General features: G+C 67.5%; 50 protein-coding genes, 3 tRNA genes and 1 pseudogene (1 of these 54 cut by a window edge). 38 read left to right on the plus strand and 16 right to left on the minus strand.

The genetic code is table 11. The features are described 5' to 3' along the window. From bchY to G3T14_RS02925, 11 genes are all read left to right on the plus strand, one after another. Window positions 1–251, plus strand: partial view of a chlorophyllide a reductase subunit Y gene (bchY, locus tag G3T14_RS02875; protein WP_163639833.1) — the end only. It extends 1,327 nt beyond the left edge of the window; only the last 251 of its 1,578 coding nucleotides appear in the window; its start codon lies off the left edge, out of view; its stop codon occupies window positions 249–251. After that, window positions 251–1,717, plus strand: a complete 1,467-nt coding sequence (bchZ, locus tag G3T14_RS02880) for a chlorophyllide a reductase subunit Z (protein ID WP_163639835.1) — start codon at window positions 251–253, stop codon at window positions 1,715–1,717. The genes bchY and bchZ overlap by 1 nt, the downstream gene beginning before the upstream one ends. 116 nt (window positions 1,718–1,833) lie before the next feature. Next, window positions 1,834–2,049, plus strand: a complete 216-nt coding sequence (locus G3T14_RS02885; protein WP_163639838.1) for a hypothetical protein — start codon at window positions 1,834–1,836, stop codon at window positions 2,047–2,049. A 121-nt stretch (window positions 2,050–2,170) separates the two neighbouring features. Beyond that, window positions 2,171–2,392, plus strand: coding sequence for a light-harvesting antenna LH1, beta subunit (pufB, locus tag G3T14_RS02890; protein WP_163639840.1), 222 nt, complete (start codon window positions 2,171–2,173; stop codon window positions 2,390–2,392). A gap of 13 nt (window positions 2,393–2,405) precedes the next feature. Continuing rightward, entirely contained in the window at window positions 2,406–2,594 is a 189-nt protein-coding gene (pufA, locus tag G3T14_RS02895; RefSeq protein WP_163639842.1) for a light-harvesting antenna LH1, alpha subunit, read from the plus strand. A gap of 166 nt (window positions 2,595–2,760) precedes the next feature. Then, window positions 2,761–3,585 (plus strand): photosynthetic reaction center subunit L, encoded by an 825-nt coding sequence (gene pufL, locus G3T14_RS02900; protein ID WP_163639844.1) that lies wholly within the window; start codon window positions 2,761–2,763, stop codon window positions 3,583–3,585. Window positions 3,586–3,602: 17 nt separating this feature from the next. After that, window positions 3,603–4,580 (plus strand): photosynthetic reaction center subunit M, encoded by a 978-nt coding sequence (pufM, locus tag G3T14_RS02905; RefSeq protein WP_163639846.1) that lies wholly within the window; start codon window positions 3,603–3,605, stop codon window positions 4,578–4,580. Further along, window positions 4,577–5,668 carry a photosynthetic reaction center cytochrome PufC gene (pufC, locus tag G3T14_RS02910; protein WP_163639848.1) on the plus strand — a complete coding sequence of 364 codons (1,092 nt, stop codon included), beginning with the start codon at window positions 4,577–4,579 and terminating at the stop codon, window positions 5,666–5,668. Before pufM ends, pufC begins: the two co-directional genes overlap by 4 nt. A 306-nt stretch (window positions 5,669–5,974) precedes the next feature. Continuing rightward, window positions 5,975–6,100, plus strand: coding sequence for a type B 50S ribosomal protein L36 (gene ykgO, locus G3T14_RS02915; RefSeq protein ID WP_055886195.1), 126 nt, complete (start codon window positions 5,975–5,977; stop codon window positions 6,098–6,100). Between the two features lie 86 nt (window positions 6,101–6,186). Next, window positions 6,187–6,801 (plus strand): tetratricopeptide repeat protein, encoded by a 615-nt coding sequence (locus G3T14_RS02920; protein ID WP_246732882.1) that lies wholly within the window; start codon window positions 6,187–6,189, stop codon window positions 6,799–6,801. 6 nt (window positions 6,802–6,807) lie between these two features. Next, window positions 6,808–7,821, plus strand: coding sequence for an alpha/beta hydrolase (locus G3T14_RS02925; RefSeq protein WP_163639850.1), 1,014 nt, complete (start codon window positions 6,808–6,810; stop codon window positions 7,819–7,821). A gap of 79 nt (window positions 7,822–7,900) precedes the next feature. On the opposite strand, the gene pyk is transcribed toward G3T14_RS02925, so the two are convergent. Beyond that, window positions 7,901–9,337 (minus strand): pyruvate kinase, encoded by a 1,437-nt coding sequence (gene pyk, locus G3T14_RS02930; RefSeq protein ID WP_163639852.1) that lies wholly within the window; start codon window positions 9,335–9,337, stop codon window positions 7,901–7,903. Window positions 9,338–10,346: 1,009 nt separating this feature from the next. On the opposite strand from pyk, the gene G3T14_RS02935 reads away from it, so the two are divergent. After that, complete coding sequence (locus tag G3T14_RS02935; protein ID WP_163639859.1) at window positions 10,347–11,402, plus strand: hypothetical protein; 1,056 nt, start codon at window positions 10,347–10,349, stop codon at window positions 11,400–11,402. Window positions 11,403–12,369: 967 nt separating this feature from the next. Then, window positions 12,370–13,359, plus strand: a pseudogene (locus G3T14_RS02940) (Ldh family oxidoreductase). A 46-nt stretch (window positions 13,360–13,405) separates the two neighbouring features. Here G3T14_RS02940 and G3T14_RS02945 read toward each other — a convergent pair. Further along, on the minus strand, window positions 13,406–13,822 hold the full coding sequence (locus G3T14_RS02945; RefSeq protein WP_163640147.1) for a DUF1036 domain-containing protein: 417 nt from the start codon (window positions 13,820–13,822) through the stop codon (window positions 13,406–13,408). Window positions 13,823–13,904: 82 nt separating this feature from the next. Beyond that, entirely contained in the window at window positions 13,905–15,212 is a 1,308-nt protein-coding gene (locus G3T14_RS02950) for a glycerate kinase (protein ID WP_163639861.1), read from the minus strand. A gap of 258 nt (window positions 15,213–15,470) precedes the next feature. Between G3T14_RS02950 and G3T14_RS02955 the strand changes: the two genes are divergently transcribed. The 3 genes from G3T14_RS02955 (at window position 15,471) to G3T14_RS02965 (ending at window position 17,034) form a co-directional block, all read left to right on the plus strand. Then, on the plus strand, window positions 15,471–16,214 hold the full coding sequence (locus tag G3T14_RS02955; protein WP_163639863.1) for an N-formylglutamate amidohydrolase: 744 nt from the start codon (window positions 15,471–15,473) through the stop codon (window positions 16,212–16,214). Window positions 16,215–16,261: 47 nt separating this feature from the next. Next, on the plus strand, window positions 16,262–16,570 hold the full coding sequence (locus tag G3T14_RS02960) for a DUF1244 domain-containing protein (protein ID WP_163639865.1): 309 nt from the start codon (window positions 16,262–16,264) through the stop codon (window positions 16,568–16,570). 197 nt (window positions 16,571–16,767) lie between these two features. Beyond that, window positions 16,768–17,034: a DUF2312 domain-containing protein gene (locus tag G3T14_RS02965; RefSeq protein WP_163639867.1), complete on the plus strand. Its 267-nt coding sequence runs from the start codon at window positions 16,768–16,770 to the stop codon at window positions 17,032–17,034. Between the two features lie 167 nt (window positions 17,035–17,201). On the opposite strand, the gene G3T14_RS02970 is transcribed toward G3T14_RS02965, so the two are convergent. Beyond that, window positions 17,202–17,360 carry a hypothetical protein gene (locus G3T14_RS02970; protein ID WP_163639869.1) on the minus strand — a complete coding sequence of 53 codons (159 nt, stop codon included), beginning with the start codon at window positions 17,358–17,360 and terminating at the stop codon, window positions 17,202–17,204. A gap of 381 nt (window positions 17,361–17,741) precedes the next feature. On the opposite strand from G3T14_RS02970, the gene G3T14_RS02975 reads away from it, so the two are divergent. Then, window positions 17,742–18,860 (plus strand): helix-turn-helix transcriptional regulator, encoded by a 1,119-nt coding sequence (locus G3T14_RS02975; protein WP_163639871.1) that lies wholly within the window; start codon window positions 17,742–17,744, stop codon window positions 18,858–18,860. Window positions 18,861–18,875: 15 nt separating this feature from the next. On the opposite strand, the gene G3T14_RS02980 is transcribed toward G3T14_RS02975, so the two are convergent. The 3 genes from G3T14_RS02980 to G3T14_RS02990 form a co-directional block, all read right to left on the minus strand. Then, window positions 18,876–20,369 (minus strand): DUF882 domain-containing protein, encoded by a 1,494-nt coding sequence (locus G3T14_RS02980; protein WP_348645200.1) that lies wholly within the window; start codon window positions 20,367–20,369, stop codon window positions 18,876–18,878. 234 nt (window positions 20,370–20,603) lie between these two features. Beyond that, window positions 20,604–22,730 (minus strand): L,D-transpeptidase family protein, encoded by a 2,127-nt coding sequence (locus tag G3T14_RS02985; protein ID WP_163639873.1) that lies wholly within the window; start codon window positions 22,728–22,730, stop codon window positions 20,604–20,606. Window positions 22,731–22,978: 248 nt separating this feature from the next. Then, window positions 22,979–24,472: a sigma-54 dependent transcriptional regulator gene (locus G3T14_RS02990; protein WP_163639875.1), complete on the minus strand. Its 1,494-nt coding sequence runs from the start codon at window positions 24,470–24,472 to the stop codon at window positions 22,979–22,981. Window positions 24,473–24,766: 294 nt separating this feature from the next. Between G3T14_RS02990 and G3T14_RS02995 the strand changes: the two genes are divergently transcribed. The 11 genes from G3T14_RS02995 (at window position 24,767) to G3T14_RS03045 (ending at window position 34,650) form a co-directional block, all read left to right on the plus strand. Further along, window positions 24,767–26,641: a M3 family oligoendopeptidase gene (locus G3T14_RS02995; RefSeq protein ID WP_163639877.1), complete on the plus strand. Its 1,875-nt coding sequence runs from the start codon at window positions 24,767–24,769 to the stop codon at window positions 26,639–26,641. 60 nt (window positions 26,642–26,701) lie between these two features. Then, entirely contained in the window at window positions 26,702–26,926 is a 225-nt protein-coding gene (locus tag G3T14_RS03000) for an AbrB family transcriptional regulator (RefSeq protein WP_163639879.1), read from the plus strand. After that, window positions 26,923–27,309, plus strand: coding sequence for a type II toxin-antitoxin system death-on-curing family toxin (locus tag G3T14_RS03005; protein ID WP_163639881.1), 387 nt, complete (start codon window positions 26,923–26,925; stop codon window positions 27,307–27,309). Before G3T14_RS03000 ends, G3T14_RS03005 begins: the two co-directional genes overlap by 4 nt. Before the next feature lie 112 nt (window positions 27,310–27,421). Further along, the gene (locus G3T14_RS03010; protein WP_163639883.1) at window positions 27,422–28,786 is read left to right on the plus strand and encodes an AarF/ABC1/UbiB kinase family protein; all 1,365 of its coding nucleotides are present in this window, start codon (window positions 27,422–27,424) and stop codon (window positions 28,784–28,786) included. Window positions 28,787–28,910: 124 nt separating this feature from the next. After that, a complete protein-coding gene (locus G3T14_RS03015; RefSeq protein ID WP_163639885.1) occupies window positions 28,911–29,204 on the plus strand; it encodes an aa3-type cytochrome c oxidase subunit IV in 294 nt (97 codons plus the stop codon). Between the two features lie 95 nt (window positions 29,205–29,299). Next, a complete protein-coding gene (locus G3T14_RS03020; RefSeq protein ID WP_163639887.1) occupies window positions 29,300–30,439 on the plus strand; it encodes a Re/Si-specific NAD(P)(+) transhydrogenase subunit alpha in 1,140 nt (379 codons plus the stop codon). A gap of 17 nt (window positions 30,440–30,456) precedes the next feature. Continuing rightward, window positions 30,457–30,906, plus strand: a complete 450-nt coding sequence (locus G3T14_RS03025; protein ID WP_163639889.1) for an NAD(P) transhydrogenase subunit alpha — start codon at window positions 30,457–30,459, stop codon at window positions 30,904–30,906. A 4-nt stretch (window positions 30,907–30,910) separates the two neighbouring features. Next, the gene (locus G3T14_RS03030) at window positions 30,911–32,317 is read left to right on the plus strand and encodes an NAD(P)(+) transhydrogenase (Re/Si-specific) subunit beta (protein WP_163639891.1); all 1,407 of its coding nucleotides are present in this window, start codon (window positions 30,911–30,913) and stop codon (window positions 32,315–32,317) included. Between the two features lie 207 nt (window positions 32,318–32,524). Further along, window positions 32,525–34,267 (plus strand): single-stranded-DNA-specific exonuclease RecJ, encoded by a 1,743-nt coding sequence (gene recJ / locus G3T14_RS03035; protein ID WP_163640151.1) that lies wholly within the window; start codon window positions 32,525–32,527, stop codon window positions 34,265–34,267. Between the two features lie 135 nt (window positions 34,268–34,402). Further along, a tRNA-Tyr gene (locus G3T14_RS03040) sits at window positions 34,403–34,486 on the plus strand. 90 nt (window positions 34,487–34,576) lie between these two features. Further along, window positions 34,577–34,650: transfer RNA gene (locus G3T14_RS03045), tRNA-Gly, on the plus strand. Between the two features lie 114 nt (window positions 34,651–34,764). Here G3T14_RS03045 and G3T14_RS03050 read toward each other — a convergent pair. Both G3T14_RS03050 and G3T14_RS03055 read right to left on the minus strand, forming a co-directional pair. Next, the gene (locus G3T14_RS03050) at window positions 34,765–35,499 is read right to left on the minus strand and encodes a hypothetical protein (RefSeq protein WP_163639893.1); all 735 of its coding nucleotides are present in this window, start codon (window positions 35,497–35,499) and stop codon (window positions 34,765–34,767) included. After that, entirely contained in the window at window positions 35,496–35,798 is a 303-nt protein-coding gene (locus G3T14_RS03055; protein WP_163639895.1) for a hypothetical protein, read from the minus strand. Before G3T14_RS03055 ends, G3T14_RS03050 begins: the two co-directional genes overlap by 4 nt. Window positions 35,799–36,195: 397 nt before the next feature. On the opposite strand from G3T14_RS03055, the gene G3T14_RS03060 reads away from it, so the two are divergent. After that, the gene (locus G3T14_RS03060; RefSeq protein WP_163639897.1) at window positions 36,196–36,660 is read left to right on the plus strand and encodes a hypothetical protein; all 465 of its coding nucleotides are present in this window, start codon (window positions 36,196–36,198) and stop codon (window positions 36,658–36,660) included. Here G3T14_RS03060 and G3T14_RS03065 read toward each other — a convergent pair. The 4 genes from G3T14_RS03065 to nikR all read right to left on the minus strand — a co-directional run bounded on the left by G3T14_RS03065 (window position 36,632) and on the right by nikR (window position 41,641). Beyond that, complete coding sequence (locus G3T14_RS03065) at window positions 36,632–36,940, minus strand: hypothetical protein (RefSeq protein ID WP_163639899.1); 309 nt, start codon at window positions 36,938–36,940, stop codon at window positions 36,632–36,634. The genes G3T14_RS03060 and G3T14_RS03065 overlap by 29 nt on opposite strands. A gap of 228 nt (window positions 36,941–37,168) precedes the next feature. Beyond that, window positions 37,169–38,536: a hypothetical protein gene (locus tag G3T14_RS03070; RefSeq protein ID WP_163639901.1), complete on the minus strand. Its 1,368-nt coding sequence runs from the start codon at window positions 38,534–38,536 to the stop codon at window positions 37,169–37,171. 358 nt (window positions 38,537–38,894) lie between these two features. Continuing rightward, entirely contained in the window at window positions 38,895–40,928 is a 2,034-nt protein-coding gene (locus G3T14_RS03075; protein WP_163639903.1) for a TonB-dependent receptor, read from the minus strand. A gap of 263 nt (window positions 40,929–41,191) precedes the next feature. Then, on the minus strand, window positions 41,192–41,641 hold the full coding sequence (gene nikR, locus G3T14_RS03080; RefSeq protein WP_163639904.1) for a nickel-responsive transcriptional regulator NikR: 450 nt from the start codon (window positions 41,639–41,641) through the stop codon (window positions 41,192–41,194). A 259-nt stretch (window positions 41,642–41,900) separates the two neighbouring features. Here nikR and G3T14_RS03085 point away from each other — a divergent pair, with 259 nt between their 5' ends. Next, window positions 41,901–42,533 (plus strand): recombinase family protein, encoded by a 633-nt coding sequence (locus tag G3T14_RS03085; protein ID WP_163639906.1) that lies wholly within the window; start codon window positions 41,901–41,903, stop codon window positions 42,531–42,533. Window positions 42,534–42,555: 22 nt separating this feature from the next. Here G3T14_RS03085 and G3T14_RS03090 read toward each other — a convergent pair whose 3' ends face one another. Beyond that, entirely contained in the window at window positions 42,556–44,124 is a 1,569-nt protein-coding gene (locus G3T14_RS03090; protein WP_163639908.1) for an integrase family protein, read from the minus strand. A gap of 63 nt (window positions 44,125–44,187) precedes the next feature. Here G3T14_RS03090 and G3T14_RS03095 point away from each other — a divergent pair. Continuing rightward, a tRNA-Gly gene (locus G3T14_RS03095) sits at window positions 44,188–44,327 on the plus strand. A 172-nt stretch (window positions 44,328–44,499) separates the two neighbouring features. On the opposite strand, the gene G3T14_RS03100 is transcribed toward G3T14_RS03095, so the two are convergent. Next, window positions 44,500–44,958, minus strand: coding sequence for an Lrp/AsnC family transcriptional regulator (locus G3T14_RS03100; RefSeq protein WP_163639910.1), 459 nt, complete (start codon window positions 44,956–44,958; stop codon window positions 44,500–44,502). A 137-nt stretch (window positions 44,959–45,095) separates the two neighbouring features. On the opposite strand from G3T14_RS03100, the gene G3T14_RS03105 reads away from it, so the two are divergent. The 7 genes from G3T14_RS03105 (at window position 45,096) to G3T14_RS03135 (ending at window position 56,535) form a co-directional block, all read left to right on the plus strand. After that, a complete protein-coding gene (locus G3T14_RS03105; RefSeq protein WP_163639912.1) occupies window positions 45,096–48,614 on the plus strand; it encodes an indolepyruvate ferredoxin oxidoreductase family protein in 3,519 nt (1,172 codons plus the stop codon). 9 nt (window positions 48,615–48,623) lie between these two features. Continuing rightward, window positions 48,624–49,751: an acyl-CoA dehydrogenase family protein gene (locus G3T14_RS03110; RefSeq protein WP_163639914.1), complete on the plus strand. Its 1,128-nt coding sequence runs from the start codon at window positions 48,624–48,626 to the stop codon at window positions 49,749–49,751. A 10-nt stretch (window positions 49,752–49,761) separates the two neighbouring features. Further along, on the plus strand, window positions 49,762–50,946 hold the full coding sequence (locus tag G3T14_RS03115) for an acetyl-CoA C-acyltransferase (RefSeq protein ID WP_163639916.1): 1,185 nt from the start codon (window positions 49,762–49,764) through the stop codon (window positions 50,944–50,946). 9 nt (window positions 50,947–50,955) lie between these two features. Next, on the plus strand, window positions 50,956–51,705 hold the full coding sequence (locus G3T14_RS03120) for an SDR family NAD(P)-dependent oxidoreductase (RefSeq protein ID WP_163639918.1): 750 nt from the start codon (window positions 50,956–50,958) through the stop codon (window positions 51,703–51,705). A 35-nt stretch (window positions 51,706–51,740) separates the two neighbouring features. After that, entirely contained in the window at window positions 51,741–52,763 is a 1,023-nt protein-coding gene (locus G3T14_RS03125) for a Glu/Leu/Phe/Val dehydrogenase dimerization domain-containing protein (RefSeq protein WP_163639920.1), read from the plus strand. 187 nt (window positions 52,764–52,950) lie between these two features. Next, the gene (locus tag G3T14_RS03130) at window positions 52,951–53,349 is read left to right on the plus strand and encodes a hypothetical protein (RefSeq protein ID WP_163639922.1); all 399 of its coding nucleotides are present in this window, start codon (window positions 52,951–52,953) and stop codon (window positions 53,347–53,349) included. A gap of 648 nt (window positions 53,350–53,997) precedes the next feature. Further along, window positions 53,998–56,535: an HWE histidine kinase domain-containing protein gene (locus G3T14_RS03135; protein WP_163639932.1), complete on the plus strand. Its 2,538-nt coding sequence runs from the start codon at window positions 53,998–54,000 to the stop codon at window positions 56,533–56,535. A 4-nt stretch (window positions 56,536–56,539) separates the two neighbouring features. On the opposite strand, the gene G3T14_RS03140 is transcribed toward G3T14_RS03135, so the two are convergent. Beyond that, on the minus strand, window positions 56,540–57,112 hold the full coding sequence (locus G3T14_RS03140) for a biliverdin-producing heme oxygenase (RefSeq protein ID WP_163639934.1): 573 nt from the start codon (window positions 57,110–57,112) through the stop codon (window positions 56,540–56,542). Window positions 57,113–57,129 lie beyond the last annotated feature (17 nt).

Below are 57,129 nucleotides of genomic sequence, written 5' to 3' on the forward strand. Positions count from 1 at the left end.
CGGCCCTCTACTTCACCAACCTGATCTCGGCCCGTCCGCTGATGGGCGTCGCCGGGGCCGGCTCCCTCGCCAAGGTGATCAACGCCGCGCTCGGCAACCGCCACCGCTTCGACACCATGCGCGATTTCTTCGCCGGGGTCGGCGAGGGCCATACCGCCGGCATCTGGGAAGACGTGCCCAAGCTGCGCAAGGCAGTGGCCAGCGTTCCCCGGGGCAAGCCCGCTCACGATCCGATCGGGGAGATGGCCTGATGCTCGTCCTCGATCACGATCGGGCCGGCGGCTACTGGGGCGCCGTCTACGTCTTCACCGCCATCAAGGGGTTGCAGGTGGTCATCGACGGTCCGGTGGGCTGCGAGAATCTGCCCGTCACCTCGGTGCTTCACTACACCGACGCGCTGCCGCCGCACGAACTGCCCATCGTCGTCACCGGCCTGGGCGAAGAGGAACTCGGCCGCCACGGCACCGAGGCCGCGATGAAGCGGGCGCATGCCACCCTCGATCCGGCCCAGCCGAGCGTGGTGGTCACCGGCTCCATCGCCGAGATGATCGGTGGCGGCGTCACTCCAGAGGGGACCAACCTCCAACGCTTCCTGCCGCGCACCATCGACGAGGACCAGTGGCAGGCGGCCGACCGCGCCATGGCCTGGCTCTGGAACGAGTACGGTGCCCGCCGCTTCGCCAAGAAGGGTATCCCGGCCCGCCCCGCGCGCAAGGAGGGGGTCCGCCCCCGGGTCAACCTCATCGGACCGGCCTACGGCACCTTCAACATGCCGTCCGATCTTGCCGAGATCCGCCGCCTCGTCGAGGGCATCGGCGCCGAGATCAACCTCGTCTTCCCGCTCGGCTCGCATCTGGCCGACGTACCCGCCCTGGTGAACGCCGACGCCAACATCTGCCTCTACCGCGAGTTCGGGCGCCTCCTCTGCGAAGCGCTGGAGCGGCCCTACCTGCAGGCACCGATCGGCATCCACTCGACGACGAAGTTCCTGCGGAGCCTCGGCGACATTCTCGGCCTCGACCCGGAGCCCTTCATCGAGCGCGAGAAGCACACCACGATCAAGCCGATCTGGGACCTTTGGCGCTCGGTGACGCAGGATTTCTTCGGCACCGCGAGCTTCGGCATCGTCGCCTCCGAGACCTATGCCCGCGGCGTGCGCCACTTCCTCGAAGACGAGATGGGCCTACCCTGCCATTTCGCGGTGGCCCGGAAGGCTGGCGCGAAGACCGACAATGCCGAGGTCCGCGAGCTTATCGCGACCAATCCGCCGCTGGTGCTGTTCGGCTCGTTCAACGAGCGGATGTACGCCGCCGAGGCCGGATCGCGGGCGATCTTCGTCCCGGCCTCGTTCCCGGGCGCGATCATCCGGCGCCACACCGGCACGCCGTTCATGGGGTTCTCGGGGGCGACCTACCTCGTCCAGGAGGTCTGCAACGCCCTGTTCGACATGCTCTTCCACATCCTGCCGCTGGCCCGCGACATGGATCAGGTCGAGGCGACCCCGGCCCGGATGCACCGCGAACTGCCCTGGGACGAGGCGGCGCGCGCCCGGCTCGACGCTCTGGTCGAGGCCCAGCCGGTCCTAGTGCGAATCTCGGCGGCCAAGCGCCTGCGCGACGCGGCCGAGCGCGCCGCCCGCCATGCCGGCGAGGCGCGCGTCACCCCCCATCACGTCGAGCGGGCCAAGGCCGACTCGGCCCTCGGAGTGGCAGCATGAGCGCCGCTCCGTCGCATCCCCTTTCCGGTCTGGACGGCGCGGCGCCGTTCGACCGGGCCTTGTCCCGCTTCACCGGGCAAGCGTCCCGCCGCGGAAGCCCCAGAGGAGACCGTCCCATGCAGCGTTCGCCGAACATGGTCTCGCGCCAGCACCAAGAAGCGGTCGAGTTCCGCCTCATCCTGGCGGCGACCTACCCGTTTTTCCTCGTCGCGGCGCTGATCCAGCGCCTTGCGCCGCCGGCACGCGGAGCGATCCCGCAGCACCGGCGCTCCGTCTTCGGTGAAGCCAAGGCCATGGCGGTCTCGGCGATCCCGTTCGTCTTCATGGGCTGAAAAGCCCGAACAGGCTCCCATCCGAACAGGGCGGGAAGGACCGTCGCACTCGCGGCAGCGAGAGCGACGATACCCGCCGCGCCGATTCCGGGCGCGGTCAGTCAACGCGGAGGTTTAACCGATGGCTAATGGCATAGTCGAAAAACCGAGCAGCCTGTCCGGGCTGACGGAACCGGAAGCCAAGGAGTTCCACGCGATCTTCCTGACGAGCTTCATCATCTTCACGGCCATCGCCGTGGTCGCCCACATCCTGGTGTGGATGTGGCGCCCGTGGCTGCCGGGACCTAAGGGCTACGCCGCCCTCGAGACGGCGGCGCACAGTCTCGTCTCGATGATCTCCTGAGGAGGATCGCACCATGCATAAGGTTTGGCTTCTCTTCGATCCGCGCCGCACCCTGGTGGCACTCTTCACCTTCCTGTTCATCCTGGCGCTGCTGATCCACTTCATCTTGCTCAGCACCGACCGGTTCAACTGGCTCGAAGGCCCCAAGATGCAGAAGGCGGCGCAAGCGCAGTCGCTCGTGCTTCCGACGATGCCCGCCTGACGCGCGCGTTTCGGCTCAACTCCGCGAGGCCCCCTCCCCCAAGGGGGAGGGGACCCGCGCTCGAATCGACAAGTCGCGTTCAGTCGACGTGATCCGAGACATCGCGGCCAGACAAGACAACACGCCCAAAAAACAAGACTGACGCTGGAGCCGGGAGAGTTTCGCGATGGCGATGCTGAGTTTCGAACGAAAATACCGCGTCCGCGGCGGCACCCTCATCGGCGGAGACCTGTTCGATTTTTGGGTGGGTCCGTTCTTCGTCGGCTTCTTCGGGGTCACGACACTGTTCTTCTCGGTGCTCGGCACCGCCCTCATTATCTACGGGGCGGCTCTCGGGCCGACCTGGAACATCTGGCAGATCAACATCGCGCCGCCCGACCTGAAATACGGCCTGGCGCTGGCCCCGCTCAAGGAAGGCGGCCTCTGGCAGATCATCACCTTCTGCGCGGTGGGCTCATTCGTGTCCTGGGCGCTGCGCGAGGTCGAGATCTGCCGCAAGCTCGGCATCGGCTACCACGTGCCGTTCGCCTATGCGGTGGCGATCTTCGCCTACGTCTCGCTGGTGGTGATCCGCCCGTTCCTGATGGGCGCCTGGGGCCACGGATTCCCGTACGGCATCCTGTCCCACCTCGATTGGGTTTCGAACACCGGCTACCAGTACCTGCACTTCCACTACAATCCGGCTCACATGCTGGCGGTGTCGTTCTTCTTCACGACGACCTTCGCCCTGTCGCTGCACGGCTCGCTGATCCTGTCGGCCACCAACCCGGCCAAGGGCGAAACCGTGAAGACGCCCGAGCATGAGGACACCTTCTTCCGCGACACGATCGGCTATTCGATCGGCACCCTCGGCATCCACCGGCTCGGCCTGTTCCTGGCCCTGTCCGCGGGCTTCTGGAGCGCCGTCTGCATCATCATCAGCGGACCGTTCTGGACCCGTGGTTGGCCGGAATGGTGGGGCTGGTGGCTCAATCTCCCGGTCTGGCGCTAGAGGGGAACCAGAACGCCATGGCTTACTATCAGAACATCTTCACCGAAGTTCAGGTCCGACCGAAGGTTCCCGAGCTCGGCGTGCCCGTCGCCGTCGACCATCGCTGGGGCAAGCCGTTCAACAGCTACCTGCTGGGCCTGTTCGGCAACGGCCAGGTCGGCCCGATCTACATCGGCTATCTCGGCGCGCTTTCGGCCGTCTGCTTCCTGATCGCCTTCGAGATCGTCGGCCTCAACATGCTGGCCTCGGTGAACTGGAGCCCGATCCAGTTCGTGCGGCAGCTGCCCTGGCTCGCCCTTGAGCCGCCGCTGCCGAAGCACGGCCTCAAGATCCTGCCGCCGCTCAACGAAGGCGGCTGGTGGCTGATCACCGGGTTCTTCCTCACCAGCTCGATCATGTTGTGGTGGGTGCGGCTCTACCGGCGGGCGCGGGCCCTCGGCCTCGGAACCCACGTGCCGTGGGCCTTCGCCAGCGCCATCTGGCTCTACCTCGTGCTCGGCTTCATCCGGCCGATCCTGATGGGGTCGTGGAGCGAGGCGGTGCCCTTCGGCATCTTCCCGCACCTCGATTGGACCGCCGCCTTCTCGCTGCGCTACGGCAACCTCTTCTACAACCCGTTCCACATGCTCTCGATCGTCTTCCTCTACGGATCGACGCTTCTGTTCGCCATGCACGGGGCGACCATCCTGGCGGTGAGCCGCTTCGGCGGCGAGCGTGAGATCGACCAGATCGTCGATCGCGGCACGGCCACCGAGCGCGCCGCTCTGTTCTGGCGCTGGACCATGGGCTTCAACGCCACCATGGAATCGATCCATCGCTGGGCCTGGTGGTTCGCAGTGCTCACCACCCTCACCGGCGGCATCGGCATCCTGCTCACCGGTACCGTGGTCGACAATTGGTACCTCTGGGCGGTCAAGCACGGCGTCGCCCCGTCCTATCCGCAAGTCTACGCGCCGATCGTCGATCCCTTGAGCGTTCCCGGGGGGGCCCAATGAAAATCTTCTTCGTCGTCCTGGGAGCTTCGATCGCCTTCTTCCTGACGGTGGCGATGTTCGGCACCTCGGGCTGGACCCGCCCCCCGCTCGCCACCGCCCAAACCGGCTATCGCGGTACCGCGATGGACCAAGTCCACACCAAGGCCGGATTGGCCGAGGTGAAGGAGGCCAACGTCGCGCCCGCCGCCGCCGATCCGGCGGAGGAGGACGGGGAACTCGCCGGCAAGACCTACGAGAACGTCCAGGTTCTCGGCAACGTCACCACCAACGAGTTCAACCGCCTGATGGCCTCGATGACGGAGTGGGTCGCCCCCGAGCAGGGCTGCACCTACTGCCACAACACCGAGAACATGGCCGACGACAGCCTCTACCAGAAGCGCGTCGCCCGCCGGATGCTGCAGATGACCCAGCACATCAACAGCGACTGGAAGGCCAACCACGTCGGCAGCACCGGCGTCACCTGCTACACCTGTCACCGCGGCCAGCCGGTGCCGGCCAACATCTGGTTCACCAATCCGGGCCCGAACCACTCGTCCGGCTTCGTCGCCCGCAACAACGGGCAGAACATGGCCTCACCCTCGGTCGGCCTCGCCTCGCTGCCCTACGACACCCTCACCGAGTACCTCGCCGACAAGAACATCGACAACAACGCCATCCGGGTGAACGGGACGACGGCCCCGCCCACCACCAAGGGCAAGCCGATCCAGGATGCCGAGAAGACCTACGGCCTGATGATCCATATGTCGGAAGGTTTGGGGGTCAACTGCACCTTCTGTCACAACACCCGGGCGATCTCGAACTGGTCGCAGAGCACTCCTCAGCGGACCACCGCCTGGCACGGCATCCGGATGGTGCGGGACATCAACGGCAACTATCTCGAGCCACTGGCCTCGACCTTTCCCCCGAACCGCCTCGGTGTTCTGGGCGACGTGCCGAAGGTCAACTGCACCACCTGCCACAATGGCCAGAACAAGCCCCTCAACGGCGTGAACATGGTCGACAGCTACCCCGAGCTCACCAAGAGCACGGTGTTGGCCGGGACTCCGCCGGCCGATCCGACGGCGCCCGCCCCCGCGCCCAATCCCTGAGGACGACATTCGCCCTCGGGCGAGTCGAAAGGCTCATCCCGATCAGACGGTCGCCGGCGCTCCGCCCGGCGGCCGTTTGCGTTCGCGCCGGATTGCGGGGACGCACCTCATCGCAGGTGCATCATCGCAGGCACATCATCGCAGGAAGGAGACGCGCGAGCCTTGCCTTGGCCGCGCGAATCCTGATAAGGCAACCGCCTTTCCGCGATGCGTCGACGCACATCGCCGAGGCCGCCCTCTCAGGTGCCTCGTTCCCGAGACCCTATGGACAGGCGGCGGGCTCACAGCCCGGCCGACGTGAGACCGATGAAGATTCGCAACTCCCTCAAGTCCCTGCGTGGCCGTCACCGGGACAACCAGATCGTGCGCCGCAAGGGCCGGGTCTACATTATCAACAAGACCCAGAAGCGCTTCAAGGCGCGCCAGGGCTGATCCGACAGCCATCCTGCGGGGTGGCGCTCCGGGGCGCGTCAAGCGTCCCCGTTGACGGATGGGGCCGGTGCGAGGAAGCTCGCGCCATGCTTCGCTCGCTCCCTCATCGCCTGTCGATCCACGCCGCGCTCGTCGCGGCGTTCTGCGTTGTGTTGGGCTCGGCCACCTGGGCCGTGCCGACGGCGAAGCCCGAACCACCGGCACCGAAGGCCGCTCATCCGGCGATCAGCCTCGACGATCTCTACGCCCGTCTGAAAGCGGCCGATGACGATGCCGAGGCGAAAGGGATCGCCCGCCTCATCGAGCAGCGCCTCGGTCGTTCGGGCAGCGCCACCGCCGACCTGCTCACCGAGCGCGCGCGCCAGGCCATGAGCAGTCAGGATTACCCCCTGGCGGTGGAACTGATGGACCGCGCCGTCGCCCTCGAGCCCGGCTGGTCCGAGGGGTGGAACCGGCGCGCCACGGTGTTCTGGCTGCTCACCGACCAGATTGCGGCCATCGCCGACCTGCAGCGGACCCTGGTGCTGGAACCCCGGCATTACGAGGCCTGGGCGGCCCTGGGCCGGATCTACCTCGCCACCGACGACAAGCGGCGGGCTCTCGACGCCTTCCGCCGCGCCGCGGCGCTCTATCCCCGCATGGAGAAGCTCCAGAGCGCCATCGACCGGCTCGCGCCGGACGTCGACGGCCGCGACCTGTAATCCGCCATGCTGGTGCTCAAGGGACTCGCCACGCTGTTCGGCGCGTGTATCGGGCTGATCGCCCTCGTGTTGATCGTCGGCGCCGTCGTGACGCTCATCGTTACCCTGCGGATCGGCGCCCGCTTTCCGCCGGAGGGTCCGTTCGTTGCGGTGGACGGAGGACACCTCGCGACGATCATGGACGGCCCGACCCCGTCTTTGCGCGGGACCGTGGTGCTGCTGCACGGCGCCTCCGCCAACGCCTCCGACCCCATGGAGGGCGTCGGGCGCCTGCTCGCACGACAGGGCTTTCGCGTGGTCGCCTTCGACCGGCCGGGCTTCGGCTGGAGCGACCGTCTCGGTGGCCGCGAGATGGCGACGCCGGCTGCGCAGGGCACGGCGATCGCGCAGGCGCTGAAGGCGCTGGGACTCGGCCCGGCGATCGTGCTCGGGCATTCCTGGTCGGGGGCGCTCGCCACCGCCATCGCCCTCGATCATCCGGACCGGGTGTCGGGCCTCATGCTGGTGGCACCGGTGGCAATGCCGTATCCGGCCGAGGGCACGTTGCCCTGGTACTACAGCCTCGCCCTGAAGCCGCCGGTGGCGTGGTTGCTCAGCCGGACGCTGGCGACGCCGCTCGGCCTGTACTACCTGCCGCGCGTGGGCGGGGCGGTGTTCAAGCCGCAGGATCCACCGGCCGGCTATATCGACCGCAGCCGCGCCGCCCTGGTGCTGCGGCCCGACACGATGCTGGCCAACCTCTACGATCTCATCGGCCTGCCGGCGGCGATCGCCGCCCAGGCGCCGCGGTACGGCTCCATCACGGCGCCCACGGTGGTGGTGGCGGGCGATGCCGACGCCGCCGTGCCCTTCGAGCGGCAGGCGGTGCCGTTGGCCGCCGCGATCCCCGGCGCGACCCTGGTGACGCTGCCGGGCATCGGCCACATGGTGCAGTACGTGGCCGCCGACGCCCTGGCGGCCGAGGTCGGGCGCCTCGCCGACCGGATCAACGCCGACCGGCATGAGCCGGTCGCGCCGTGAGAGCACAGACCGGATTCGTCCCCGGCGCTCTGTCGGACGCGCAAATCCCCCTCCCGAATGGGGGAGAGGGGTGGCCGGCTCAGGCCTTGGCCGCGTGCTCGCGCGTGACGAAGGCGATGCGCACGAGGTTGGTGGCGCCCGGCGTCCCGAACGGCACGCCCGCCACCACGATGATGCGGTCGCCGATATCGGCGAAGCGCTCGCGCACCGCGAACTTCGCCGCCCGGAACGCCATGTCGTCGACGTCGCTGGCATCGTTGGTGACGATGGGGTGCGTGCCCCAGCACAGAGCGAGGCGCCGGGCGGTCTCGCGCTTCGGGGTCAGCGCGATGATGGTGGCGTTGGGCCGCGAGCGGGCGAGCCGGAGCGCCGTCGAGCCCGAATGGGTCCAGGCCATGATCGCGGTGAGCTTCAGGGCATCGACCATCTGGTGCGCGGCGGCCGCGATGGCATCCGAGGCCGTGGCGTCGGGCTCGGACCGCTGCGCGGTGAGGATGGTCCAGTAGAGCGCGTCGCGCTCCACCTGCTCGGCGATGCGGCTCATCATGGTGATGGCCTCGATCGGGAAGGCGCCCGAGGCGGATTCCGCCGACAGCATCACCGCGTCGGCGCCCTCGTAGACGGCGGTGGCCACGTCCGAGACCTCGGCGCGGGTGGGCACCGGTGCGGTGATCATCGATTCGAGCATCTGCGTCGCCACCACCACGGGCTTGCCCATGCGTCGCGAACTGCGGGTGATGCGCTTCTGCACGCCGGGCACCTGCTCCAGCGGCATCTCCACGCCGAGATCGCCGCGCGCCACCATGATCCCGTCGGAAACCTCGATGATCTCGTCGAGACGGGTCAGCGCCTGCGGCTTCTCGATCTTGGCCATCACCAGCGCGCGGCCGGCGGCGACCTTCTTGACCTCGGCCACGTCCTCGGGACGCTGCACGAAGGACACCGCGATCCAGTCGGCGCCGGCATTGAGGGCGGCATCGAGATCGCCGCGGTCCTTCTCGGTCATGGCCGCCACCGGGATCACGGTGTCGGGCAGCGAGACGCCCTTCCGGTTCGAGATGCGTCCGCCGATCACCACCCGGGTCACCGCGCGTCCCTCGGACACCTCGGTCACGATGAGCCGCAGCTTGCCATCGTCGAGGATGACGACGTGGCCGGGCTCCAGCGCCGAGAGAATCTCCGGGTGGGGCAGGAACACCCGGGTGGCGTCGCCGGGGGTCGGATCGCTGTCGAGGACGAAGGCGGCGCCGTTCTCGATGATCGCCGCGCCCTCCACGAAGGCCGCCACGCGCAGCTTCGGCCCCTGCAGATCGACGAGGATCGCGATCGGGTGGCGCAGCTCACGCTCGATGGTGCGGATGACCTCGATCTTCTCCGGCAGCTTTTCGCGCGGAAGATGGCTCATGTTCAGCCGGAAGACGTCGGCACCGGCACGAAACAACTTCTCGATCATCTCCGGCGTATCCGACGCCGGACCGAGCGTGGCGATGATCTTCGTGCGGCGAGAACGTTTCACAGGTTGCTCCATCCCGAAAGTAAAGGCCCCGCCGGTTTCGAAACGACCGGACGTTGAGCGAAGCGCCACAAGCACCGATGGGGCCAGCGCGTCAAGGACACGCCGCGCAGCCTACCCTCCGTCCATGACGGTGCGATGTGGTGAGCACAGGGGTGCGGCCCCGCCGCCGAGTCCGGCGCGGGGGATTTTATGAGAGGCAAGGACGGGAGACGCGGGACGCCGCGAAACCACGTTTTTGAAAGTTTTACCGGTTTCCCGGCGTCCCTCGGCCCGGCCCCATCCTCGGGGCCGGTCCCTTCACGTCACGGCGTCGTCTCACAGCGTCGGCGACTCGGCTGGTGGCGGCCCTCCTCCGCGACCCGTCGCCCCTTGGCGGGAGCGGCGGCCCACGGCGGCCGGCTTATCAAGGCCCATGGCCCCGTTCCGCCTCGTAATGGGCGGACCGTCCGTTGTCTGGCGATGTCCCAGGATACCGGGTCCGGCCCGAAAGGGCCTACCCGTCCGAGACACCTTGCGTCGCACGGCGCGGCCCGGGGCGATGGCGACACCGGGCCACCGACGCAGGCGCCGTCTCCTCCCCCCAAGCCCCCCGACCCGGTCCGCCGGAGGGCCTCCCTCGTGGGAGGCGAATGGCGGCATATAGGCAGATTATAGGAATATTGTCAAGATTTTTGCGACTGAGTATTTGGCAGGATTGGCGGGGACGATCGCTCCTCGCCTTTGGCGTAGGCGGGATGAAGTCAGAGGCGATGGGCTGCTGTCGACCCAACTCAGTCGTTTCGGTTCCCCAACGCAATGCTCGGAAGCAGACATTAAGCAAGACGCCCCTGTACGATAAAAGCAGGTCGAGAAGCGCAGCTTTACTCAGAGGACCGCAGCAATACGTCGAACTTCCGGTTTATGTTGCAAAATTACATCTTATCGAAAATTCCACAAGAATCAGGTGGATTAGCAGTTGTCATATGCGTCTACGACGCGGAATATTTACGTGTACTAATAAGGTTCGACGATGCAGAATCAGACTCGAATATCTGCAACATTGATGATCTGTGTTATGCAGGGATCGTGCGCGCTGTCGCCCTATCAACTCGAAGATCCGAGCACTATCGCCGGATTAGGCCCAAGAATTTCGGATGTAGTTAAATCTATACGCTGCGAAGTTAGTATTTTTATAGTAGAAAATAAGCTGCGTAGCAGTTTAATATCGCCGATATTGGCAAAAATTCAGCGTGATACTCTTCGTGGAGCAGACGCGGCCGTGGCGGATGGCGTCGCAGCCGTCCGACAGTATCCGTTCATCGACATAGATGCTAGGCAGTTTGCCTCACTTAATATCGATCTTAAGAATATTGATACTAGGACCCTGACTTTGGGGTACGATTATTTAAAGCCTGCATTAGCAAAGAAGACAAGGCAAATGCTTGATGGTTCGGTCGTCAAGGGCTTTGGTGGGTCGTACGCTGAGACTAGAACCTTCGAGTTTGTTCAACCCCACGCAATCCCACAAAATGCAGATCTCGGTCCTGCTAAATCATATTCTCCGAAAGGGGAGCGTCCACCAGTTGCCGCCCAATACTCGACTATCTACAACGCTCAGCCTCTAGCAGATACTGACTTCTATTGCTTCAAGTCGCTTTATAATAGTAAAAGCCGTGATCTGGCAGCGGCGACTAACGAATTACAGCATCTTGTGAGGAGCGATCTAGGCTGGACCGAATATGAAAACTTCACTCGTATCCACATCGGTGACAGCACGTTGGCACAGTGGCTGCAAAACGCCTCTTCCGAAATGGTGAGGAATGAAAAGACTATCTATCCTACTTCGGAGAATTTATTTGTAGGACAATTAAGTTACTCTTTTACTCTTGACGTGAAACCAGATATAAATGGAAAGTATTCATTAATTTCTGGGTTTATAAATCCTTTTGGGGTCAGCTTCGATGCATCTCTGGAGCATTCAAGCGCATATACTATAGTACTTAATACTAACTATGCCGCTCAGGCTTTGGGTGCCTCCAGCGGTAATACGTGCAACAGCGAAGCTCCCGGCCCCCCCTGTTTATGATGGCCTCGCAATCCGGCTCTCTTGCGATCCCGACGGTGCCATCCAACATAACAACGATGCGTTGGGCTGAGGGTAAGCTAATGAAATTTGGTTCCGTCGCCGCTTTTGCCGTCCTCGCGACGGACGTTTCAGGGGCTTTTGCTCAGGCTCCACCGCCCATTCAGCGGGCACTGCCGCCATCCGCAACGACGGTGCAGCGGGTTCCGTCCGCCTTGGGCTACGAAACGCCCGCCACTTCAAGCCATGGGAGGGACGCTGCGATCAACACCTTTAGCGGTGGTTCGCAGAAGCCCGACGTCACCTTGCCCTATGCGACTGGTGCCCCGTTCGGGGGCCGTCCGGCGCCCGCCCAACGCTGAGGTCTATGGTTCATATTTGACGGGTGAGGCCGATTTATTAGTATCGAATCGCTCATTCTAAAACAAGGAGAGTCAGTTTTTAGTAAATCTGTTGCCAAACTGCTGTATCTGCAGCTTTCGCTCGGGTGGGATACTGCGGAAAATTCCAATACCGATTGGTCGCATGTTTGCTCTCGTTTCAAGTCTTCGAATATTTCCGAACATACCGAATGCGCTGGGAGGCGAGGGTCCGAATTTTGGCCAACTCCCGATGAGTGCTACGGGCGCGATTCTAACCTGAGAACCCCTCTATCGTAGCGTCCGGTTTTGGGGGCGGTTAGTAAATGACTGTACGGCGCCAATGAGCGCGAAACCGTCACTTGCCGTTCCCCAAGCGAACGGCCGCTTCTCTGATCTCGACTATCGTAACCGGACCGGCAAAACTCCACCAATAGGCGACGACAGCAAGCACCAGGGTCGAGGCACCAGAACAGCTGACAGCGGATCATCCCGTCGCACCGATTCCACGCGGAAGCCCGGGACCGAGCCCCGCCCGGTTCCCTTCCCCCCAACGGCAAGGCACAAGACCTCCGGGCGAGCCGACCGTCCGAGAGGATGACCCTGGACCAATGCCGAATCTGACACTCGAGGCCGCCCACGCGCTCGCGGTCCGCACCCTGGTCCGCTGCGGCACGGGGCGGGACCCCGCCGAGAGCACGGCCCGCGCCCTCGTCGGCGCCGAGGCCGATGGCCTGCGTACCCACGGGCTGATGCGGCTGGTGGCCTATGGCGAGCAGGTCCGTACCGGCAAGGTGGTGGGCGATGCCGTCGTGACCGTGGAGCGGCCGCGGCCCGGCCTGCTCGCGCTCGATGCCGGCCACGGCTTCGCCTATCCGGCCCTCGACGCGGCCGTGGCGCAGCTCCCCGCACTCGCCCGCAGCCAGGGGGTGGCGGCCGCCGCCATCCGGCGCTCGCACCATTGCGGGGCCGCCGGGCGCCCGGCCGAGGCCCTGGCGGGGCAGGGGCTGGTGGCGCTGCTGTTCGCCAACGCGCCGGCCTCGATGGCCCCCTAGGGCGGCAACCGGGCCGTGTTCGGCACCAACCCCATCGCCTTCGCCTGCCCACTGCCGGGGCGCGATCCCATCGTGGTCGATCTCTCCCTGTCGAAGGTGGCGCGCGGCAACATCGTCGCCGCCAAGCAGCGCGGCGCGCCGATCCCCGAAGGCTGGGCGGTGGATGCGGCCGGCAACCCCACCACCGACGCCACGGCGGCGCTCGCCGGCACCATGATCCCGCTCGGGGATGCCAAGGGCACCGCCCTCGCGCTGATGGTGGAGCTGCTCGCCGCCGGCTTCGTCGGGGCGCGCTTTGCCGGCGAGGCGACCTCGTTCCTCGATGCGGTCGGTGAGCCGCCCGGCACCGGGCAGCTGATCCTGGCCTTGGACGCCACCGCCTTCGCGTCCGCCGCCCTGGAGCGGTTCGCGGTGCTGGCGGCGATGATCGAGGATCAGGACGGCGCGCGCCTGCCCGGCACCCGCCGGATCGCCGCCCGCGCCCACGCGGCGGATGCGGGCATCACCGTGTCCGAGACCCTGCTCGCCGAGATCGAGGCGGTGTGACCGTCGGTTCGGCGGTTTTTGGGCCGGGTATCGGATCGCGAAGCCCTTACGGGGCCGGCGCCATCGGCTGGTTCGGGTCGGTGAGCTGGATCGTCCAGCTCTTCTGTTCGCCGGTATCGACCTCGTAGAAGCCGTTGCGGTCGAAGCCGCGGGCGAGGCAATCCTCGACGCCGCGAATCGTGAATTCGCGATCCTTGGTGCACATCAGCGAGCGGCCGCTCCACTCGCCGCCGCGCGTGTAGTCGACGGCGAAGACGTAATAGAACCGCGCGGCGAGCGCGCCCTTCAGCAGGGTCTCGCAGGCCTTGGGCGCCACGTCCCACCAGCCCTCCGTCACCCAGCCCTGCGTGTCGCGGTAGCCAAGGGCGATGCCGACCTTGCTCGGGGTGAGATTGCACATCCGCAGGTCGGCGCGGGCCGGGGATGCGGCGAGGAGGAGGGCACCGAACAGCGACGCCGCCAGAACCCTCGCCCCGATGCGGGGAAGGGTGCCTGCGGAGCACGCGGGAGAGGGAGCAGAGCCGTGCGGCCCGCGACTCAGTGTTTCAACCGACAAGGATGATCCGGCAATCGTTGACATTGGTGCGGGTGGGACCCGGTTGGACGAGATCGCCGATCGTGTCGAAGAACTTCGTCGAATCGTTGTCGAGGAGCATCGCGGCCGGGTCGAGACCGGCCGCGCGCGCCCGCGCCAGGGTGGTGGGGTCGACGAGGCCGCCGGCCGGGTCGGTGGCCTCGCCACGTCCGCCATCGGTGCCGTCGGTATCGGCGGCGATGCCGAAGATCGTCTCGGCGCCGTCGAGGGCGATGGCCAGCGCCAGGGCGTATTCCTGGTTCGGACCGCCATGGCCCTCGCCCTTGATCGTCACGGTGAGTTCGCCGCCGGAGATGATCGCGACCTTGCGGCCGGCCGCCGCCATGTCGAGGGCGAGGCGGGCATGCTCGGCGGCGACCTCGCGGGCCTCGCCTTCCACATCGGGGCCGAGCATCACCGGCTCGTAGCCGGCACGGATCGCGGCGGCGGAGGCCGCCTCGAGCGCGTCGATGGGCCGGGCGATGATGCGGTACTCGGCCCGCGCGAAGGACGGGTCACCGGCCTTCGGCGTCTCGTTGGCGGGGTCGTTCAGCAGCGCCTTGGCGGTCTCGGGCAGCGGAATGCCGCGGCGCTCGCAGATCGCGCGGGCATCGGCCAGGGTCGAGGGATCGGGCACGGTGGGGCCCGAGGCGATCACCGCCGGATCGTCGTGCGGCACGTCGGAGATCGCCAGGGTGAGGATCGAGCGGGCGTTGCGCGCCATCATGGCCAGGCGGCCGCCCTTGATCCGCGACAGGTGCTTGCGCACGCAGTTGATCTCGTCGATGGGCGCGCCGGAGCGCAGCAGCGCCTTGGTGATCGCCTGCTTCTCGGTGAGCGTGAGATCGCCGGCGGGGGCGATCCAGTTGGCCGAACCGCCGCCGGAGAGCAGCACCAGCACGTCGTCGTCCGGCCCGGCATCGGCGGCGATGCGCAGGGCGTCGGTGGTGGCGTCGATACCGGCCTGATCCGGCACCGGATGGCCGGCCTCGACCATGCGGATCATCGGCGCCTCCTCGCCGTAGCCGTGGCGCGCCACCGCGAGCCCGACGATGCGGCTCGGATCGACCCCATGCTCCTCCCGGTAGAACCGGCTCGCCACGGCGGCCATCGAACCGCCGGCCTTGCCCGCGCCGAGGATGATCAGCCGGCCCTGGCCCGGGGCGGGCAGGTGCGGCACGAGGCAGCGCGACGGGTGCGCGGCGGCGATGGCCTCGTCAAGGAATCCGAGCAGGAGCGTGCGGGAGGCGGCGTAGTCGGCGGGGGAGGGCGCGGTCATGGCGTGTCCGTGTATCTCGCGGGTCCGTGGATCTCGTAGGTCGATCGATGCCGCCCGGTGGTTTGCCACCGATTGTTGCCGTCGCGGCGCGATCCGCGATACGTGCTGTGCCCGACGCCCGCCGTTGCGGCAAGCGTCGCACCTCTCAACAAGCGTCGCACCTCTCAATAAGCGCCGCAGTCCCGCCACGCACCCATGCGCAGGGAGCGGCCGGGGCCTTGCATCGCCGCCCCACGCCCGAATCGGATCAGCGAGCCCATGCCGCCACCTCATCCCGTCGAGACCGTGCCGGGCGATCCCGCCCGCGGCCTGCTGCTGATCTGCGAGCACGCCGCCAACCACGTGCCGGAGGATCTCGCCCAGCTCGGGATGCCGGAGCACGAATTCGCGCGCCACATCGCCTACGATATCGGCGCCGCGGAGGTGACCCGGCTGCTTGCCGCCCATCTGAACGCGCCGGCGATCCTCACCCGGTTCTCGCGCCTGATCATCGATCCGAACCGCGGCCGCGACGACCCGACCCTGGTGATGCGCCTCTCCGACGGCGCCATCGTGCCCGGCAACGCCCGCATCGACGCGGCGGGCAAGCAGGAGCGGATCCGCCGGTTCTACGCTCCCTTCGACGCGGCCGTGGACGCCCATGTGGAGGCCGCGATGGCCACCGGCGTGGCGCCGGCCATCGTGACCATCCACAGCTTCACGCCGTTCTGGCGCTCGGTGCCGCGGCCCTGGCACGTCGGCATCCTGTGGGACCGGGACGACCGCATGAGCGTGCCGTTGATTGCCGGCCTGCGCGCCGATCCGGCCGACCTCACGGTGGGCGACAACGCGCCCTATGGCGGCGGCCTGCCCGGCGATACCATCGACCGGCACGCGCTGGCCCGTGGCCTGCCCAACGCCCTGGTGGAGATCCGCCAGGACCTCATCGCCGCGGAAGCCGGCCAGAGCGAATGGGCGGCCCGCTTCGCGCGACTCCTGGCGCCGCTGCTGCCGCCGGCTTGACGGATGCGCGACGCGGGCCGACCTCTCCGGCGACAGGAGAGGCTTCCATGACCGAAATCGAGACCACCACCCGCACCGAACTCGAGGCGGCCGTCTTCCGCCGTCTCGTGGCTCACCTTCAGGCACGCACCGACGTCCAGAACATCGACCTGATGACGATGGCCGGGTTCTGTCGCAACTGCCTGTCGAACTGGCTCAAGGACGCGGCCGACGCGGCGGGCGTCGCGCTCACAAAGGACGAAAGCCGCGAGGAGGTGTACGGTATGCCCTATGCCGAGTGGAAACGGCTGCACCAGACCGAAGCGACGCCCGAGCAACAGACGGCCTTCACGACGGCGGCGGCCGATCCGCATTGAGGCATCGGCGTCGATGAAATAGGCCCGGTTTCCGGCAGAATCCGACGTGGGAACAACGACTTACCGCGTCGAGCCGGCGACCGCACCCGGTTCGACGCCGTAAGGACCCGGTAAGCTTGACGGCTTATCGAAGCGGTTCCGGCGCATGCGAGCAATTTCGCGATGCGCCCCCTCGTATCAGGGACTTTGAGACGATCATGGCCGCATCCGCCGCACCCGCCGTCGACGCCTCCTCGGTTGCCGCCGACCAGCTCAAGAGCTTCATCGAGCGCATCGAGCGCCTCGAAGAGGAGAAGGCCGGCCTCGCCTCCGACATCAAGGACGTCTACGCCGAGGCCAAGGGCACCGGCTTCGATGTGAAGGCCCTGCGCAAGATCGTCTCCCTGCGCAAGAAGGACCATGCCGAGCGCCAGGAGGAGGAAGCCATCCTCGAACTCTACATGCAGGCGCTCGGGATGCTGTAGGCCGAATCGGTCACAGCGATCGCGACCGGCTTCATCCTAGTAGGGGCAGACGGGGGTCCGTCTCGATGGCAGATCGGGCCCGCCATGCCGGAGCCGAGCCGGTGAATCCGGCACGGTGGCCGGGTGCAGGAGAGACTGAAGCCCTCGAAAGGGCCTGCGTCCCGGGCTTAGCGGAACAGCGGCAGCGACGCGCCGATCGGGATCAGCCCGGCCAGAATCAGGAAACCGGCGATCCGTTCGAGAACCGCGCCGCGGTGCGGATAGCGGCGCGCGACGTCGACCAGAACAACGCTTCCGACCAGACACGTAACGCTGAAGACGAACATCGCAGGCGCTCCAGAGCCTTTGCGGATTTTCGGCCTGAATCCGTGACAGACGCGACGATACCCGTCCTCCCTCATTTGCAGGACATTGAATATGCTCTTGACTACGCAGCGTCAGGCTTATCGGAACACAAAATAGAGCGTTGATTCGGCCCCGCTTCGCGGCTTGAGCGAATATCCATCCAATAAATTGGTGTCTCGAAAAATCCCCGCCACCGCACGATAATTACAGAATCAGTCCGGTACCGGTCCAATTCCATTCCAATGGATCTTGAGCGTACGGCTCAGGTATGCTCCATTTGCGGGTGTCGACTGGGGCCCGCGCATGATCCGTCACGGTTACACGCCATCCGCACTGCAAAGCCGCCGTCGCGTGCGATGGACATGAGCGGCCTCCGCGAAGATCGGCTGGCCGCCGTCATCGACCGTTTCTACGAGACGGCGACGCAGCCCGAACTGTGGCGGGTGGTGCTGGCGGAATATGCCGACGCCCTGGGGGCCGATGGTGCCGTGCTGTTGCCGGGGCCAGCGGCACCGATGATGCCGAACTGCACCGCGTCGCTGGACGAACTCCTGGAGACCGGAATGCGCGAGCACTGGCTCGCGGACAATCCGCGACTGGTCCGCGGAATGCGGGCGCTCACCGACACGCGCCGCGTGGTGACCGAATCAGAGATCTTCACCCCCGACGAACTCGACCACCTTCCGTTCAACGCCGACTTCATCGGACATTTCGGCTACCGCTGGTTTGCCGGCATCTATCTCGTGCCGGCCGGCGGGCAGAGCATTCTGCTCTCGGCCGAGCGCAGCCGCCACCGGGAGAGGTTCTCGCGCCGCGAAATCGAGAGCATCGAGCGGGCGATCCCCCATCTCCAGCGCGCCGGACAGATGGCGCTGCGGCTGGCCGAAGCGCGCGCCGACGGCGCGCTGGACGCCTTCGACATGATGCGCTGCGGCGGGATGCTGCTGGACGCGACGGGGTCGGTCCTGCGGATGAACGCACGGGCCCGCGACCATCTCGGCCACGGGCTGACGGTGCTGAAGGGAACCATCTTCACCCAGCACGGGCCGACCAACGCCGCACTGGGCAAGCTGATCGGCAGCGTCCTCCACCACGGGCCGCCGAGCGCCGCGCCGCCGCGGCAGGCCGTCGCCATCCCCCGTCCGGACGGACCGCCCCTGGTGGTCCACGCCGCCCCGCTCCCGGCGGTGACCCACGACGTGTTCCAGCGGGCTCGGGCCATGCTGATGGTGATCGACCCCACCGACGAGGTGGCGCCCAGCGGCGCGCTGATGCGCCAGGCCTATGGCCTCACCGCTGCCGAAGCGCGCCTGACCGATGCGCTCGCGCTCGGATGCGACCTCGTCGAAATCGCGGATGCGCACGGGGTGACGGTGGCGACCCTGCGCAGCCAGCTCAAGGCGGTGTTTTCCAAGACCGGCACCAACCGTCAGGTCCAGCTCGTCAATCTGATCGGACGGATGTCCGGCAGGCTGCTGTAGGGCGCCTGCGCGTCTTCAGCGACTGCCCGGAACCGGACGCGTGGCCGATCCCGAGAAGCGGGCGGCGGTGAGATCGTCGCCGGACGCTCGCATGGTGAAGCGGGTGGCGACGGCGGCGGCCGGCTGCGCGACGAGGCCAGCGGGCGCACCATCGGACTTGGCACGGGCCACGGCGACACGCACCGGCGCGGCGCGACTCGCCGGCTCGGGATCGCCCTGGGCCGCGGCGGCGAACAGGGCACGCAGCTGCGTGCGCGAATCGGCATTGGCCGGGATCAGGCGCGCTGCAGCCACCGCGGCGGGGGCGAGATTGGCCATGCCGGCGGTACCGAGGCTCGCCAACTGGATCGGCGGGCGCACCGGCGGCAGCGGCATCGACAGGGCGGCCGCGATGGCGGCGAATTCCGACGGACGCCGCGGCGGCATCGGAACCACGGTGTGGAGGGATTCGACGGCGGGCGCAGCGATCTGCGTCTCGGTGGTCGGCGTCTCGGCGGTCGGCGTCTCGGCGGTCAGAAGACTTTTCGCATCGCGACCGTCGCGGCGCAGCAGCGCGGTCTTCAGAGTGTCGCTGGCGGCGGGCGCGGCGTAGGCGAGGGCGGCGCGGGCGCCGGTCTGGTCCTCGGGATCGGCGCTGGCGACCAGCACGGTCGGCTTCACGCGGGTCCTGGCCGTTGCGGCCGGGGGAGCGGCGGGCTCGCTGGACGAGCCGCCACCGAACAGGCTCGCGAAGAAGCCCTTGATGCTCGGGCCGTCATCCTCGTCCATCTGGGCGACCTGGGTGATCCCCAGAACCGTGCCGCCACGGGCCAGAACCTCGGCACGGGCCTGCTCGTAGCCGGGCAGCGGCCGGTTGTCGGAGGGCAGGTGGACGGTCTTGCCGTCGGGGAACAGGCGGGCGAGCTGCTCGTGGGTCATGCGGGGCCAGGAGCGCACCGAGCCGACGTCGAGGTGAACGAAGGGCGAGCCGGCCCGCGGATACCAGCCGACGCCGCCGCGCTGCATCTGCATGCCGACGGCCCGGATCTGGTCGATGGACACGTCGGGCAGATAGAAATCCATCGCCTTGCCGAGCATGTGCTGGCTGTATTCGGCCACCATCTTGGAGCGGCGGCGCAGCATCGCGTTGGTGCCGGGCGAGCGATAGGCCGAGACCACGGTGATCGGCTCGGACGAGCCCACCGAACGGTAGGCCTCCCACACCGTATCGAACAGGCGCGGGTCCATCTTGATCGGCTCGTCGACCCGCCAATCGCGCAGGAGCCAATTGAGCTGCTCCAGGGCGGCGCGGTCGTAGCGACCATCGCGCTTGAACGTGACGGTGAGGCTCTCCTTGGTATGGCTGTGATAGATCGAGAGGGTGCGGGTGTCGCCGTTGGCCACCGCGTTCTGCGTGCCGCGGGTACCGGCGACGAGCGCGAGGGCGATGCCGGAGGCGGCGATGGCGAAGCGCCGGAGGCGCGGGCGACGCTCGGCCGTTTTCAGCCCGTCTCGCAGCAGCTTACGCACGATCTCTCACCCTCTGCCAGACCGCGTGTGTGACGCGCGGATCATGGTGAACGCAAGGTTGCCGAAAACCGTAAACGTCCGGTTAGCGGGTCCTCGGCGGTTCGCCGGTTGCCGACGTTAACGGCTAGGTTTCAACCGTGGCGAAATCGTGCACGGGCGTGTGGCGCCGCACGCCGCGGATAGCGATAAACGGCCCCCGTGTCTTCCAGGCAACACCAGGGCGGTGGCAGGGTCCTACCACCAGCCGTTCGACGGACGGCCGGTGGGCGGTGTCCACAGGTCGGGATCGCCGAAATCCGCCGGAGGACGGGCCGCGCTGGTGCGTGCGGCCCGAACCGGGGCGGGGCTCGCGTCGGTGCGCGCCTCGCGCTGCGGCTTGCGGCGCAGTTCGGTCTCGTCCGCAGGCATCGGTTCGGCCGCATTGCGCGCGGTCGCGTTGGGCCTCGCGGTGACGGGAAGTCTCGCGGTGACGGGAAGTCTCGCGGCCGCGGAACCCGGAGCCTTGGCGCCCGGGACCTTGGCGACGAGCAGGCTGCCGGGGCTCAGCCCCAGGGCGATCTTCATGCGGGCATCGTAGCCGTAGAGATCGGGCAGGGTGCGGAAGCTGCCCGCATCGTCGACGTAGGCGGTGAAATAGGCCAGATGCACCGGCAGCTTCTCGGCGAGCCGGATCGTGCGCTCGCCCTTGCCGACGAGCTTCTTCAGCCGCTCGCTCGACCATGCATCGGGCAGCACCGCATCGGCGAAGCGAAACGGGTCGTCCACCCGCACGCAGCCATGGCTCAGCGCCCGCTTCGACCCCGCGAACAGCGAGCGGTTCGGGGTGTCGTGCAGGTAGACCGCATGGTTGTTGGGGAACATGAACTTGATGAAGCCGAGGGCGTTGCGCTCGCCGGGCGGCTGGCGCACCGAGACGTTGCCGTTGCGGTAGACCACCTCGTAGCCGCGCCGCGCCGCATAGTTCGGGTCGCGGGCGAGCCCCGGCAGGAACTCGTTCTTCAGGATCGAGGGCGGCACGTTCCAGGACGGGTTGACGACGGCGTATTCCATCAGGCCCGAGAAGATCGGAGTCGGGCTCTCGGTCTTGCCGACGATGACGCGGGCCTCGTCGCGCGGGCGGCCGTCCCGGGTCACCCGCACCCGGAATTCGGGGATGTTGACCATCACGTAGTCGCGCCCGAGATCGGACGGCAGCCAGCGCCAGCGCTCCATGTTGACGAGGAGGGCGGCCTCGTTCTCATCGGCGCGCGGGGCCATGTCCGGCCGGCCGAGCGCCGCCACGGTCAGGCCGGTGAGCGTCCCGGTGGCGGGCAGGCCGCGGCGGCGCTGGAACCCGGCGACCGCGGCCGAGACGCCGGCATCATAGGCGTCCGGCTCGCCGGGAGCGCTGTCGAGGGTGCCGGCGCTGCGGCTCTCGAGGCGGAACCGCGCCCGAAGCGCCGGCACGCGGGGATCGTGCATGCCCACCGTGAGCACCGGGCCGGACGGCAGCTGGACTGTGGGCTCGGAGGACGGCGCATGCACGCCGCGGGCGGCGGCGAGACGGGCCTTGAGGGCGAGATAGCCGGGTTGGGCCGGGTTGTAGGATTGCAGCACGGTGCCGGCGTTGGCACCGGCCGAGGCGATGCGGCCGAGCACCACGTCGGCGGCGGGCAGGTCGAGCACCGGCGTGATCAGGCGCGAGATCGTCGACAGGTTGATGCGCCCGCCTCGGGCGTCGCGGGCATAGAGCGCGACCGCCGCCGACAGCTTCAACTCGGCCTCGGCGACATGGGCCTCGGTCAGGGCCTGCGTGCCGAGCACCGGCACCGGATAGGCGGCCGGGACCAGACCGTCCTCGCCGGCGGCGGCGAGGCGTGCGGCGGCGGCCTTGGCGGCCGGGGTATAGGCACCGTCGACGATCCAGACCGGCTTGAAGGCGCCGAGCGCATAGAAGGCCTGGATCGCCTCGCGCTCCTTGGTGGTGAGCCGGGGCAGGAGCGGAGCGGGGTCGGCGAGACGGGCCGCGATGGCGGCCCCTTGCGGATCGCTCGGGACCGGGGGCGGGGCGGGGGCTTGCACCACCGGGGCCGGCGCAGAGCTGGGCGCGGGACTCGCAGCCGCAGCGGGGACGGAATCAGGCGCCTGAGGCGTTGCGGCGTTCGAGGGCTCGACCTTGGGAACGTCGGCGACCGCGGGTGGCGTCTTGCCAAGATCGGTCTTGCCGAGATCCGTGGTGCCGGAATCCACCGCCGTAGTGCGGACCACGGGAGCCGCCGCCCGTTCGGCGGACTTGTCCGGAACCTGGGCGTGGGCGCCATAGCCGACGCATCCCGCTAGGAGCGCGGAAACGGCGACGGAGGCGGAGCGCGTGACGCCCATGGGTGCAACTCCTCGGGATCGACCAGCACGGCCGACGGACTTCTAAGACGATCGGCAAGTCGGACGATCGCCAGTAGGACGATCGGCAGGCGGACAATGATGTGCAACGGCACACATTTCGTGGAATCGTCGGTTTTCGCCGGTGCCGAAGCGCTGACGCTTCGTTCTTATCGTCCCATCGTCGCCGCGTCAGCCATTGGCGACCGACGCGACGGGGCCGCGTCAGGCGGAAGGGTGCCGACAGGGGATCAGGCCGCGGCTTCTTCGGCCTTCTCGTCCCCGTCGAGGCCGAGCTCCTTGAGCTTGCGGTAGAGCGTGGACCGTCCGATTCCGAGGCGGCGCGAGACCTCCGACATCCGACCGCGGTAGAATTGCAACGCGAAGCGGATAATCTCCGCCTCCAGGCCATCCATCGTCTTCATCTCGCCGGTCTCCTCGGCAACGAGGCTCATGGCGTGCGGATCGCGCACCTCGACGCGGACGAGTTCGCGTACCGGCTCCGGAGCACCGGCCTGGACCATCGGCTGGATCGGGGCGGCCGGGATGCGGACGTCGAAGCCCTCGACCTGCGCGGCAATCTGCGGAAATTCCGAGACCGTGAGTTCGTCGCCATCGGCGAGCACCACGGCACGGAACAGCGCGTTTTCGAGTTGGCGGACGTTGCCGGGCCAGCCGTAGCGGGTGAGCAGCGCCATCGCCTCCGGGGTGACCGCCCGGACCTTCTTGCCTTCCTCCGCGGCGAACCGGGCGCAGAACGAACGCACCAGATCCGGGATGTCCTCGCGCCGGGCGCGCAGGGGGGGCAGCGTCATTGGGAAGACGTTGAGGCGGTAATAGAGGTCCTCCCGGAACCGGCCCTGCTTGACCAGATCGAGCAGCGAGCGGTTGGTGGCCGAGATCAGCCGGATGTCTACCCGGACGCTGCGCTTGGCGCCCACCGGATCGACCTCGCCCTCCTGCAGCGCGCGCAGGAGCTTTACCTGCGCGTCGAGGGGCAATTCGCCGATCTCGTCGAGGAACAGGGTGCCGCCGGAGGCCTCGACGAACTTGCCCATATGGCGCTCGGTGGCGCCGGTGAACGCCCCCTTCTCGTGGCCGAACAGGGTCGATTCCACGAGGTTGTCGGGGATCGCCCCGCAATTGACCGTGACGAAGGATTTTCCGCGCCGGTCGCCAGAGCCCTGGATCGCGCGGGCCAGCACCTCCTTGCCGACGCCGGATTCACCCTCGATCAGCACCGGGATGTTGGATTTCGCCGACCGCTCGGCGAGGCGGATGACCCGGTCCATGTCCGGGCTCTTCGAGGTCAGGTCCTTGAAGCTGAGCGAACCGGAGGCCCGCCGGCGCATGCGGCGGACCTCCTCTTCGAGCTGATCGACCTTGAGGGCGTTCTTGATCGAAACCTGGAGCCGCTCGGCCCCGGCGGGCTTGACCACGAAATCGGTGGCGCCGGCCCGCATGGCGGTGACGACGGCGTCGATGGAGCCGTTGGAGGTCTGGACGATGACCGGGGTGTCGAGGCCGGATTTGCGCATCTCGGCCATGACGCCGAGGCCGTCGAGGCCGCCGGGCATCACCAGATCGAGCAGCACGACGTCGAAGGACTCGCCCGAGCGCAGCAGGCTCAGGCCCTGCTCGCCGCTCTCGGCGACCTTGGCGTCGAAACCGAGACGCCGCACCATCGCCTCGGCGAGGCGGCGCTGCACGGGATCGTCGTCGACGATGAGGACCGTGGTCGACATGGGCAGCGCCTCGATTGCGGGTGTCGGGAGCCGGGTGCGGACCCGAGGCATCGCTCGGGTGCCGGTCGCCGACTGTTTCGTTTCGAACCGCAGGGTGGGGCAAGACCGTAAAGCTGCGCTTAACGACGATCCGATCTTTTTGGCGCCGCCGGATCGGACCGCCCTCTCGCCTTCGCGGAGCCGTTGCGCACAGGCTCGCGACGGGCCGGCGGCAACATGCCGGTTGATCGTGACGCCCGATGCTCGATATCAGCGCGCACGGCACTGCGCGTGCCGCACGGGGAACCAGACGTCATGCCGAGCCGAGCCGCCGCGAGCGCCACCCTCATGGGCACCGTCAGGATCGCGGACGGGAGCAGTGCGGCCCGTGCCGCCGCCCATGCGGCCGATCTCGGCGTCTTGCCCGAATGGGACCTGAGCGACCTGTATTCCGGGATCGATTCCGAAGAGTTCGCCCGCGATCTCGCCCAGGCCGAAGCGGTATGCCGCACCTTTTCGGAACGGCATGCCGGCCGGCTCGCGGAGCTGGTAGCAGGACCGGACGCCTCGGCGCGCCTCGCCGAGGCCGTGACGGAGTATGAAGGCATCGAGGATCTGCTCGGGCGCCTGATGTCGTTCGCCGGCCTGGTCTATTCCGGCGACACCACCGACGAGCTGCGCGAAAAGTTCTACGGCGATACGCAAGAGCGCCTCACCGCCGCGTCGAGCCACCTGCTGTTCTTCGCGTTGGAGCTCAACCGCATCCCGGATGCGGCGATGGATGCGGCGATGGCCGACGGGCCGCTCGCCCATTACGCGCCCTGGATCGCGGATCTGCGTCGCGAAAAGCCGTTCCAGCTCGACGACCGCACCGAAAAACTCTTCCTCGAGAAATCCGTCACCGGGCGCTCGGCCTGGAACCGGCTGTTCGACGGGACCATCGCCGCCCTGCGGTTTCCCGTGCAGGGCGAACAGCTGACGCTGGAGCCGACCCTCAACCGGCTGCAGGATCCGGATGGCGCCGTGCGCAAGGAGGCGGCCGGCGCGCTCGGCGAGGTGTTTCGCGCCAACCTGCGGACCTTCACGCTGATCACCAACACGCTGGCCAAGGACAAGGAGATCAACGACCGCTGGCGCGGCTTCGCGGACGTGGCGGATTCACGCCACCTGTCGAACCGCGTCGAGCCGGAGGTGGTGGCGGCGATGGTCGAGGCCGTGCAGGCGGCCTATCCGCGCCTGTCGCACCGCTACTATCGGCTCAAGGCGAAGTGGTTCGGGGTCGAGGCGCTGCCGTACTGGGATCGCAACGCGCCGCTGCCGAAGGTCGATCAGCGCACCATCCCATGGGCGGAGGCGCGCGACACGGTGCTGGATGCCTATGGGGCGTTCTCGCCGCGCATGGCCGACATCGCCAAGACCTTCTTCGACCGAAACTGGATCGACGCCCCGACGCGGCCCGGCAAGGCCCCGGGGGCCTTCGCGCATCCCACCGTTCCCTCGGCGCATCCCTACGTGCTGGTCAACTACCAGGGTAAGCCGCGCGACGTGATGACCCTCGCGCACGAACTCGGCCACGGGGTGCACCAGGTGCTGGCCGGTCCCAACGGGGCACTGATGGCGCCGACGCCGCTGACCCTGGCCGAGACCGCCAGCGTGTTCGGCGAAATGCTGACCTTCCGCCGGCTGCTGGCGGCCACCACCAACACGACCCAGCGGCGGGCAATGCTCGCGGCCAAGGTCGAGGACATGATCAACACGGTGGTGCGCCAGATCGCGTTCTACGCCTTCGAGCGCAAGGTCCACCTCGCCCGCGCGCAGGGGGAACTCACCGCCGAGCAGATCAACGCCTTGTGGATGTCGGTGCAGAGCGAGAGCCTCGGACCGGCCATCGCCCTCGATGCGGGTTACGAGCCGTTCTGGGCCTACATTCCGCACTTCATCCATTCGCCGTTCTACGTCTACGCCTATGCGTTCGGCGATTGCCTCGTGAACTCGCTCTACGGCGTCTATGCCAAAGCGGAGGGCGGTTTCGTGGAGCGCTACTTCGCCCTGCTCTCGGCCGGCGGCGCCAAGCCCTACGGCGAACTCCTCGCCCCCTTCGGCCTCGATGCCCGCGACCCGGCCTTCTGGCAGATCGGCCTGACCATGATCGAGGGGATGATCGTCGAATTGGAGACGATGGAAGCCTGAAAGCCGCTTGGTGAACCCTGCCTTTCGTTGTACATTCCGTATAACGAAAGGCAGGACGTCATGAAGCTCGAAGTCAAGAAGATCGGCAATTCCACCGGGCTGATCCTGCCCAAGGAACTCCTGGGCAAGCTCAACCTCGCGCAGGGCGACTGGTTGTCGGTGACGGATGGCGGTGACGGCTCCGTGCGGTTGTCGCCCCTCGACCCGACCTTCGAGAAAGGTATGGAAATCGCCGAGAAGGCGATGAAGACCTACCGCAACGCCCTGTCCGAATTGTCAAAATGAGCACGTTAGTCTGGCTGACGAGCGATCTCGTCCAGGCCATCCACGCACGTCAGCTCAAGCTGTTCGGTGGTCCCAGCGGCCTGCGCGACGAAGGGGCTCTCGAATCGGCGCTCGGCCGGCCGGTGAACCGAGCCGCCTATGGTGAGGCCGATCTGGCCGAACTCGCGGCGGCTTACGCCTTTGGGATCGCCAAGAATCATCCATTCATCGATGGCAACAAGCGTGCGGCCCTGCTCTCGGTCGTGGTTTTCCTCGGCCTCAACGGAATCGACTTCGTCGCCGACGAGGCCGAGGCGGTGGTCATGATCCGTGGGCTGGCCGCCGGTGAGGTGGCCGAGGACGGTCTCGCCCGGTGGATCCGAGACAATTGGCCGGCCGCCTGAAGCCCCATCCGCGCCGCAACGGCGCAGCGCCCTGGCAGGGGCCGCCGGCGGGCTTATCTCATCAAGGCATTCGCGTTGCCGGATGCGTCCTCGCCGAGATCTGAAGAACCCGATGGCCGATCACGACAGCGAAGCCAACCGCTTCTCCGCGCGCGCCAGCCGCTACGCCCGCGTCGGCGCCAATGTCGGCGGCGTCGCCGCACGCATGGCCGGAGCCCGGCTGTTCGGCGGCAAGGAGGCACCGACCAACGCGGCGGCGCTCGCCCAGGCGCTCGGCGGCCTCAAGGGGCCGATCATGAAGGTGGCGCAGCTGCTCGCCACCGTGCCGGACCTGCTGCCGCCGGAATACGCCACCGAGTTGCAGAAACTGCAAGCCGACGCGCCGCCCATGGGCGCGGCCTTCGTCAAGCGCCGGATGATGGCCGAACTCGGACCCGACTGGCAGGCCCGCTTCAAGGCGTTCGACCTCAAGCCGGCCGCCGCCGCCTCCCTCGGCCAGGTCCATCGGGCGACCGGCCTCGACGGCACGGCTTTGGCCTGCAAGCTTCAGTATCCCGACATGCAATCGGCGGTGGAGGCCGATCTCAAGCAACTGGAGGTCGCCTTCGCCCTGCACCGCCGGTTGTCGTCCTGGCTCGACACCCGGGAGATCGCCAAGGAGATCGGCGCCCGCGTCCGCGAGGAGCTCGATTACGCGCGGGAGGCCAAGCACGGGGTGCTGTACGGCAACGTGCTTCGCGATGTCGACGAGGTCCGGGTTCCGGCGATCCACCACGATCTCTCGACGAAGCGCCTGCTGACCCTCGGCTGGCTCGAAGGCGAGCGCATCCTGAACTTTTCGCAATCACCGATCGAGATCCGCAATCGCCTGGCGAAGGCGATGTTCAAAGCGTGGTGGCACCCGTTCAGCCGCGCCGCGGTGATCCATGGCGATCCGCATCTGGGCAACTACACCGTCTTTTCCGAGGGCGGAGAAGCGCAGGGCATCAACCTGCTCGATTACGGCTGCGTCCGCATCTTCCATCCGCGATTCGTCGGCGGCGTCGTCGATCTCTATCGCGGACTCCTGGAAGGGGACGAGGCCCGCATCGTCCACGCCTACGAGGTCTGGGGGTTCAAGAACCTCAACAAGGATCTCATCGAGATCCTCAACATCTGGGCGCGCTTCATCTATGGGCCGATCCTGGAGGATCGCACCCGCACCGTCGCGGACGGCGTGAAGCCGGGCGAATACGGACGCCGCCAGGCCTTCGAGGTGCACCAGGCCCTGAAGGCGCGGGGACCCGTGACGGTACCACAAGAATTCGTGTTCATGGACCGCGCCGCCGTCGGCCTCGGCGCGGTGTTCCTGCACCTGCGCTCGGAGCTGAATTATCATCGGCTCTTCGAGGCCGAGATCGAGCGCTTCTCCCTCGACGATCTCCAGGCGCGTCAGGGCGCAGCGCTGACCGCCGCGGGGCTCCCGCTGCCGACATGACGCCGACGTGACAAAAACCGGTTCGTGGCATTTCCGGGGCGCCCATGTCGATTGCGAGCGGCCAAGTCATGCGCTAAGCCCCCTTGGAACTAATCAAGACGACGTTCAAGGGGACGATCCCGAGATGGCCGATACGAAGACCGTGTCCGGAATGCACTACAGCCCGGCGATGGATGAGAAGACCCACGAACAGACCTATCGCGGCTTCGTTCGTTTCGTCGAAATCGGCACCAGCGTCGTCATCTGCTGGGTCCTCGCTTTGGCCATCGGCGGCGTCCACGAGGCTTGGCTGACCGCGATCTTCGCCGTGCTCCTGTCCGGTGTCGCCGGTGCGGTCGGCGCCCTCGCTCCGGCCGTGGCCTGGAAGGCGCCGGCTGCGGTCGCAGTCTTGCTTGTCCTCTACCTCTTCTTCGCGTGACGTAGCTGAGGACTGCTGGCATACCAGCGGCTGGGCTCTATATTCTTGCAGGGTTATGGTGACCCCGAAGGGTTGCCGAGGAGGACTTTCTGAAAATGCGCATCGCTGTCCTGACAGAGTCTGATCCCGCGGAGCCGCGGGTCGCGGCGGTGCCCGAAACGGTCAAGAAATTCATCGCCCTCGGGGCGGATGTGACCGTCCAGTCCGGTGCCGGCGTGAGCGCCGGCGTACCGGACGCCGATTATGAAGCGGCCGGTGCCACCGTCGCTTCCTCGGCCCAGGACGCGGCCAGCGATGCCGACCTCGTCCTCAAGGTCCGCCGCCCCAGCGCCGACGAGATCGCGCTGCTGAAGCGCGGCGCCACCGTGGTGGCGATCATGGACCCGTACGGCCACGAGGCCGAGCTGACGGCGATGGCCGAGGCCGGTCTCGACACCTTCTCCATGGAGTTGATGCCGCGCATCACCCGCGCCCAGGTGATGGACGTGCTCTCCTCGCAGGCCAACCTCGCCGGCTACCGCGCGGTGGTGGACGGCGCCTCCGAATACGGCCGCGCCATGCCGATGATGATGACCGCCGCCGGCACCGTGCCCGCCGCCCGCGTCTTCGTCATGGGTGTCGGCGTCGCCGGCCTCCAGGCCATCGCCACGGCGCGCCGCATGGGCGCCGTCGTCACCGCCACCGACGTCCGGCCCGCCACCAAGGAGCAGGTCGAATCGCTCGGTGCGAAGTTCGTCGCCGTCGAGGACGACGAGTTCAAGCAGGCCGAGACCTCCGGCGGCTACGCCAAGGAAATGTCGGCCGAGTACAAGAAGAAACAGGCCGACCTCGTGGCGACCCACATCGCCAAGCAGGACATCGTCATCACCACGGCGCTGATCCCCGGCCGCCCCGCGCCGCAGCTGGTGTCGGAGGCCATGGTCGCGTCGATGAAGCCCGGCTCGGTCCTGATCGATCTGGCGGTGGAACGCGGCGGCAACGTCGAGGGCGCCAAGGCGGGTGAGATCGTCTCCACCGCCAACGGGGTCAAGATCGTCGGTCACCTCAACGTGCCCGGACGCCTCGCCGCCACGGCGTCGAACCTCTACGCGCGCAACCTCTACGCCTTCGTCGAGACCCTGATCGACAAGGACGCCAAGACCCTGGCCGTCAAGTGGGACGACGAACTCGTCAAGGCGACCAACCTGACCCATGACGGTCAGGTCGTTCATCCCGCCTTCCAGCCCAAATCCTGATCCCGACGGAGGATACGATGGCCACGCTTTCCCCCGATCAGGCTGCAGAGCAGGCGCGCGCTGCCGCTGCCGCTGCCCGAACCGCTGCCGACATCGCACAGCAGCACGCGCTTCAGGCTCAGAAATACGCCGACGGTCTCGGTCACGGCATGTCCGCCGTGACCCACGGCGCCGTCGACCCCACGGTGTTCCAGCTCGCGATCTTCGTCCTGGCGATCCTGGTCGGCTATTATGTGGTCTGGTCGGTGACCCCGGCGCTCCACACCCCGCTGATGTCGGTGACCAACGCGATCTCCTCGGTGATCATCGTCGGCGCGATTCTGGCGGCCGGCGTCCCCTACATCGAGCACGGCACCGGCTGGGCTCGGATCTTCGGCTTCCTCGGCATCGTTCTCGCCAGCGTGAACATCTTCGGCGGCTTCCTCGTCACCCAGCGCATGCTCGGCATGTACAAGAAGAAGGCCTGAGACGATGTCCCAGAACGTCTCATCCCTTCTCTACATCGTCTCCGGCGTCCTGTTCATCATGGCGCTGCGGGGGCTCTCGCACCCGACCACGTCGCGCCAGGGTAACCTGTACGGCATGATCGGCATGGGCCTCGCGGTCCTGACCACCCTCGTAGGCCATCCGCCGACGGGCCTCGGCGCCTGGGTGATCGTCCTGCTCGGCCTCGCCATCGGCGGCGGTGCCGGCGCGGTGATCGCCAAGCGGGTGCCGATGACGGCGATGCCACAGCTCGTGGCCGCCTTCCACTCGCTCGTCGGCCTCGCCGCCGTCGCGGGTGCGGCCGGGACGCTCTACGCCCCGCAGGCGGTCGGCATCCTCGAGAACGGCCACATCCACAAGGAGTCGCTGTTCGAGATGGCGCTCGGTGTCGCCATCGGCGCGATCACCTTCACCGGCTCGGTCATCGCCTTCGCCAAGCTCGACGGGCGCATGTCCGGCAAGCCGATCATGCTGCCGCAGCGCCACGCCATCAACATCGCCCTCGCCATCGCTCTGGTCGGCCTGATCGCGGTGTTCATCGGCACCGAGAGCAAGCTGGTCTTCTGGCTCATCGTGCTGCTGTCGTTCGCCCTCGGCGGGCTTCTCATCATCCCGATCGGCGGCGCCGACATGCCCGTCGTCGTGTCGATGCTGAACTCCTATTCGGGTTGGGCAGCGGCCGGCATCGGCTTCACGCTGGGCAACCTCGCGCTGATCATCACCGGCGCCCTGGTGGGCTCCTCCGGTGCGATCCTGTCCTACATCATGTGCAAGGCGATGAACCGATCGTTCATATCGGTGATCCTCGGCGGCTTCGGTGGCGATACCGCGGCGGCGGCCGGTGGCGGCTCGGTGGAGACCCGTCCGGTCAAGCAGGGCTCGGCGGACGACGCGGCCTACATCATGAAGAACGCCGAGCGCGTGATCATCGTGCCGGGCTACGGCATGGCGGTGGCCCAGGCCCAGCACGCGCTGCGCGAAATGGTGGACATGCTCAAGAAGGAGGGCGTCGACGTGAAGTACGCCATCCACCCCGTCGCCGGCCGCATGCCCGGGCACATGAACGTGCTCCTGGCCGAAGCCAACGTACCCTACGACGAGGTCTTCGAGCTCGAGGACATCAACGGCGAGTTCCCGCAGGCCGACGTGGCCTTCGTGATCGGTGCCAACGACGTCACCAACCCCGCCGCCAAGACCGACAAGGCCTCGCCGATCTACGGCATGCCGATCCTGGACGTCGAGAAGGCCAAGACCGTGCTGTTCATCAAGCGCGGTATGGGCTCGGGCTACGCCGGCGTCGAGAACGAGGTGTTCTTCCGCGACAACACGATGATGCTGTTCGGCGACGCCAAGAAGGTGGTCGACAGCATCGTGAAGAACCTCGGACACTGAATCGACGGCTTGGGTCGGTGCCGGTTCTCTGCCGACACCGATCTCGGGACGCGAGTCATTCGGACGAAGAAGGGGTCGGCATACCAATGCCGACCCCTTCTCCGTTTTCGGATCACATCGGGCTTCCGGTGGGATAGACTGAGCGTCGTGTCAGCCGCATCCGCCCTCGATCTCCCTCGCGCCTTTCTCGACGTGACCTGCTCCGTCATGGGGCGCCCCTGGCGCGACCGCGGGGCGGATGCCGCCACGCAGGCCTATGCGGCGACCATGACCCAGGCCCATGGCTTGCCCGAGCTGCTGGCCCGCGTGCTCGCCGCCCGCGGCATCCGGCCGAAGGAATCCGACGCCTACCTCAATCCCCGTCTGCGCGACCTGATGCCGGATCCGGCCTGCCTCCTCGACATGGAAGCGGCAGCCGACCGGCTCGCCCATGCGGTACGGATCGGCGAGACCGTGGCGGTCTTCGGCGATTACGACGTCGACGGGGCGGCGAGTGCCGCCCTGCTGGCGGGCTACCTGCGCCGCTTCGGCCTCGACGTCCGCATCCACATCCCCGACCGCATCACCGAGGGCTACGGCCCCAACGTCGGCGCCGTGACGGCCCTGGCGGAGGCCGGCGCCACCCTCCTCGTCACCGTCGATTGCGGCACCAGCGGCCATGCGCCCCTGGAGGCCGCGGCGGCCCTCGGCCTCGACGTGATCGTCCTCGACCATCACGGCGCCCCCGAAATCCTGCCCCGCGCCCGCGCCGTGGTGAACCCGAACCGCCTCGACGACCTCTCGGGCCTCGGGCACCTGTGCGCGGCGGGGGTGGTCTTCCTCACCCTGGTCGCCGTGAACCGGCGCCTGCGCCGGGACGGTGCCGCGGACGTGCCGGACCTGACGCAGGACCTCGACCTCGTGGCCCTGGCCACCGTGGCCGACGTGGTGCCGCTGGTGGGCCTCAACCGCGCCTTCGTGGTGCAGGGGCTGAAGGTGATGCGCAGCCGCGGGCGCATCGGCCTCGCCGCCCTGTTCGATGCGGCCTCCCTGAACGAGCCGCCGGAGGCCTGGCATCTCGGCTACCTCGTCGGCCCGCGCATCAATGCCGGCGGGCGCATCGGCGATGCCGGCCTCGGCGCACGCCTCCTGACCACGGACGATGCGGCGGATGCCGCGCGCATCGCCGCCGAACTCGACCGGTTGAATCGCGAGCGTCAGGCGATCGAGGCGCAGGCAGTGGCCGCCGCCGAGGCCGAGATGGACCACGCCCTCGGCGTCGATCCGGACCGGCCTGTCCTCGTCACCGCCTCCGCCGATTGGCATCCGGGCATCGTCGGCCTCATCGCCGCCCGGCTGAAGGAGCGTTTCGGCCGCCCGGCCTTCGCCTTCGCCCTGCGCCCGGACGGCACGGCCACGGGCTCGGGCCGCTCCATCGTCGGCGCCGATATCGGCAGCGCCGTGCGCACGGCCGTTGCCGCCGGCATCGCCCTAAAGGGCGGCGGCCACGCCATGGCGGCCGGCGCGACCCTGTCGGGGCCGGACATCGAACGCTTCCGCGATCATCTCGCGGCGGACCTCGCCGCGGCGGTGGCGGAATCCCGCTCCGTCGCGTCGCTCCTCATCGACGGCACCGTGAGCGCGGGCGGCGCCACCGCGGAGATGGTCCGCCTGATCCACCGCGCCGGCCCCTTCGGCTCGGGCGCCCCCGAGCCGGTCTTCGCACTCCCGCGCCACCGGATCGTCGATGCGGGAATCGTCGGCAACGGACATGTGCGGGCGCGCCTGCGCAGCCGCGAGGGCCAGACCATCGGCGCCATCGCCTTCCGGGCGGCGCAGGGGCCGCTCGGCCTCGCGATCCTCGCCGGAATCGGCCGCGAGGTGCATGCGGCCGGAACCCTCAGCGTCGACACGTGGCGGGGCGCGGACCGCGCGCAGTTGCGCCTCTGCGATCTCGCCCCGCTCGATTGACGGTTCGGGGCCAGCGGGATCGGCGCCGAGTCTTCGGTGGCAAGTCTTCGACGCCAAGTCTTCGGCGCCAAGTGTGTTGACACTCGCCCGAGGCCTCACCATAAGGGCCGGCGCGCTGCCGAGAGGCGGCGGTTTGGGGGAATGTCCCGAGCGGCAAAGGGGGCGGACTGTAAATCCGCTGCGTAAGCTTCGTAGGTTCGAGTCCTACTTCCCCCACCAAACAGTCTTTGCGAGAATCGTGTGCGCGTCGCTCTCCTCATGGCGCGGCGCATTCTCAAGCCTGCCTCACCGTGATAGTGGTCGAGGTATGCGGGTGTAGCTCAATGGTAGAGCAGCAGCCTTCCAAGCTGAATACCCGGGTTCGATTCCCGGTACCCGCTCCACTCTTCCTCTTCTAAATTTCGCAGTGCGTGTAACGGCATACGCCGTTCATGGTGGTATCCTCTGCGAGTGCTCCAAGGTCTGGATACCACTCGGATACCACCTGAACGCTCCTGCTAGAGGCCACCAGGAACGGTTACGGACAGTCCGAAATCGTCCTCCATGCCCGTCATGGGGTCCGGGGGCATTGTGGCGCCCACGACACGGTATCCGGCCTTGAGCAGGCCCCCCGGCCCCAACCGGGCCAAGTCCGGGCGCTGATGGAGCAGGGTGAGACCGGCGTCAGCCGCCGCGATCCTCGCAGGTGCGAACGATGCTTGCGTTCGCCATCCCTCCCGATACGCCAAATCGGCTACCTCATGGTTCCGGGTAGCCGTTTCCAGAGCCTGGTGAGCCTTGTAGACGGCGGTGGCGGTCTTGGCCGCCCTAGCCTCCAATTCCGACTTCGTGGCGGTCAGGGCAGCCTCCACTGTGCGGTGGGCGTCGTTCGCACCTGTGAGGCTACCGAGAATGCGGCGCCATCCTCGCGGCGCTTGGCTCCGGTGGTCGCGGAGGCGGTCGCTGGCGGCGAGGGCTGCTGCTTGATCCACGTCCCTTTCCTTCTGCGCCGTGGCGGCCCTGGCCCTAGCAGCGAGGAGGGCTTCAGGCTTGGCGAGGCGTCCCGACACGGCCATGACCTGGGCGAAGGCTGCATCGTCCCGCATCTGCACGAGGTCGCTCACCGCACGCTCGGCATCGACCAGGGCTCCCTTGTTGGCGCCGGCCTTCAACAGGTGAAGTACGTTGATGCGGTCCATGCGGTCGAGGGCGACCAACGCGAGGATTCCGGCGGCCGTAGCCCGTTCCTTCACCCCTTCGCGTCGGCCCGCAAGGCCTCCGCGAGGGTCGGCTCCATCAGCTTCGCGTGCAGGGCTTCCACCCCCTCGCGCACGCGCGCCTGACCCTCCACGAGAGCCTGCATCGTCTGAAGAAGGAGGTCGATTGGACCGTCCGCCGTGTCCGACCCCTGGGCTCGTCCCGCGAGGGTCGCCAGTGGCTCCAGTTGAGCGAGGATTGCCTTCGTTGTCCTGTAAGTCGCCTCTTCCATCGTCATGCGGGGCGTTCCCGGCTTGGCGATCGCGGTGGTTTCGGTCTTTGAGGGAGTGGACATCGGCCTTTTCCATGCGTGCGAGGACATCGATTTTTCGGAGACGCGCGAGACGCGCGAGGGACCCGATGAAGTTCCCATCGGCCGCCGCGACGACCCATGTGCCTGGCCTGTCGCCGGGGACGACCACGAGGCCGTGGGACCCCATGGCGGCAACGAACCCGGCCTTCGTCGTGGTCGTCGCCCAAGCCTCGGCGACAGCTAACCGGGCCACGGGCAGGTCCACACCCCGACGCGCCGCCTTCTGCTGGTCGGCATGACTGAAGGCGGCGCGGGGCGGCTGCCCCCCCTCGGGAAAGGCCGCGTCCAGGGCGTCCGCCGCCGCGTCCTTGCCGGCCTTTCGTAGGGCAGCCAGGACAGCACGGTGATGGGCGCCGCGTACAGGGCGATGCCCGAGGGTATGTTCCGCCTCCCTGGCGATCCGCTCCTGCCGTGCGTAGTCGTGTCCCGAGGAGAGGACGCCGCCCGTGATGGGATCGACTTCGGCGACGACGACATGCAGGTGGGCGGGGAACGCGTTGGGCGTCGCCCTGGGCTTCACGTGTTCGACGATGAAGGCGGCGGCTACATCGAACTCGAACTCCCGCCCGAGGGCATCGACCACTGCCAGCATCTGCGCCGTGGTCGTCGCCTCGGCGGGGGCGATGACGAAATGGCGGAGGGCGAAGCTTCGGGCGTGACGGCGGGCATCGTCAACAGCGTCGCGCAGGTCCTGGTCGGTCCCTCGCAGGACCCGGACCTGCTCGTTCTCGTCACCGTGCCGGAGGTGAGCGAGGAGGGCTTCCGGGCCTCGGCTCCTCGTCCGGATGCGGATGGACTTGATGACCATCTCCGCCTCACCCAATCGCGAGGTGTCGGTCGATGATGGTTCGCATCGACGCGCTCTCCTGGGCGAGGCGATGAACCGTCTGCCGGTCAAGACCGCCCTCGGCGGCCTCGTTGGCGAAGGCGGCGATCTGGTTGAGATGCCGGCGCAGCACGGCCAGGTCCGCGCGCATGGCCGCCGCGTTCAGACCAGTAGCGGCCTGGTCGCAGGCGGTCCTGATAAAGGCGGACAAGCTGGTCCCGTGGGCCGCCGCCACGGCCTGATACCGGGCCTTACGGTCCCCCGAGATACGAAGCTTCGCCATGGCGTCCTCGGTCATTGCATCAGGCTCCTTGGGGGTTGCACAGGGGGGCGTGCCCCCCTTGCCCTGCTGTCGTCACAGACGACATGCCTGGCACTCTCTCGCACTCTCTCGGCTTTCATCATGACCGATGCAGACGATGATCGCTCATGCCCACTGGTTCGCAAGGTTGGTGTGGACACAAATCGTCATCGGGACTGAAGAAAACTTGAGCCTGCCCTATCCAACGACCTAAGAGGCTGGCATCTATCCTCGGGTCAGCCTGCCAGCACGGCGGAACCATGTGCGTGACGTCTTGCGCTGGCCTAGAGCGGTCACCTCGGAGGAAGGGTCTAGGCATCCCGCTAATCGTCGACGAATAGGCCCCGGAAGCCCTCGGGACCCCCAGATTGCGGATGGCGATGCGCCTTGGTACGACCAAGCCTTCCACCACCATTGTTGGGGAAGCCGACGACGGGCGATGGGCACGGTCACGCAGGAACTAGTGTTGACGGAAGCAGGCACGCTCAGAGCGGCCTCCATGCCTCCACCCGGCGATTCCTGAGTTACGACCACAGTCGTAGAGGGATACGTAGTATCCCTCAGGGGGATCTTCCGCGAAGCATCGGCCGGGTGGCCCTCAGGCAGAAGCACAGGCTGAACGACGCCTGACTTCCTGGCGGGCAGATGGCGGCGCCTGACCAGGACACCACGGCGAGAACGCCTCTGAAGCCTAATCCTGAGTTGGGCGACCACCTGCACCTCTGGCGGCTTCTGGGCGGCATAGGCGGTGTCGGTCCGGTTCTTCGCTCGTCGTGCCCTCTCGACCTTGGCTTCGGTGTCCTGGGCCCGGTTCTCGCGCTCCTCACGCCGCCACTTAGCAAAGGCACCGCCAGTTCTCATCAAGCGAACCTTCGAGGTGGTCAGTTTCCAAGCTTCCTGAAATGCATCTGCCGGCCACGTTACAAGATCTCTATGATCGATGATGCCCCATAGGATGTAAGTAGCACATGCCGCAACATTCCTGATATAATCATCGGAAATATCAGTTTTAGAGAACTCATTAAATAATTTGTTGCGCACAAAATCATAGTCTTCCTCAGTCACACGACAAATCATGTGCGCGTGCAGATCAAACATATTTGTGGAAAAATCATACCGAAGATGAATTCCAATCATTAGAATTTCTATGAGCTTCCGCTTTCGAAGATCGGAAATGTGTTGGTTTATTTCTTTATTAAACCTTTTCATTTCCTCCTTTAAATCACTAACCGGAGACTTGTTATTGGGTATGGCTATACCCCAAAATCGCCAATCTGACGTATTTTTTTCTTTAGAAAAATCGATAAAATCGTTTAATACTTTAAGATTTTTCTTGATCGACTTCTTAGGAAAAAACCGACTCTCACGAAGGGGACGCCCAAACTTGAAAATCTCTCCTGGCTCTTCGTCATTCGTAATGAAATCGTACTCGTCATCCGACGTGTAGGGCGTATCGAACATCGTTACCTTACGGATGATTTCATCCGTGAAGGCTGTCCCGCCAGCACGGCTTCGCCGAGGCGGCTTAGTCGTATCCAGCCCATGGGGCAGTGATGTGGGCTGGATTGCCTGGAATGGTGCGGTGGCGTTCATAGGTGACACCTCGGGGCGGCCACATGACATGACCTCCTTCCCAGGATCATCGAGATCGGTGAAAACCATTGTGGCCACAGAGCCACACAGGCTTCCAATCGCTAAAACTCAAACGTTCCGGTATGTGAGCCCTGCGGCATCGGCCTGCGCTTACGCCGATCCCCGAATGCGCTGCTCTCCGGCGCAGCGAGGCGGACCTTCTCAAAGGCAGTCACGATCCTTGCCGTCCCTGCTGTGAAAGGGTGGAGACACGGGCAGGCCCGGAAACGGAATCGTCAATTTTCCGTCAAGGCTTACGGATTCCGGTGCTCCCACTTCGGCACAACGTCAAAAGTGGAAGTCTCCAGCCCACGCCTGCCTAAAACCGGCCTGCCAGTGTCAGCCGTACCGCCGTCGGCTCCACCGGATGGAAGTGCTTATCGGCCACGCCCTCGGCCGCCTCTCCAGGCAGGCGCGACTGATAGAAATAGGTGATCTGGTCGGCCTTCGCGTTGGTGAGGTTGAGGATGTCGAGGGAGAGGCTGAACCCATTGTCGAAGTTGTAGCCGATGCGGCCGTTGAGCAGGGCGGTCGCCTTCGAGCGCGCCGAGTTGTCCTCGATGAGCGGACGTGGACCGAAGTACCGGAAGCGTAGGGATCCGAACCATCCCAGCGGCTCGCCGAACGTGATCCCAGCCGCCGCGATCGTGGTTGGCGCCTCGGGGATACGGTTGCCAACCGGGTCATAGGACGAGAACCGGGCGTTGGTGATGGTGAGGTCGCCATCGAGAGCGAGCCAGGGCGTGACCGTGTAGTGGTTGGTCCACTCGACGCCGAAGCGTCGGCTCGGGCGGCTCGGCTCGGTGGTGCCGGTGTCGCCCTGGAACAGATTCTCTGAAGCGAAGTCGAGCCGGAAGAGCGTGACCGCCGTCTCCAAGCCCGCGATCGAGCGGTTACGGATGCCGACCTCGTAGCCCTCCGAAGGCACGAGGAAGGGCGAGCGGGTGGTGTTGAACAGCGAACTCGTCGGATCGACGGTCGCGGTGACGCCGCGCACGTCGTTCGAGTGGAAGCCGCCGCCGTAGTTCACGAACAACTCCGTATCGAACCACGGTCCGAGCACGAGGCCGAGCTTGGGGTTCGCGATGCTGTCGCGCGCCTTGCCGGAGTTGGCGGCCGTATCCGAGACCACATCGGCGTAATAGGTATCGACACGGAAGCCGACGCTGGTGCGCAACCAGTCGGTCCAGCGCAGCCGGTTGTCGAAGTAGAACGCCCCGCTCGCCTCCAGCACCCGGTCATCGAGCACGGTGGAGAGGTAGCGGCGCTGTGCCGTGTTGAAGAGACCGACCCGGATGCTGTCGGTCCGTGTCTGGATGCCGATTTCGTTTTCCATGGGGAGGCCGAACAGGTCGCCCTTGAACACGCGTGAGACCTCACCGCCGCCGAGGATGCGCTGATCGACCTGGTGAAACTGGTCACCGTCGATGGGGTTGTTGAGGAAATACGTGAAGTCGTTGAACAGGTTCATCTGGTAGCGGATCACGTAGGCCGAGGCCCGCGTCACGCCACCCTCATCCGACTGGCTCCACCGCCCCGAAAGGGAGAACCGGCTGGTATCGCCGCCATCGGTCGGGTTGAGCGTGCCGAACCGGCCGATGATGCCTTCCGAAACCGCACGCTCGGGGATCTGGTTGGTGGCGGTCCAGCGTCCCGCATAGGCCATGCCGGTGACCGAGAACCCGTCGAGTTGGGTGCCTTGGCTGTAGCGGGCGACGCCGTTCACCTTCCGCAGGCGGTCGGGCACGTCCCAGGGGCCATCGTACGCCTGCGCCTCACCGGCGACGAGCAGGGTGCCTGCGCCGAGCGGCGCCGACGCGATCGTAAGCGCCCGCTTGTAGCCGAAGCTGCCGAAAGTGGTCAGCGCAACGTTGCGTTCGGTCTTGTCGAGGTAGTCGATCCGCACCGAACCGGCCGACGCGAAGTCACCGTCGCGCGCGAAGTACGGCCCTTTGTGGAATTCGACCCCGCCGACCAGCTCGGGGATCAGGAAGTTAAGATCGGCATAGCCCTGCCCGTGGGCGTGGGTGCGCATGTTCACCGGCATGCCGTCCACGGTGAGCGCGAGGTCGGTGCCGTGGTCCAGGTTGAACCCGCGCAGGAAATACTGGTTGGCCTTCCCCTCTCCCGAGTGCTGCGTCACGATCAAGCCGGGGACGGCCTCCAACACCTCACCGGGGCGCGTGACGGGACGACTGTTGAGCGCCGCCCCACCGATGAAGCCCGCGCTTGCGGCGTCCACGGTTGCAAGCGCCCCGCCGATTCCCGTCACACCGCCAACGTAGCCCGAACTGGCGTTGGGCGTCGTGGCTATCGGAACATCCGACGTGACCGAGAGTTCGGACAGGCTCACCGCCTCGGGTGCGACCGGTTCCGCCCATGCGTTGCCGCCCCCTGCAAGCAGGAGGCTGGCCGCCGTGCAAAACACGGAATGCCGTAGGCGCGGACCTACAGGGTGCTGGCGGACGGCAAGGCGATCATTGGAGGTGCACACCGGTGTTCCGGGGTAAGGGTGACGACATCCCTGACTTGGCACGCCTTGCGTAGGAGAAACATACGCAAAGCTCACACTTCAGGATTATCGCCACCCGTGTTGCGCGCAGAGCAACATCCTGGTCAGTCAGCGGCACCGTCACCGTGCTGGTGATTGTGCCCGGCGTGCTCGCCGTCGCCTTCAGGGATCAGGTGCAGATGGCCGTAGCGCACACCACGTTGTGTGGTCACGGTGTCAGCATAGGTCTGCATGGCGGACATCGACCCACGCAGGACGGCGACCTCAAGACAGTCGTCTCGCGTCAGATGGACGTGCATGCTGGCGACCGAAACACCATGGTGGTGCCCCTCGTCTGTCAGGCGGCGCGCCAAGTCGCGCGTGCCATGGCTGTAGACGTAGCTTAGGGCTCCGTAGAATGGGGTGTCGCCTGCAAGCGCCGCCTGTGATGGCGCGACCGCATCACGGACGATATCGCGCACGGCCTCCGACCGGCTGCCGTAACCGCGTCGCTCGCAAAGCTCATCAACGGCAGCCAGCAAGTCGTCATCAATGGTGATCGTGATGCGCTGCATGTCCGTCCTGTGCGCTAGTCAGCTGCCTTGGTAGGGGCATCGAAGCTTGGTGAACAGCCTGCGCGATGCACAGAGCCCGACAGTGATGTCACTCAAAATTTTCGCCACGGTGATAGTCGATACGTGAACCTTTTCGTCCGCTAGACTATGGTTTTACGGACAGTCGGGGAGGTATCCGTTTTGCCGTCCGTAAGGGTTGATTTATCCATACGGACATGCTTTCTTACGTACATAACCTGTACGGACAGATCTTAGATTCATGCAAACCATCTTGTACGCTCGCGTCTCGACCGCCGATCAAACGAGCGCGCACCAGCGAACCCTGGCCGAGAAGGCCGGCTTCAAGATCGATGAGGTGGTGGCGGACGAGGGCGTTTCGGGCATCACCACCTGCCTCAGGGATAGGCCACAAGGCCGCCGGCTGTTCGACATGCTTCGGAGCGGCGACACCCTGGTCGTGCGCTGGGTGGACCGTCTGGGCCGGAATTACGTGGACGTGTGCGATACAATCAGGGAGTTCATGAGGAGGGGGGTCATCATACGAACCGTCATCAACGGCCTGACCTTCGACGGGGCGACGACGGACCCGATGCAGCAGGCAGTCCGGGACGCGCTCATCGGGTTCATGGCGGCCACGGCGCAGGCGCAGGCTGAGGCCAACCGGATCACGCAACGGTCCGGCATCGACCACGCCAAGGAGCGCGAGGGCGCCTATCGGGGCCGGAAGCCGAGCTTCACCAAGGCCGAGTTGGACGCGGTGAGGGACGGCCTTAGCCGAGGCGATGGCATCAGTGGCATCGCAGCCGGTACAGGGCTCTCCCGCCAGACCATCTATCGCATCCGGGACACCCCCGCCGAGGCAGAAGCCGCGATCGCTCGTTGGACCCTGTGATCGGCATCATGCGCAAGGTCGGTCAAGCGGCCAAAGAGGATCGCTTGACCGATTGTCGCCGAAGGGGACGAGGGCGGGCCTTCGGTAGGGGCAGGGCGTTCAGCGCGTCTCGCTCCCTCTCGTAGGCAGCTAGGATCGCCTCACACCACGCCTCCATCCCTTCCGCTTTGAAGTCGATGCGCTGCGCCATGTCGTAGTGAAGGCGCGTAACGGGGGCTCGCTTTTCTCGCTCGTCCTGGGCCTTGTTGTTCGTGTGGTCCAAGATGGCGCTGGCAATCCCGCCCATCCTTCGCTCACCGAGCCAGGTGGCCAAGGCACGTCGCGTATCGTGAGGCGTCCATCGCCGAATGCCATGCTGTTCGAAAAGGTTGTCCCGAACCGCTCGATCCCCCTTGCCGTTCACAAGCCCCTGAAGGCGCGCCAGGAGCTGGTTTATGGCCTCGGGGGCGATGTGCTTCGCACCGCGCCGAGACGGAAAAAGAACGGGTCTGGATTCTCCAACACGCTCGGCGGCATCCTCGCGCCAGTAGCGGTCCATCGCGTCCCAGGCGGTCGGAGGAATAGGCAGGGCATGGGGTAGCCCGGACTTCATGACGGCACCCGTCCAGCCCATCACTCTCCATCCAGGGCGCTTCGGATCCTCTAGGGGCACACAGGAAGCCACCTCGGTCTTGGTGAGTGCCCCCGTCCGCTGGCCGGTGAGGATGACGGCCCAGAGAGCGCCGAGGGCGCCGGGGCTGGTCGCGTGTTCAGTTTGCCCCAGTGAGCGATGTCGCTCGGCCAAGGCGAGCGTTCGCGCAAGTTCCTCAACGGTCGGAACGTGGTCCTTCTTGCCCGGCTGGTAATCCACCTGGCACCGCTCCCACCAGGGAAAATCGACCTTCACGAGACGGCAGCGCCGGGCCTCCTGTTTCCATCCCCATGCCATCGCCTCGCCGAACTGACGCATCACACGCTTGGCTGCGCTACGTGCCACCGTGTCGAGAACCTCGTCCCGGACTCTGAGAAGTTCGTTGAGGTTGAGGTTGGCGACCGTCTGCCAACCAAGGCGGTCGAGTTCAGGATGCCGGAGGTAGCGCTCGTATTGTGGACGGTAGGTATCCTTCAGTTTCGGCATCTTCCACGCGAGGAATTTCTCGCGGAGGTCAGCCCAGGTCCATGGGCCGTTGCGAAGGCGATCTTCCTCGTTGGGCTCCTCGACCGCCTCGGGCCACGCCACATTGAGGGCATGTGCCTCGTCCCCGCCGGTGCGCTTTAGGACGCTCTCGAATGCATGAAGCTCAAGCTTGGGATCGTGCCAGGTCGCGCCTGCGAGAGCGAGACGTGCCCTTTCAGCCTGGTCGCGCGCCTGAGCCAGGGTAATCACGGACGCATCGCCGATCCGAAGCGTGCCTGCCTTGCCCTTCCGCAACCACGTTGCGGATCGGCGCGTGACGCGGAGAACAAGTCCCGTGCAGGCCTCATCCACCATGTCCAGACCGCGTCCTGGCACCTCCCCCTTCGCGATGAGCGACCGGGCGCGGATAACATGTCCCGCGGTCAACTTGCAGCGCTCACGGGCGTAGGACCCCCGTCCCTCGGGCTTGGCCATTTAGGATGCTCCGGCTGGATACCACCGGGATACCAACCGCAGTATTCCCCCTTCCGCAAGGGGGCGGGTACGGGAATCCGTAGAAAATCATCTATGCATCAATGGTTTGGTGAACGATCCCCAGGCGGCCCGTAGAGGCTTCAAACGCAATCGGTCAGCCTTCCAAGCTGAATACCCGGGTTCGATTCCCGGTACCCGCTCCACTTTCCCTATTCCAGTGTTCCCTCTGTCTGCGTGGCTCGACGGGTTGAGTCGCGTGTGGCCGTTACGGCGCTGGCCGGCATCGTCGTGCACTACGTCCGGGAACGCTTCGGACCCGCCAGAGGCCATCGCAGCGGCGATCCCCTCGCGCCGGAAAAGCTCGGCGATGCGGGATCAGTTGGTCTTCTTGAGAAACATCCTCAGGGAGAAACTCGACTGGATCCGCGCCACGCCGGGCACCTTGGTGAGTTCCCCGATCACGGTCTGGTAATGGTCGAGCGAGCGGACGGCGGCCCGCAACAGGTAATCAGCGCTTCCCGACGTCAGGTAGCCTTCGAGCACCTCGGGCATGCGCGCGACTCGGATTTCGAATTCGCGCAGGACGTCCTCGACCTGGCGCTCGAGCGTCACCGAGATGAAGGCGGTCATGCCGCCGATCAGCTTGGCCTCGTCGAGGACGGCGACGTATTTGAGGATGTAGCCTTCGGCTTCGAGACGGCGGACCCGGCGCAGGGTCGGCGTCAGGCTCAGGCCGATCGCGTCGGCGACCTCCTGTCCGCTCTTGCGGCCGTCGCGCGCCAGCTCATCCAGGATCTTGCGATCGTACCCGTCTATCGAGCGGTCTTGGCGCATTCCAACTAACGATACCCGATCCCTGGTCCGATCCACCTAATCCACGCCGCGCGGCGGCGTCAATTTGGTTCCCGCCGTCGCTCCGCAAAGCCTAGCTTCCGGCCCGGCGGAGCGGACCGCCCGAGGGCGTCGAGGCGATGACGGTTGGAGCGGGCGGGAACGGGGCGAGCGAGACCGCGCCGAACACCCGCGTCACGAGCCTCGAACAGATTTACAACGCCGTCGACGGCCCGACCTTCATGACCGGCATCCAGGCGCTGGTCCGCCTGCCGCTGATGCAGCGCCGCTTCGACCGCCACGCCGGCCACGACACGGCCGGCCTCGTCTCGGGCTATCGCGGATCGCCCCTCGGGGCCTACGACCAGCAGCTCTGGAAGGCCAAGAGCTTCCTCGACGACCACGACGTGGTGTTCCAGCCGGGCCTCAACGAGGATCTCGCGGCCACCGCGCTCTGGGGCGCGCAGATGCACCGCGCCTACGGCCCGACGCGCGTCGAGGGCGTGTTCGGGATCTGGTACGGCAAGGGGCCGGGGGTGGACCGCTCGGGCGACGTCTTCCGCACCGCCAACGTCCTCGGGACGTCGCCGCTCGGCGGGGTGCTGGCGGTGGCGGGCGACGACCATGCGGCCCAATCCTCGATGTACCCGCACCAGACCGACGGGATCTTCCGCTCGGTGATGATGCCGGTGCTCCAGCCGGCCGATGTCGGGGAGATCCTCTCACTCGGGATGGCGGGCATCGCCCTGTCGCGCTTCAGCGGCCTGTGGGTGGCGCTGAAGACGGTGGCGGAGGTGGTCGAGAGCGCCGCCTCCTTCACGCTTCCCGACGCCCATCCCCGCTTCCTCGCCCCGGCCGCGATGGTGCCCGGCCACGGCCTCAACTGGGATCCGCGGATCACGTGGCCGGGGCAGCGGGCGGAGTTGGAGCGGCGCCTCGTCGAGGAGCGCCTGCCCGCCGCAATCGCCTGGGCGGCAGCGAACGGAATCGACCGGCCCATCATCCGGGCGGCGTCGACCCGTCTCTGCGTGGTCACGGTGGGAAAGGCGCACCAGGACCTGATGCAGGCCCTGAACAATCTCGGGCTGACGCCGGCGGCCGCGAGCGCCCTCGGCGTCTCGGTCTACAAGGTCGCGATGAGCTGGCCGCTCGACACCGGCAGCCTGCTCGCCTTCGCCGAGGGCTGCGAGGAGATCCTCGTGGTCGAGGAGAAGGCGCCGACGGTCGAGGAGCAGATCAAGCACGCCCTCTATCACCGCCCGGCCGAGCGTCGGCCGCGGGTGACGGGGCGGACCGACGAGACCGGTGCCCCGCTCCTGCCCACGGTCATGGAATTCTCCGCGGCCATGGTGGCCCGTGTCCTCGCCGGCCGCCTTCCGGATCGCGAGACCGGCCGGCAGCTGGCGGCCAGGGTCGATGCGGCCGCGGCCCGGAACAGGCCCGAAAACGTCGTTCCCTTTCCCCAGCGCACACCGTTCTTCTGCCCCGGCTGCCCGCACAATTCCTCGACGAAGACGCCGGAGGGGTCGATCAGCGGCGGCGGCATCGGCTGCCACGTCATGGCGCTGTCCCAGCCGTCGCTGAAGACGGCCACCTTCAGCCAGATGGGCGGCGAGGGCGCGCAGTGGATGGGCGCGGCCCCGTTCTCGCAGACGCCGCACATCTTCCAGAACCTCGGCGACGGCACCTACCAGCATTCCGGCCTGCTCGCGATCCGCGCGGCGGTGGCGGCCAGGACGCCGATCACCTTCAAGATCCTGTTCAACGACGCGGTGGCTATGACCGGCGGCCAGCCCGCCGAGGGCGCCCCGACCCCGGCCGCGCTGGCCCGCCAGCTCGCCGCCGAGGGCGTCGGCGACATCCGTCTCGTCGGCGACGAGCCCGCGACCTTGGAAAATGCGGCCGACCTCGGGGCGGGGACGCGGGTGCATCACCGCGACGAGCTCGACGCCGTTCAGCGCGAGCTGCGGACCCGGCCGGGCGTCACCGCCATCGTCTACGTGCAGACCTGCGCGGCCGAGAAGCGGCGGCGGCGCAAGCGGAAACAGCTCGTGGACCCGGACCGCCGCCTCTTCATCAACCCGCGCGTCTGCGAGGGCTGCGGCGACTGCTCGGTCCAGTCGAACTGCATCGCGGTGGAGCCGCTGGAGACGCCGTTCGGGACCAAGCGGCGGATCAACCAGTCGAGCTGCAACAAGGACTTCTCCTGCGTGAAGGGGTTCTGCCCGAGCTTCGTCGAGCTCGAAGGCCCGATCCTGCGCAACCCCGACGGCGACCGGATCGCCGCGTACGAGACCCGCGCTGTCCGCGCCCTGACCGATCCCGCCATCCCCGCGCTCCAGGGCGTGATGAACGTCTACATCGCCGGCATCGGCGGGCTCGGCGTCCTGACCCTGGGGGCGCTGCTCGGGACGGCCGCGCATCTCGCCGGCCTGCGGGCGACGGTGCTCGATTTCACCGGTCTCGCCCAGAAGAACGGCGCCGTGGTCAGTCAGGTCCGGATCGCCGCGCCCGACCGGGCGATCGACGCGGTCCGCATCGGCGAGGGCGACATCGACCTGATGCTGGCCACCGACAGCCTCGTGGCCGTCTCCGCCGACGGGCAGCGCAAGTTCGCCCCCGGACGCACCGCGGTCGTGGTCAACACCGACGAGACGCCGACGGCCGCCATCGTCACCGACCGCGACGCCCGGCTGCCGACGCGGCGCATCGTCGACACCCTCGTCGCCCGGGCGGGCGAGGCCCATACCCTGCGCGCCACGGCGCTGTCGCAGGCCCTGTTCGGCGACCCGATCGCCGCCAACGTGATGCTGGTCGGCTACGCGTGGCAGAAGGGCCTGGTACCGATGCCGCTCTCGGCGCTCCACGGCGCCATCGCGGCCAACGGCACGGCGGTGTCCCTCAACACCCGCGCGCTGGCCTGGGGGCGGCTCGCGGCGACGGATCTCGCCGGGGTCGAGAAGATCGCCGGCCTCGCGCCGGCCGCCCCGCAGAGCGAGACGGTCGCCGAGGTCGTGGCCCGCAACGCCGCCGATCTCGTCGCCTATCAGGATGCGGCCTATGCCGGGCGTTATCGCGATCTGGCGCAGCGCGCCCGATCCGCCGCCCGCGCCTTCGGGCCGGCCGGAGAGGCGTTCGCCCGCGCCGTCGCGGTCCAGGCCTATCGGGTGATGGCCTACAAGGACGAATACGAGGTGGCGCGGCTCTACGCGGAGCCCGCCTTCGCCGCCGCCCTCTCGGCCCGGTTCGCGGGGCAAAAGTCGCTTTCGGTCTGGCTCGCCCCGCCGCTGCTCGCCAAGCGCGATCCCGCGACGCATCGCCCGATCAAGCGCCGGTTCGGCCCGTGGATCTTCCCGGCCCTGCGCCTGCTCGCCAAGGGCAAGGCGTTGCGCGGCACCCCGGTGGATCCGTTCGGCCGCACCCGGGAGCGCCGGGCGGAGCGGGACCTGCGCGATGCCTATCTCGCCCTCGTCGGGCGCCTGTGCGGCGAGCTCGCACCCCACAACCTGGAGGCCGCGACGGCGCTCGCCACGCTACCGGCCGAGATTCGCGGCTTCGGCCCGGTGAAGGAAGCGGCGCTGGCCGCCGCCGCTGACCGGAGGCAAATGCTGATGGACGCGTACGACACCGCCCGCCCCGACGGCGCGAAGGCGGCCTGAGGAGGCATCGTGGTTCTCACCGAGACGCAAACCGCCATCCAGGCCGCCGTACGGGCCTTCGCGCAGGCGCGGATCCGGCCCGGCGCGGCCGCCTGCGAGGCGGCCGGGGGCTATCCCGCCGCCCTGTTCGAGGAGATGGCCGCCCTCGGGCTGATGGGGATGCTGGCGCCCGAGGAGCTGTCCGGCGCAGGCGCCGACACGGTCTCCTATGCGCTCGCCCTGATGGAGATCGCCGCCGCCGACGGGGCGCTCTCGACCATCCTGTCGATCCAGAACTCGATCCTGGTGGGGGGCCTGCTGAAGGACGGCAGCGAGGCGCAGAAGGCGCGGTTCCTGCCGGACCTGATCGCCGGCCGCAGCCTCGGCGCGTTCGCGCTGACGGAAGCGGAAGCGGGGTCCGACGCCGCCGCCCTCCGCACCCGCGCGACCCGGGTGGCGGGCGGCTGGCGGCTCGACGGCGCCAAGCAGTTCATCACCTCCGGCCGGATCGCCAAGATCGCCATGGTGTTCGCCGTCACGGATCCGGAGGCGGGCCGCAAGGGCATCACCGGCTTCCTCGTGCCCACCGACACGCCCGGCTACAGCGTGGAACGGGTCGAGAAGAAGCTCGGCCAGGGCGCCTCGGAGACCTGCGCGCTCCGCCTCGACGCGTGCGTCGTGCCGGACGACCTCGTCTTCGGCCCGGTGGGTCGCGGCTATTCCATCGCGCTCTCGAACCTCGAGGCCGGCCGGATCGGCATCGCGGCGCAATCCGTCGGCATGGCGCAGGCCGCCCTGGAGATCGCCGTCGGCTACGCGCGGGACCGCCGGTCCATGGGCGCGGCGATCATCACGCATCAGGCGGTCGGATTCCGCCTCGCCGACGCCGCAGCCCGCCTCGAGGCCGCGCGCCAGCTCACGCTCCACGCCGCCGCCTTGAAGGATGCCGGGCTGCCCTGCCTCAAGCAGGCGTCGATGGCCAAGCTGGTCGCCTCCGAGACTGCGGAATCCGTCGTCTCCGCGGCGATCCAGACGCTCGGCGGCTACGGCTATCTCGAAGAGTTCGGGCTCGCGAAGATCTACCGCGATGTCCGTGTGTGCCAGATCTACGAAGGCACGTCCGACATCCAGCGCATGCTGATCGCACGCGCGCTCTGAGGGTTCTACGATGCCTGGGGATCCCATCGTCATCGCGGGCTACGCCAGGACCCCCATGGGCGGGTTCCAGGGCGCGCTCGCAGGAGCAACGGCGACGCAGCTCGGGGCGGCCGCGGTGGCGGCGGCGGTCGCGCGCGCCGGACTCGATCCGGCGCGGGTCGACCGGATCTACATGGGCTGCGTGCTGCCGGCCGGGCTCGGGCAGGCGCCGGCCCGGCAGGCGGCCCTGGCCGCCGGCCTGCCGCGCTCCGTCGAGGCCACCACGGTGAACAAGATGTGCGGCTCGGGGATGCAGGCGGCGATCATGGCCGCCGACGCCCTCGACGCCGGGGCCGCGGACGTGGTCGTCGCCGGCGGCATGGAGAGCATGACCAACGCGCCCTTCCTGCTGCCGAAGCACCGCTCCGGCGCGCGGATCGGGCACGACCGGGTCGTCGATTCGATGATGATGGACGGCCTGGAGGACGCCTACGAGCCCGGACGGCCGATGGGGGCGTTCGCCGAGGACACCGCCCGCGCCTACGGGTTCACGCGGGAGGAGCAGGACGCCTACGCGCTGCGCTCGCTCGCCCGCGCCAGGGCGGCCATCGCGGACGGCGCCTTCGAGCAAGAGATCGTACCGGTGGAGATCGCGACGCGGGCAGGCGTCGTCCGCGTGGCGATCGACGAGCAGCCGGGCAAGGCCCGGCCCGAGAAGGTGCCCGCGCTCAAGCCGGCCTTTGCGCAGGACGGCACGATCACCGCGGCGAGCTCCGCCTCGATCTCCGACGGGGCCGCGGCCCTCGTGATGACCCGCGAGAGCGTGGCCGTCCGGCTCGGGCTGCCGGTGCTGGCCCGGGTCGTCGCACGGGGCGGGTATGCGCACGCGCCGGCGCAGTTCGCCACCGCCCCGGTTCCGGCCCTGCGGAAGGTCATCGAACGGGCCGGCTGGACGGTGGGGGACGTCGACCTGTTCGAGGTCAACGAGGCCTTCGCGGTCGTACCGATGATCGCCATGCGCGAACTCGGGATCCCGGCCGAGCGCATGAACGTGAACGGCGGCGCCACCGCGCTCGGGCACCCGATCGGCGCGAGCGGCGCGCGCATCGTCGCGACCCTCCTCGGCGCCCTCGCGGCACGGGAGGCACGGCGCGGCGTCGCCGGAATCTGCATCGGCGGCGGCGAGGCCACCGCCCTCGCCCTCGAACGCGCCTGAGGACCGATCATGGATATCGACAGCATCGCGGCGATCGTCACCGGGGGCGCCTCCGGGCTCGGCGGGGCGACCGCCGAACGGCTCGCCCGCGAGGGCGCCCGCGTCGCCATTCTCGATCTCAACGCGGAGGCGGGCCGGGCGCGGGCGGAGCGGATCGGCGGCCTCTTCGTCCAGACGGACGTCACCGATCCCGACGCGGTCGCGACGGCGGAGGCCGCGCATGGCGTCGCCCGCATCCTCGTCAACTGCGCCGGGGTAGCGCCGGCGGCCAAGGTGATCGGCAAGGACGGCACCCCACACCCGCTCGCCGACTTCCGCCGGGCCGTCGAGATCAACCTCGTCGGCACCTTCAACGTGATGACGCAGTTCGCGGCCCGGCTGGCCACCGCCGAGGCGCTCGGCGAGGAGCGCGGAATCATCGTCAACACCGCCAGCATCGCCGCCTTCGACGGGCAGATCGGGCAGGCCGCCTACGCCGCCTCCAAGGGCGGCGTCGTCGGGCTGACGCTGCCCGTGGCGCGCGAACTCGCCCGGTCTCGCATCCGCGTGATGGCGATCGCGCCGGGCCTGTTCCTCACGCCCATGCTCGAAGGCCTGCCGCAGGCGGCCCAGGATTCCCTCGGCACGCAGGTGCCGCATCCGAGCCGCCTCGGCCGGCCGGAGGAGTTCGCGGATCTCGTCCGCTGCATCGTCGCAAACCTGATGCTGAACGGCGAAGTCGTGCGCCTCGACGGCGCGCTGCGCATGCCGCCGCGCTGACCCCTTCGATCCTCCTCCGTTCGAAAGCCAACACAGTGACCGTATTCCGGCATTCGCAATCCGACCGGCACGAGGCGGTGCTCCACTGCCAGGACCCGGCGAGCGGCCTCAAGGCGATCATCGCGATCCACAGCACGAAACGCGGGCCTGCCCTCGGCGGCTGCCGCATGCTGCCCTACGCCTCCGAGGATGCGGCGCTCTCCGACGCCCTGCGCCTGTCGCGGGGGATGTCGTACAAGAACGCGCTGGCCGGCCTGCCCTGCGGCGGCGGCAAGGCGGTGATCATCGGCGATCCGCGGACGGACAAGACCCCGGACCTGCTGCGGGCGTTCGGGCGCTGCGTCGACATGCTCGGCGGCCGCTACCTCACCGCCGAGGATTCCAACATCTCCACGCCCGACGTCGCCCTGATGCGCGAGACCACGCGGCACGTGCGGCGCGGACCGTTCGATGGATCCGGCGACCCCTCGCCGGTCACGGCCTGGGGCGTGTTCCTCGGGATCAAGGTCGGGCTCGAGCATCGCGGCCTCGACGTGGACGGCGCGACGGTCATCGTCGAGGGCCTGGGCAAGGTCGGCCTCGCGCTGGCGCACTACCTCCACGAGGCCGGCGCCACGCTGCTGGTCTCGGACGTGGATGGGGAAAAGGTGGCGGAGGCGTGCCGCCGCTACCGCGCCGAGGCTTTGGCGCCGGGCAGCGCCCACCGGGCGGCGGCGGACGTGTATTCCCCGAACGCCTACGGCGCGACCCTGAACGCCGTGACGATCCCGGAGATCAGGGCCAGGGTCGTCGCGGGGGGCGCCAACAACCAGCTCGCCACCCCCGAGGATGGCCACCGCCTGCGCGAGGCCGGAATCCTGTACTGCCCGGATTACGTCGTGAATGCCGGCGGCGTGATCCGCCTCCATTCGGACGGGGAGCCGATCGACGTCGAGACCGCCCTGCGCCGCACCGACACGATCGCCGACACCACCCGGCAGATCCTGCGTGCCGCGGATGCCGACGGCATTCCCACGAGCGAGGCGGCCGACCGGATCGCCGAGCGCCTGCTGCGCTGAACCGCCCGGCGCGGGCCGCTACGCAGTGTTCGACGGCCCTGACGGCCTGGACTATCCGGACGGGCGAAGCCGATAAGCTGATCGCTGCGGTGATCGGACGGCCCAGTGGTTCCCCGCGCAGAATTCGGCGAACGAACCATTTGCCGCCTCAGGCCGTTTGCAGCTCCACACAGGGAGAAAACGCGACATGAAGACGTTCTGCGCAATCGCCGCCATCAGTTTGAGCCTGATGGGCTCGGTGGGCTTCGCCTCGGCTCAGTCCTATGGCGGCCGCGATTACGGCTACGGCGACCGCGACGACAGGGACCGCGGCCGTGGCTCGCGCGACCGCGATTACGATGACAGGGATCGGGGCCGTGGGAACGGCGAGCGGAGCCGCGATTATGGAGACCGCCAGAACTCCGGCGGGCGCCAGGACTTCGGAGGGCGCCAGAACTCCGGCGGGCGCCAGAATGGCTTCGACGAAAGCGCCTATATCCGGTGTAATCCCGATGTGCGCCAGGCGCTTGCCAATGGCCAGCTGACCTCGGCCTTCGCGCACTACCAGAAGTTCGGTCGCCGCGAGGGTAGACGCCTCAGCTGCTGACCCGTGCCCGAAGCCCCCAGGGCTCGATCTGCACTCCAGGTGCCGGTCGATGACCTTGGTGGGTCCGGGCGCAACAGGCTCCCTCTCCGGTTTGGGAGAAGGTCGGGGTGTGGGCCGTGGACCATCCGGGCAGGTCGCACACTTCATCCTACCCCCTATCTTCGCGGATAGGGGACTCGCGCTCGCAAGCGATTGCGGGGCCACGGTGTCGATCGGCGCCCCTCGCTCGGCAAGACCACGGCTTCCTGATTTGGGTCGCGCGAAACCGCTGCGTCACCCCGATCCCGACGATGTCGCATCCGGGCTCTCGCTGCCGCCGAGACCCGTGCGAGCGGGATGGCGAGGCGGCCCTCGGTCTCCGATCATAAGGGACGCGGCGTCGCTCGCCAGTTCGGCGATGTGCGGTCCAAACCCCGCATGCGGAGCGGGCTCACCCGCCGCACGCGAGACAGCGCGTGGCCTGCCCGACGAACCAAGAGCGCGGCATTGCCAGCGTCGTTCCGCAGTCGGTCGCGACCGACAGCGCGGTTGTGACGAGACTTTTCCGGGCTTTGCATCGTTATCGCCATGGGCAGGGGCCTGCGCGCACCCTAAGAGCGATCCCCGGACACTCCGAGATTATCGACAGATGCCAACAAAGCCGATGCCATGACCGAAGAAGGCGTCGACCTGACATCGTGCGACCGTGAGCCGATCCATATCCTGGGTGCGGTCCAATCCTTCGGCTTCCTGGTCGCCGTCTCGCCCGATTGGATCGTGGTCCGGGCCTCCGAGAACGCGCCCCGCTGGCTCGGACGCCCGGTCGCGGACATGCTGGGAGAACCGCTGTCGGACATCCTCGACGGAGAGGCGATCCACATCATCCGCGGGCACCTGCAGACCCTGCGCGGCGCGGATGCCATCGACCGCATCTTCGACACCGTCCTGCAGGAGGGCGGCCCCGCCTTCGACATCGCCCTACACCTGTCGGGCGCGGACATCGTCATCGAGGCCGAGCCGAGCACCTCCGAGCATCTGAATGCCGGAAACCTCGTGCGCGGCATGGTCGGCCGCCTGCAGCAGACCACCGGATTCGACCCGTTCTGCCGCGAAGCCGTCCGCCAGATGCGGGCCCTCACCGGCTTCGATCGCGTGATGGTCTATCGCTTCGATTCGGACGAATCGGGCGTGGTCATCGCGGAATCGGTTCGGTCGAACCTCGATCCGTATCTCGGCTTGCACTACCCGGCCTCCGACATCCCGAAGCAGGCGCGCGCGCTCTACGAGCGCAACTGGCTCAGGATCATCGCCGACGTGGACGGCGAGAATTTCGCCGTGCTGCCGCAGCGCGATCCCGAGGGCAGGCCCCTCGACCTGTCGATGAGCACCCTGCGCACGGTGTCGCCGATCCACCTCGAATATCTGCGCAACATGGGCGTAGCGGCCTCGCTGTCGGTGTCGATCCTGCGCGGCGGCAAGCTGTGGGGGCTGTTTGCCTGCCACCACTCCGAGCCGCGCCACATCTCCCTGGAGCGCCGCACCGGCGCCGAGCTGTTCGGGCAGATGTTCTCCTGGATTCTGGAGAGCCGCGAGCGCGAGGCCGAAGTCGCCTACGAGGCCAAGTCGCGCGAGTTGCACAACCGCCTGATGGGGGCGATGGCCTCGGGCGGGACCAGCCTCGAAAACATCACCGGCTTCCTCGACGACATCGCCGGCATCGTCACCTGCGACGGCATCGGCGTCTGGGTGAACGGCCACGTGACCCTGCAGGGCGCGACGCCCACCGTCGAGGAGTTCACCGGCCTCGTCCGCTTCCTCAACCGGACCGCCGCCAGCCGCGCCTTCGCCACGAACGAGATCGGCAAGGTCCATCGGCCGGGGGCCGATTTCACCGAGCGGGCGGCGGGCCTCCTCGCCGTTCCGATCTCGCGGGCACCGCGCGACTTCCTCGTGTTCTTCCGCCGCGAGATCGCCCGTACGGTGACCTGGGCCGGCAATCCCGACAAGCCGGTGACGCCGGGACCCAACGGAATCCGGCTGACCCCGCGCAAGAGCTTCGAGGCTTGGAGCGAAGTGGTCCACGGCCAATCCGCGCCCTGGACCGAGGCGGATCTGCGCATTGCCGAATCGCTGCGCATCACCTTGCTCGAAGTGATCCTGCGGCTGACCGATTCCGCCGAGAAAGAGCGCAAGACCGCGCAGGAACGCCAGGAACTGCTCATCGCCGAGCTGAACCACCGCGTCCGCAACATCCTCAACCTGATCCGCGGCATCGTCGCCCAGAGCCGTTCGGGCACCGACAGCGTCGAGGCGTTCGCGGCGGTGGTCGGCGGCCGCATCCAGGCGCTCGCACGGGCGCACGACCAGATCACCACCACCAACTGGGGGCCGGGGTCGTTGCGCGATCTCATCGCCCTCGAGGCGGAGGCCTATCTCGGGGCGCGCGCGGACCGGGTCTGCCTGGCGGGCGTGGACATGCTGCTGGAGCCGCAGGCCTTCTCGACCCTGGCTCTCGTCGTCCACGAACTGATGACGAATTCGGCGAAGTACGGGGCGCTGTCCGATGGCCACGGCCGGGTCGACGTGCGCTGGGAAACCGACGCGGCCGGGCGCCTCGTGATCCGCTGGTCCGAGACCGATGGCCCGCCGGTGAAGCCCCCGACCCGCCGCGGCTTCGGCACCACCCTGATCGAGCGCTCGATTCCCTACGAATTGCAGGGGGAGGCCGAGATCACCTATGCGCTGGGCGGTGTCACGGGACGCTTCGTCGTGCCCGCGGCCTTCGTTCGCATCGCTCCCGTCACCAAGGCGCCGGCCGGTCTCCGAAACGCCGTGGAGACCGAGCGTTCCGCCCGGCTGTCCGGGACCGCTCTGGTGGTCGAGGACAACATGATCATCGCGCTGGAGGCGGAGGAAATCCTCACTTCCCTCGGGGCGAGCGCGGTCGACATGGCGGCGTCCGTCCACGATGCGCTGCGGCTGATCGAATCGGGCAAGCCGAAATTCGCGCTGCTCGACGTCAATCTCGGCTCCGAGACGAGCGTGCCCGTGGCCCGGCGCCTCGCCGCCCTCGGCACCCCCTTCGCCTTCGCCACCGGCTATGGCGAGAGCTTCCGCATCCCGCCCGAGCTCGGCGACGTGCCGATGATCAAGAAGCCCTACACCGCCGACAGCCTGGGCAAGATGCTGGCCGCTCGCTTTTCCTGAGCGATCAGGGGAGGGCGAGCACTTCGGCCACTTGTGCCGCCTGGAACGCCGCGAAGGCCCGGTGCGCGCCGGCGATGGCGCCGTCGATGTCGGCGCGGGCGGATGCATCCGCCGCCAGCCACGTGGCGAAAGCCGGCCACAGGCGCTGGCCTTCGCCGTGGCGCAGGAAGCGGACGTTGTCGTGGATGTCCGGGCTGGACGAGGCGAGGACGCGACGCAGGATCACCTTGCCGCCGAGGCGGGACCCTTCCAGCACGTAGAGGATACCGGCGATCTCGCCGGGGCTGCAGTCACCGGGATCGGACGTTTTCGCGATGGGCGGCGCCGACAGGCCTGCGAGGTCGGACAGCAGCGCGGCACTGCGCCGGCGCACGGGCCAGTCCGGCAGCACTCCCTCGACGCCCGCCGCCTCCAGGGTTGCTTCCAGGGGCACCAGGGCGACGGCCATGCTCGACAGGAACGCCACGTAGGCCGAGCGCTGCGTCAGATCATGCGCCTCCCAACCCGTGTCGAGGCGGGCATGCGCCTCCGCCGTCGCCTGGCGCAAGGTGGCCCGCAGATCGCCGTCCCGTCCCATGTCCCGTTACTCCCCTC

It is taken from the genome of Methylobacterium sp. BTF04, assembly GCF_010692745.1.
Lineage (GTDB): Bacteria > Pseudomonadota > Alphaproteobacteria > Rhizobiales > Beijerinckiaceae > Methylobacterium.

Excerpts from the sequence above, each read along its gene's own strand:
- bchZ (WP_163639835.1), top strand. The coding sequence starts at position 251 with ATGCTCGTCCTCGATCACGATCGGGCCGGCGGCTACTGGGGCGCCGTC.
- G3T14_RS03055 (WP_163639895.1), bottom strand. The coding sequence starts at position 35,798 with ATGTCCACTCCCTCAAAGACCGAAACCACCGCGATCGCCAAGCCGGGA.
- nikR (WP_163639904.1), bottom strand. The coding sequence starts at position 41,641 with ATGCAGCGCATCACGATCACCATTGATGACGACTTGCTGGCTGCCGTT.
- G3T14_RS02965 (WP_163639867.1), top strand. The coding sequence starts at position 16,768 with ATGGCCGCATCCGCCGCACCCGCCGTCGACGCCTCCTCGGTTGCCGCC.
- pufA (WP_163639842.1), top strand. The coding sequence starts at position 2,406 with ATGCATAAGGTTTGGCTTCTCTTCGATCCGCGCCGCACCCTGGTGGCA.
- G3T14_RS03135 (WP_163639932.1), top strand. The coding sequence starts at position 53,998 with ATGACCGAAGAAGGCGTCGACCTGACATCGTGCGACCGTGAGCCGATC.
- G3T14_RS03085 (WP_163639906.1), top strand. The coding sequence starts at position 41,901 with ATGCAAACCATCTTGTACGCTCGCGTCTCGACCGCCGATCAAACGAGC.
- pufL (WP_163639844.1), top strand. The coding sequence starts at position 2,761 with ATGGCGATGCTGAGTTTCGAACGAAAATACCGCGTCCGCGGCGGCACC.
- G3T14_RS02950 (WP_163639861.1), bottom strand. The coding sequence starts at position 15,212 with ATGACCGCGCCCTCCCCCGCCGACTACGCCGCCTCCCGCACGCTCCTG.
- G3T14_RS03010 (WP_163639883.1), top strand. The coding sequence starts at position 27,422 with ATGGCCGATCACGACAGCGAAGCCAACCGCTTCTCCGCGCGCGCCAGC.
- G3T14_RS03070 (WP_163639901.1), bottom strand. The coding sequence starts at position 38,536 with ATGAACGCCACCGCACCATTCCAGGCAATCCAGCCCACATCACTGCCC.
- G3T14_RS02960 (WP_163639865.1), top strand. The coding sequence starts at position 16,262 with ATGACCGAAATCGAGACCACCACCCGCACCGAACTCGAGGCGGCCGTC.
- G3T14_RS03030 (WP_163639891.1), top strand. The coding sequence starts at position 30,911 with ATGTCCCAGAACGTCTCATCCCTTCTCTACATCGTCTCCGGCGTCCTG.
- G3T14_RS03090 (WP_163639908.1), bottom strand. The coding sequence starts at position 44,124 with ATGGCCAAGCCCGAGGGACGGGGGTCCTACGCCCGTGAGCGCTGCAAG.
- G3T14_RS02935 (WP_163639859.1), top strand. The coding sequence starts at position 10,347 with ATGCAGAATCAGACTCGAATATCTGCAACATTGATGATCTGTGTTATG.
- ykgO (WP_055886195.1), top strand. The coding sequence starts at position 5,975 with ATGAAGATTCGCAACTCCCTCAAGTCCCTGCGTGGCCGTCACCGGGAC.
- G3T14_RS02970 (WP_163639869.1), bottom strand. The coding sequence starts at position 17,360 with ATGTTCGTCTTCAGCGTTACGTGTCTGGTCGGAAGCGTTGTTCTGGTC.
- G3T14_RS02975 (WP_163639871.1), top strand. The coding sequence starts at position 17,742 with ATGAGCGGCCTCCGCGAAGATCGGCTGGCCGCCGTCATCGACCGTTTC.
- G3T14_RS03020 (WP_163639887.1), top strand. The coding sequence starts at position 29,300 with ATGCGCATCGCTGTCCTGACAGAGTCTGATCCCGCGGAGCCGCGGGTC.
- G3T14_RS03000 (WP_163639879.1), top strand. The coding sequence starts at position 26,702 with ATGAAGCTCGAAGTCAAGAAGATCGGCAATTCCACCGGGCTGATCCTG.
- G3T14_RS03120 (WP_163639918.1), top strand. The coding sequence starts at position 50,956 with ATGGATATCGACAGCATCGCGGCGATCGTCACCGGGGGCGCCTCCGGG.
- G3T14_RS03115 (WP_163639916.1), top strand. The coding sequence starts at position 49,762 with ATGCCTGGGGATCCCATCGTCATCGCGGGCTACGCCAGGACCCCCATG.
- G3T14_RS03140 (WP_163639934.1), bottom strand. The coding sequence starts at position 57,112 with ATGGGACGGGACGGCGATCTGCGGGCCACCTTGCGCCAGGCGACGGCG.
- G3T14_RS03130 (WP_163639922.1), top strand. The coding sequence starts at position 52,951 with ATGAAGACGTTCTGCGCAATCGCCGCCATCAGTTTGAGCCTGATGGGC.
- pufC (WP_163639848.1), top strand. The coding sequence starts at position 4,577 with ATGAAAATCTTCTTCGTCGTCCTGGGAGCTTCGATCGCCTTCTTCCTG.
- G3T14_RS02925 (WP_163639850.1), top strand. The coding sequence starts at position 6,808 with ATGCTGGTGCTCAAGGGACTCGCCACGCTGTTCGGCGCGTGTATCGGG.
- G3T14_RS03015 (WP_163639885.1), top strand. The coding sequence starts at position 28,911 with ATGGCCGATACGAAGACCGTGTCCGGAATGCACTACAGCCCGGCGATG.
- recJ (WP_163640151.1), top strand. The coding sequence starts at position 32,525 with ATGGGGCGCCCCTGGCGCGACCGCGGGGCGGATGCCGCCACGCAGGCC.
- G3T14_RS03065 (WP_163639899.1), bottom strand. The coding sequence starts at position 36,940 with ATGACCGAGGACGCCATGGCGAAGCTTCGTATCTCGGGGGACCGTAAG.
- G3T14_RS02990 (WP_163639875.1), bottom strand. The coding sequence starts at position 24,472 with ATGTCGACCACGGTCCTCATCGTCGACGACGATCCCGTGCAGCGCCGC.
- G3T14_RS03005 (WP_163639881.1), top strand. The coding sequence starts at position 26,923 with ATGAGCACGTTAGTCTGGCTGACGAGCGATCTCGTCCAGGCCATCCAC.
- G3T14_RS02995 (WP_163639877.1), top strand. The coding sequence starts at position 24,767 with ATGCCGAGCCGAGCCGCCGCGAGCGCCACCCTCATGGGCACCGTCAGG.
- G3T14_RS02885 (WP_163639838.1), top strand. The coding sequence starts at position 1,834 with ATGCAGCGTTCGCCGAACATGGTCTCGCGCCAGCACCAAGAAGCGGTC.
- G3T14_RS03100 (WP_163639910.1), bottom strand. The coding sequence starts at position 44,958 with ATGCGCCAAGACCGCTCGATAGACGGGTACGATCGCAAGATCCTGGAT.
- pufM (WP_163639846.1), top strand. The coding sequence starts at position 3,603 with ATGGCTTACTATCAGAACATCTTCACCGAAGTTCAGGTCCGACCGAAG.
- G3T14_RS03025 (WP_163639889.1), top strand. The coding sequence starts at position 30,457 with ATGGCCACGCTTTCCCCCGATCAGGCTGCAGAGCAGGCGCGCGCTGCC.
- G3T14_RS02920 (WP_246732882.1), top strand. The coding sequence starts at position 6,187 with ATGCTTCGCTCGCTCCCTCATCGCCTGTCGATCCACGCCGCGCTCGTC.
- pufB (WP_163639840.1), top strand. The coding sequence starts at position 2,171 with ATGGCTAATGGCATAGTCGAAAAACCGAGCAGCCTGTCCGGGCTGACG.
- G3T14_RS02955 (WP_163639863.1), top strand. The coding sequence starts at position 15,471 with ATGCCGCCACCTCATCCCGTCGAGACCGTGCCGGGCGATCCCGCCCGC.
- G3T14_RS03105 (WP_163639912.1), top strand. The coding sequence starts at position 45,096 with ATGACGGTTGGAGCGGGCGGGAACGGGGCGAGCGAGACCGCGCCGAAC.
- G3T14_RS03060 (WP_163639897.1), top strand. The coding sequence starts at position 36,196 with ATGTTCCGCCTCCCTGGCGATCCGCTCCTGCCGTGCGTAGTCGTGTCC.
- G3T14_RS02985 (WP_163639873.1), bottom strand. The coding sequence starts at position 22,730 with ATGGGCGTCACGCGCTCCGCCTCCGTCGCCGTTTCCGCGCTCCTAGCG.